At 64.5% G+C, this 49,878-nt stretch carries 36 protein-coding genes; 19 read left to right on the top strand and 17 right to left on the bottom strand.

Annotation, left to right across the window (positions count from 1 at the left end):
- Positions 1-28: 28 nt before the first annotated feature.
- Positions 29-811 carry a LacI family DNA-binding transcriptional regulator gene (locus AB7849_RS17945; RefSeq protein WP_369501484.1) on the bottom strand — a complete coding sequence of 261 codons (783 nt, stop codon included), beginning with the start codon at positions 809-811 and terminating at the stop codon, positions 29-31.
- A 517-nt stretch (positions 812-1,328) separates the two neighbouring features.
- Here AB7849_RS17945 and AB7849_RS17940 point away from each other — a divergent pair.
- The 4 genes from AB7849_RS17940 to AB7849_RS17925 are packed head-to-tail and all read left to right on the top strand — an operon-like array spanning position 1,329 to position 8,419.
- On the top strand, positions 1,329-4,562 hold the full coding sequence (locus AB7849_RS17940) for a TonB-dependent receptor (RefSeq protein ID WP_008213159.1): 3,234 nt from the start codon (positions 1,329-1,331) through the stop codon (positions 4,560-4,562).
- Positions 4,563-4,612: 50 nt separating this feature from the next.
- Positions 4,613-4,735 (top strand): hypothetical protein, encoded by a 123-nt coding sequence (locus AB7849_RS17935; RefSeq protein ID WP_256364914.1) that lies wholly within the window; start codon positions 4,613-4,615, stop codon positions 4,733-4,735.
- Positions 4,736-4,785: 50 nt separating this feature from the next.
- Positions 4,786-6,114, top strand: a complete 1,329-nt coding sequence (locus AB7849_RS17930) for a hypothetical protein (protein WP_008213160.1) — start codon at positions 4,786-4,788, stop codon at positions 6,112-6,114.
- Between the two features lie 40 nt (positions 6,115-6,154).
- On the top strand, positions 6,155-8,419 hold the full coding sequence (locus AB7849_RS17925) for a beta-glucosidase (protein WP_369501483.1): 2,265 nt from the start codon (positions 6,155-6,157) through the stop codon (positions 8,417-8,419).
- A 150-nt stretch (positions 8,420-8,569) separates the two neighbouring features.
- On the opposite strand, the gene AB7849_RS17920 is transcribed toward AB7849_RS17925, so the two are convergent.
- The 5 genes from AB7849_RS17920 to AB7849_RS17900 form a co-directional block, all read right to left on the bottom strand.
- On the bottom strand, positions 8,570-8,974 hold the full coding sequence (locus tag AB7849_RS17920) for a DUF1801 domain-containing protein (RefSeq protein ID WP_008213162.1): 405 nt from the start codon (positions 8,972-8,974) through the stop codon (positions 8,570-8,572).
- Positions 8,975-9,040: 66 nt separating this feature from the next.
- Positions 9,041-9,451, bottom strand: coding sequence for a VOC family protein (locus AB7849_RS17915; protein WP_008213163.1), 411 nt, complete (start codon positions 9,449-9,451; stop codon positions 9,041-9,043).
- Between the two features lie 29 nt (positions 9,452-9,480).
- Positions 9,481-9,930, bottom strand: coding sequence for a helix-turn-helix transcriptional regulator (locus tag AB7849_RS17910; RefSeq protein WP_008213165.1), 450 nt, complete (start codon positions 9,928-9,930; stop codon positions 9,481-9,483).
- Positions 9,931-9,989: 59 nt separating this feature from the next.
- Complete coding sequence (locus AB7849_RS17905; protein WP_037100636.1) at positions 9,990-10,391, bottom strand: VOC family protein; 402 nt, start codon at positions 10,389-10,391, stop codon at positions 9,990-9,992.
- A 141-nt stretch (positions 10,392-10,532) separates the two neighbouring features.
- Positions 10,533-11,411 (bottom strand): NmrA/HSCARG family protein, encoded by an 879-nt coding sequence (locus AB7849_RS17900; RefSeq protein ID WP_008213168.1) that lies wholly within the window; start codon positions 11,409-11,411, stop codon positions 10,533-10,535.
- Positions 11,412-11,522: 111 nt separating this feature from the next.
- On the opposite strand from AB7849_RS17900, the gene AB7849_RS17895 reads away from it, so the two are divergent.
- Positions 11,523-12,419, top strand: coding sequence for a LysR family transcriptional regulator (locus tag AB7849_RS17895; RefSeq protein ID WP_369501482.1), 897 nt, complete (start codon positions 11,523-11,525; stop codon positions 12,417-12,419).
- 69 nt (positions 12,420-12,488) lie between these two features.
- Here AB7849_RS17895 and AB7849_RS17890 read toward each other — a convergent pair whose 3' ends face one another.
- On the bottom strand, positions 12,489-13,025 hold the full coding sequence (locus AB7849_RS17890) for a carboxymuconolactone decarboxylase family protein (RefSeq protein WP_008216731.1): 537 nt from the start codon (positions 13,023-13,025) through the stop codon (positions 12,489-12,491).
- A gap of 135 nt (positions 13,026-13,160) precedes the next feature.
- Between AB7849_RS17890 and AB7849_RS17885 the strand changes: the two genes are divergently transcribed.
- On the top strand, positions 13,161-14,087 hold the full coding sequence (locus AB7849_RS17885; RefSeq protein WP_008216733.1) for a cupin domain-containing protein: 927 nt from the start codon (positions 13,161-13,163) through the stop codon (positions 14,085-14,087).
- A gap of 268 nt (positions 14,088-14,355) precedes the next feature.
- Positions 14,356-17,211 (top strand): sensor domain-containing protein, encoded by a 2,856-nt coding sequence (locus tag AB7849_RS17880; protein ID WP_157618226.1) that lies wholly within the window; start codon positions 14,356-14,358, stop codon positions 17,209-17,211.
- A 36-nt stretch (positions 17,212-17,247) separates the two neighbouring features.
- On the opposite strand, the gene AB7849_RS17875 is transcribed toward AB7849_RS17880, so the two are convergent.
- Positions 17,248-17,763, bottom strand: a complete 516-nt coding sequence (locus tag AB7849_RS17875; protein WP_369501481.1) for a hypothetical protein — start codon at positions 17,761-17,763, stop codon at positions 17,248-17,250.
- Between the two features lie 496 nt (positions 17,764-18,259).
- Here AB7849_RS17875 and AB7849_RS17870 point away from each other — a divergent pair, with 496 nt between their 5' ends.
- The 4 genes from AB7849_RS17870 (at position 18,260) to AB7849_RS17855 (ending at position 22,437) form a co-directional block, all read left to right on the top strand.
- Positions 18,260-19,462, top strand: a complete 1,203-nt coding sequence (locus AB7849_RS17870; protein ID WP_050984397.1) for an MFS transporter — start codon at positions 18,260-18,262, stop codon at positions 19,460-19,462.
- 128 nt (positions 19,463-19,590) lie between these two features.
- On the top strand, positions 19,591-20,979 hold the full coding sequence (locus AB7849_RS17865) for a chloride channel protein (protein WP_008216741.1): 1,389 nt from the start codon (positions 19,591-19,593) through the stop codon (positions 20,977-20,979).
- A 159-nt stretch (positions 20,980-21,138) separates the two neighbouring features.
- On the top strand, positions 21,139-21,723 hold the full coding sequence (locus AB7849_RS17860; protein WP_037102552.1) for a peroxiredoxin: 585 nt from the start codon (positions 21,139-21,141) through the stop codon (positions 21,721-21,723).
- Positions 21,724-21,813: 90 nt separating this feature from the next.
- Complete coding sequence (locus AB7849_RS17855) at positions 21,814-22,437, top strand: glutathione S-transferase family protein (RefSeq protein ID WP_008216745.1); 624 nt, start codon at positions 21,814-21,816, stop codon at positions 22,435-22,437.
- Positions 22,438-22,531: 94 nt separating this feature from the next.
- Here the strand turns inward: AB7849_RS17855 and AB7849_RS17850 are convergent, their stop codons facing one another.
- Complete coding sequence (locus tag AB7849_RS17850; RefSeq protein WP_008216748.1) at positions 22,532-23,578, bottom strand: MDR family NADP-dependent oxidoreductase; 1,047 nt, start codon at positions 23,576-23,578, stop codon at positions 22,532-22,534.
- A gap of 127 nt (positions 23,579-23,705) precedes the next feature.
- On the bottom strand, positions 23,706-24,428 hold the full coding sequence (locus AB7849_RS17845) for an SDR family oxidoreductase (RefSeq protein ID WP_008216750.1): 723 nt from the start codon (positions 24,426-24,428) through the stop codon (positions 23,706-23,708).
- Between the two features lie 218 nt (positions 24,429-24,646).
- Here AB7849_RS17845 and AB7849_RS17840 point away from each other — a divergent pair, with 218 nt between their 5' ends.
- Positions 24,647-24,808, top strand: a complete 162-nt coding sequence (locus tag AB7849_RS17840; RefSeq protein ID WP_157618227.1) for a hypothetical protein — start codon at positions 24,647-24,649, stop codon at positions 24,806-24,808.
- 26 nt (positions 24,809-24,834) lie between these two features.
- Here AB7849_RS17840 and AB7849_RS17835 read toward each other — a convergent pair whose 3' ends face one another.
- From AB7849_RS17835 to AB7849_RS17815, 5 genes are all read right to left on the bottom strand, one after another.
- A complete protein-coding gene (locus tag AB7849_RS17835; RefSeq protein WP_008216753.1) occupies positions 24,835-26,367 on the bottom strand; it encodes a glycoside hydrolase family 30 protein in 1,533 nt (510 codons plus the stop codon).
- A gap of 252 nt (positions 26,368-26,619) precedes the next feature.
- Positions 26,620-29,580 carry a TonB-dependent receptor gene (locus tag AB7849_RS17830; RefSeq protein ID WP_369501480.1) on the bottom strand — a complete coding sequence of 987 codons (2,961 nt, stop codon included), beginning with the start codon at positions 29,578-29,580 and terminating at the stop codon, positions 26,620-26,622.
- Between the two features lie 249 nt (positions 29,581-29,829).
- Positions 29,830-30,669, bottom strand: a complete 840-nt coding sequence (locus tag AB7849_RS17825) for an endonuclease/exonuclease/phosphatase family protein (protein WP_369501479.1) — start codon at positions 30,667-30,669, stop codon at positions 29,830-29,832.
- Positions 30,670-30,821: 152 nt separating this feature from the next.
- A complete protein-coding gene (locus AB7849_RS17820) occupies positions 30,822-32,099 on the bottom strand; it encodes an FAD-dependent oxidoreductase (protein WP_369501478.1) in 1,278 nt (425 codons plus the stop codon).
- A gap of 127 nt (positions 32,100-32,226) precedes the next feature.
- Positions 32,227-34,071 (bottom strand): peptide-N4-asparagine amidase, encoded by a 1,845-nt coding sequence (locus tag AB7849_RS17815; protein ID WP_369501477.1) that lies wholly within the window; start codon positions 34,069-34,071, stop codon positions 32,227-32,229.
- 240 nt (positions 34,072-34,311) lie between these two features.
- Here AB7849_RS17815 and AB7849_RS17810 point away from each other — a divergent pair, with 240 nt between their 5' ends.
- Together AB7849_RS17810 and AB7849_RS17805 are read left to right on the top strand one after the other, a co-directional pair.
- On the top strand, positions 34,312-36,255 hold the full coding sequence (locus tag AB7849_RS17810; protein ID WP_008216763.1) for a CocE/NonD family hydrolase: 1,944 nt from the start codon (positions 34,312-34,314) through the stop codon (positions 36,253-36,255).
- A 236-nt stretch (positions 36,256-36,491) separates the two neighbouring features.
- Positions 36,492-37,763 (top strand): O-acetylhomoserine aminocarboxypropyltransferase/cysteine synthase family protein, encoded by a 1,272-nt coding sequence (locus AB7849_RS17805; RefSeq protein ID WP_008216765.1) that lies wholly within the window; start codon positions 36,492-36,494, stop codon positions 37,761-37,763.
- 114 nt (positions 37,764-37,877) lie between these two features.
- Here the strand turns inward: AB7849_RS17805 and AB7849_RS17800 are convergent, their stop codons facing one another.
- Positions 37,878-39,170: an MFS transporter gene (locus AB7849_RS17800; protein WP_237711952.1), complete on the bottom strand. Its 1,293-nt coding sequence runs from the start codon at positions 39,168-39,170 to the stop codon at positions 37,878-37,880.
- Positions 39,171-39,513: 343 nt separating this feature from the next.
- The gene (locus AB7849_RS17795) at positions 39,514-41,820 is read right to left on the bottom strand and encodes a glutaminase family protein (protein WP_369501476.1); all 2,307 of its coding nucleotides are present in this window, start codon (positions 41,818-41,820) and stop codon (positions 39,514-39,516) included.
- Positions 41,821-42,244: 424 nt separating this feature from the next.
- Between AB7849_RS17795 and AB7849_RS17790 the strand changes: the two genes are divergently transcribed.
- The 5 genes from AB7849_RS17790 (at position 42,245) to AB7849_RS17770 (ending at position 49,713) form a co-directional block, all read left to right on the top strand.
- Positions 42,245-44,893, top strand: a complete 2,649-nt coding sequence (locus AB7849_RS17790; protein WP_369501475.1) for a glycoside hydrolase family 31 protein — start codon at positions 42,245-42,247, stop codon at positions 44,891-44,893.
- Between the two features lie 633 nt (positions 44,894-45,526).
- The gene (locus AB7849_RS17785) at positions 45,527-47,425 is read left to right on the top strand and encodes a glycoside hydrolase family 76 protein (protein ID WP_008208130.1); all 1,899 of its coding nucleotides are present in this window, start codon (positions 45,527-45,529) and stop codon (positions 47,423-47,425) included.
- A gap of 479 nt (positions 47,426-47,904) precedes the next feature.
- On the top strand, positions 47,905-48,171 hold the full coding sequence (locus tag AB7849_RS17780) for a hypothetical protein (RefSeq protein WP_008208128.1): 267 nt from the start codon (positions 47,905-47,907) through the stop codon (positions 48,169-48,171).
- A gap of 25 nt (positions 48,172-48,196) precedes the next feature.
- Entirely contained in the window at positions 48,197-48,598 is a 402-nt protein-coding gene (locus tag AB7849_RS17775) for an EF-hand domain-containing protein (protein ID WP_008208125.1), read from the top strand.
- Between the two features lie 359 nt (positions 48,599-48,957).
- Positions 48,958-49,713, top strand: a complete 756-nt coding sequence (locus tag AB7849_RS17770) for a zinc-dependent peptidase (protein WP_008208122.1) — start codon at positions 48,958-48,960, stop codon at positions 49,711-49,713.
- The last annotated feature ends 165 nt before the right edge of the window (positions 49,714-49,878 follow it).

The following is a 49,878-nucleotide window of genomic DNA, read 5'->3' as shown; positions in this document are numbered from 1 at the left end:
TGCCGAAAAACCCGTGGACGCATGCGGCTCAACAGGTGGTCGGGTAAAGGTCAACCACACGAATCGAGAGAGAGCCAAAAATGGCCGTGGGCGGGCGACGCTGGTCGAGCAACGCCTTGGCGGCCGCCACGCCCGATGCGAAGGTGAAATCCCCTTCCGCCACCAGCGATTCATCGTAGGCGATGCCGCCTTTGCGCAATGCATCGCGGTAGCCATTGCGCCGCCAGGTGCGTGCGCCATGCCCTTTCAGTCCGGTGACGTGGCCTATTCGCCGATGCCCGAGCGAAATCAGGTGGGCGACGATCTCTTCCGCCGCCTTGCGCTCATCGAAGCCGATGTCGATCTGCGACTCGCGCAATTTCGAGGAGATCGTCGAATAGCGGATGTCGAGTTCGTCGAGGCGTTGCAGCAGCTTGGCGTTGCTTGCATGGGGTGGCACCAGCACCAGTGCGTCCGGACGATGCTGGGCCACGAAACCGTCGATGCGCGCGGCCAGGTCCTCGCCTGCCTCGAAGGGATGCAGGACGGCGTTGTACGGCGTCCCCCTGCACGCCTGCAGGACACCCACGATCAGCTCCATGACGTAGCTGGAACCGGCCGCGGGGTTGTCGTACAGCAGCGCGACCAGGTACGAACGGTTCCCCGCCAGGCTGCGTGCCGATGCGTTGGGCACGTAATTGAGCTCGCGGATCGAAGCCTCGATCCGGGTGCGCAGCTTGGCACGCACGTTCGTATAGCCATTGAGTACACGGGACACCGTCTTGACGGATACCCCGGCATGCACAGCGACGTCTTCGATTCTCGCAGGCATGTATCTGCCACCCCACCCTGTCATGACTTGCAGTGCGCCATGCTAACCCAAGCGGAAAGCGCACATCCATCCACATTTCACCCCTGCACGAACAAAAATACCAGCGCTGGTATTTTCTATTGACAGCGCTGGTACATTTGACTAGCTTGCATCCATACAAGGGGGCTCGCGTGCTGCAGTGCGCAACGCAAGGGGAAGGGAAATGTCCATTCGTCGGATCGCGCGCAACGCGCGCCACATCACCTTCGCCGCCACCATTGCCGCGGCCTCGGGAAACGCCGCAGGCAGGCGCAACGCCCATGCAATGCATGCAACGGGCGCGGGCAATGAATAGCCGCCGCCCGATGACGGCATGCCTGCGGCTACCCGACACCCATCGGCACCGCTGCATCAGGTCAACGGGTTCGTAATCAAGTCGCGACCGACCTGCCGCGGGACGACTGGCCGGCGCAACAAGGTTGTATCGATCGAGTATTCACTGGACATCTGGGGAGAGCAGAAAGTGAAAAAGCCATCCATGTACACACGTGCGCCGGGCGCCAACCAGCCGTGCCGGCTGTCGCTGGCGATCGCGATGACGCTGTTCGCCGCCGGACAGCTGCATGCGCAAACCACGCCGACGACGAATGATCAAACCACCCCGTCCATGACACAGGCCACCAGCAAGGACATCAAGGCGGCCGACAAGAAGACGTCCAAGTCGGTGGACGGCAAGGACGTCACGCAGCTCAACAGCATGACTGTCAGCGGCTACGCGTCCAGCCTGAATCGTGCGCAGCAGATCAAGCGCTACTCCGACACCGTGGTTGACGCGATCTCGGCGCAGGACGCCGGCTCGCTGCCTGACCTGTCGGTGACCGAAGCGCTGCAACGCGTGCCTGGTGTGGCCGTCAGCGCCTTCGGTGTCGCCGCCGATCCGGACCACTTCTCGATCCAGGGCTCGGACATCAGCCTGCAGGGCCTGCCCTATACCAGCACGCTGTTCAACGGCCGCGAGGTGTTCTCCGCCGGCGGCGGCCAGGGCCTGAACTTTTCTACGGTGTCGCCGGAACTGATCGGCTCGGTGGTGGTAAGCAAGAACCAGACGGCGGACATGATCGAAGGCGGCATCGCCGGCTCGATCGACCTGCGCACGCGCAAACCCTTCGACAGCGACAAGGATACGCAGGCCGCCTTCACCGTCGGCGACTACTGGGGCAGCCTGGACAAGCGCGGCACGCCGCAGATCGCCGGCCTGTTCAGCCACAACTGGAATACCGGGATCGGCCGCTTCGGCATCCTGGCCAACCTGGCCTACGACCGCATCGACCAGGCCGACAATGCGATCTCGCTGGTCGATTTCCAGCGACGCTGCAACGGCTGCACGCTCCCAGGGAATCGACCCGACCACTATCCCGGCCTGCCTGAGGGCACCGACGGTCCCTACGCCTACCTGCCGATCGGCGGCGACCTGCGCACCCAGCACGAAACCAGCACGCGCTTCGGCCATGTGCTGGCGGCACAATGGGAAAGCCCGGACAAGGCCTGGTCGGCCACGCTGGAATGGGACCGCGCTTCGGATACGGAAACCACCTACGAACATACCCTGCAAGCGTCGACAGACGGTTGCGCCTGGTCGGATGCAGACCAGTGCGACATTCCGCTGGCCGGCACCACGCCGGTGTTCGATTCCAACGGCGTATTCCAGTCGGGTATCGTCACCGCGCTGCCCAGCGATTACGTCTACCCGTCGCAGTACGGCGGCCTGCCTACGCAGATCAACAGCACCGGCTACAAGAACCGCTACGTCACCAACGACTACAGCTTCAACCTGAAGTGGAACGTCAACGATAGGCTGCACCTGAGCCTGGATGCGCAGGACACCCACTCCCAGTACAAGTACGCCTACTACTACATCCGCCAGCTGACCAACGCCAACTGGTACATCGCCACGCACGGCAACAACGTGCCCACGGTCAAACTGCTCTCGCCCGATCCCAACGAAACGACGGCCCAGTACTTCGCCAATCCTGCCAACACGTACTGGGCGGCGGCGCAGGACAGCCAGCGCTACTCCTGGGGCAACCAGCGCGCCTTCCGCCTGGACGGCGACTTCGACGCAGACAAGGGCCCGCTGAGCGACATCCAGTTCGGCTTCCGGCATACCGACCAGAGTGAAACGGTGCGAAGCTCGGCGTTCAACTACGTGCCCATCAGCACGCCCAGCCCCAACATAAAGCCGATCACCGCCGCCGACACGCCCAACTACGTCTCGCCGTACCACGTCAACCTGCCAGCCTTCGGCGGCGGCGATTTCGGCATCGTCGCGCCCTACTTCAACCTGAATCCGCTTACGCAATTCTGGCAGTCCGCCGCGGCCATCAAGCAGATCAACCAGCAGTGGCTGGCCAACACGTCCGGGGCCGTCGGCCCGTACTACACCAACTACGATCGCGAGCAGTACGTCGCCGGCGACGTCTTCGTGCCCGGCACGTATTACCTGCCGCAGGAAGTCGCCTCCAACCGGGAAAAGACCAACGCCACGTATGTGCGGCTGAACTTCGGCAACAGCAACCTGGATTTCCTCAGCGGGCTGCAGATCAGCGGCAACATCGGCCTGCGTTACATCCACACCCAGGATGACGCTTCGGGCTATCTGATCCTGCCGAACATGCTGCAAACCCTCAACGGGCATACCATTGCGCAGTACTGCAATTCGGGCGCGAGCGGCCCGGCACCACAACCGGGCACGTTCTGCGCGCTGACGCCGGCACAGCAGCAGCAATACATGAATTTCGCCAATGGCGCGTTCACCCCGATCACGGCCCACAGCTCGTACGGCAACTGGTTGCCCAGTTTCAACCTGGCTGTTGGCTGGACCGATGACCTGATTACCCGCTTCGCCTTCTCCGAGTCGATCTACCGGCCCTCGCTGGTGCAGTTGCAGGCCGGGCAATCGGTCGGCGGACTGCTGCCCTACGGCACCAATGGCAGCACCGAGCCGACGGTCGGGAATGGCTACAACGGCTCGAACCCGTATCTCAAGCCGATCACCGCGCACAACTTCGATCTGAGCCAGGAGTGGTATTTCGCCAACGCCGGCTCGCTCACCGGCATGCTGTTCTACAAGCAGCTGAACCACACCATCCAGTACATCACCAACGTCGTCGACACGACGGTGACGAACAATGGCGTGACCTATCCGGAGCAATACACGGCCGGCCTGGCCAACCTGGACCAGAAGGGCAGCGTGCGTGGCGCGGAACTGGCCTACCAGCAGAAGTACGATTTCCTGCCCGGCTGGTTGTCCGGCTTCGGCACGCAGATGAACTACACCTACATCAAGCCGCACGGACTGGGTTTCGGTTCGATCAACTACTGCCCCAGCGGCTATGTGGCACCGACGCAGTGCATCAACCAGCTCAAGCTGCCGCCGTCGGAGCTGTCCCGCGACACCTTCAACTTCACCGCCTATTACGAGAAAGGCCCGCTGTCGGCACGATTGGCCTGGAACTGGCGTTCGCAGTTCCTGATCTCCGGCCAGGAAGCGGATTATCCGTTCCTGCCGGTGATGGCCGAGTCGCAGGGCAAGCTGGACGGCTCGCTGATCTACACGATCAACCCGCACGTCAAGGTGGCACTGCAGGTATCCAACCTGTTGAACTCGACGTTCAAGACCCGCGAGATCGTCAACACCGACGGCCTGAGCGTACCCAAGGGCTTCTTCCGCGACGACACCCGCTACAACCTCAGCCTGCGCGCGAACTTCTGACAAGACGCGCCGTACAAGCCTTCGTCATGGCGCATGCCGGGTCATGCGCCATGACGGCGGTGGAAAGCAACGTGACAAGCTTTGATGCAGCCATGCCTGCTCTCCCCGGCATGGCTGCCTTTTTCACCGACAGCCTGCGCAACTCGCCGGGATACTGTGTTCACACCCGCTGAAGGACACAGCTCGCGGGCAACCCGTCGCATCACTTCGAGGCTACGCGGTATTGATCAGATTCACGGCAATCAGGCTCGGCAACACCCGGCGCGGCTGGCTGGGCGGAGTGGCCGTGGGCCTGGTGCTTGCCATGTCTTCGATGCTGCCGGCCCACGCGCAAGCCGCAACCGTCCGAATCGAAACCGTCGCGCGCACGGGCTGCAACGCCCTCGCTGCACGCGTCGATGCACTGCCCGGCAACGCTCCGGTCTTGCTGCGCAGCTACGACAACCCGCGCGGCCAGGGCGCACCCGATCTGCTGCCGTTGCGCTCGGCGGCGTTCACTTACGACAACGCGCTGGCGGTGATCGCCCTGCTCGCCTGCCACCGCCGATCGCAAGCCGAACGCATCGGCGCCGCGCTGCGATTGGCCGCGATGAACGACACGCGCCTGCGCGACGCCTACCGCGCCGGCATCGTGGCAGGCGACAAGCCGCTGCCAAACGGCTGGCGCGATCCCGACAGCGGACGCTGGATCGAGGCGGCGCGACAGTATGCCGGCGCCTACCAGGACGGCAGTTCGTGCGGCAACGTGGCCTGGGCGGCACTGGCACTGCTGGCCCTGCATCACGCCACCGCCGAGGATCGTTGGCGCGATGCCGCCGTGCATCTCGCTCGCTGGGTGGTCGGGCATGCCGCCGACACGCGCGGCGCCGGCGGCTTCGATGGCGGCATCGAGTCCTACTTGCTGGTTCCACGCAAGGCGGCATGGAAATCCACCGAACACAACATCGATCTGGTCGCCATGTTCGAATGGCTGCAGCGGATTGCCGCGCCCGGTGGCGACTGGCAGGCCCAGGCGCGGCACGCGCGCCGATTCGTGGATGCGCAATGGGATGCGGCCAGCGGGCATTTCTGGATGGGCACTACCGCCGATGGCGTGACGCCGCTTCGCTCACCCTCGGCACTCGATGTGCAACTCTGGGCACAATTGCTGCCGAATGCGCCGAAGCCATGGCGGCGGGCGCTGCACTGGATCGAACGCATGAATAGCGTCAAGGGCGGTTTCGACTTCACCGACGATCGCGACGGATTATGGACGGAAGGCACCGCACAGGCCGCACTCGTCTATCGCTGGACGGGCAACGAAGCCAGGGCCGACGCCTTGTTCGTGTCGATCGCACAACAGGCATCGCCCGGCGGCTTCCTGTACGCCACGCCCGCACCGCGCATCACGGCGGTGTATTCCTACTACCGGCACCAGCCGTGTCTTGCAGCAACGGCATGGGCCGTGATCGCCGCGCTGGATCGCAATCCGTACCTGCCGGCAAACATGCACCGAGCGAACACGCCGCCGCACGCAAGCCCTGCACATGCCGGCCACCCCACCCTGCAATGAACCTGCTCGCACCCCGCTTCGCAACACGAGGAAAAATGTCATGACCTTTCGCAAGACTCCCGTAGCCGCCTTCATCGGCATGGCGTTGCTGACCTGTTTCGGGGCAAGCGCCGCAAGCTCTGCGAGCAAGCCGGCGCGACCATGGCTGAACACCCACCTGTCGCCCGACCAGCGCGCCTCGCTGGTGGTGAAGGCGATGACCCAGGACGAGAAGTTCCAGCTGATCGATGTCCAGTTCGGCGACACCGAGAACGGTCACGTGATGTCGCCCGGCGCGTTGGCGTCCGCGGGTTACGATCCGGCGATCAAGCGACTGGGCCTGCCGGCGCTGCAGGAAAGCGATGCCGGCTTGGGCGTGGCCAAGCCGCACAAGCTGGGTGCCACCGCGCTGCCATCCGGCCTGGCGACCGCGGCCAGCTTCGATCCCGCGCTGGCCTACGCCGGCGGCGCGATGATCGGCAGCGAAGCGCACCACCGCGGCTTCAACGTGATGCTGGCCGGTGGCGCCGACCTGGTGCGCGATCCGCGCAACGGTCGCAACTTCGAATACGCCGGCGAGGATCCCTTGCTCACCGGCCTGATCGTCGGCCATGCGATCGCCGGCATCCAGAGCCAGCACGTTGTCTCCACCATCAAGCATTACGCCTTCAATGATCTGGAAACGGCACGCACCACGTTCAGTGCCGACATCAATCCGACCGCCGCGCGCGAATCGGACCTGCTCGCCTTCGAGATCGCCATCGAGACCGGGCATCCTGGTTCGGTGATGTGCTCCTACAACCGCGTCAACTCGGTCTACGCCTGCGAGAACGACTGGTTGCTCGACAAGGTGCTGAAGCGCGACTGGCACTACCCCGGCTACGTGATGTCGGACTGGGGCGCGGTGCACAGTGCGGCCAAGTCCGCACTGGCCGGGCTGGACCAGGAATCGGCCGGCGAGACCTTCGACAAGGAGGTGTACTTCGGCAAGCCGCTGCGTGCCGCCGTGGCCTCCGGCGAGGTGCCGCAGTCGCGCATCGACGACATGGCGCACCGCATCCTGCGCAGCCTGTTCGCGAGCGGGGTGATCGACCACCCGGCCGAACAGGCGCCGATCGATTTCGCCGCCGACCGCAAGGTGGCGCAGCACGTCGAGGAAGCGGGCGCGGTGCTGCTGCGCAACCAGGACGCATTGTTGCCGCTGTCGGGCGCGCAATCGGTGGCCGTCATCGGCGGCCACGCCGACAAGGGCGTACTGACCGGCGGTGGCTCCTCGGCGGTGCAGTCACCCGAAGGCAATGCCGTGCCGGGCCTGGCGCCCACCGCATGGCCGGGGCCGCGCATCTACCAGCCTTCTGCACCGTTGACCGCGATCCGGCAACGCGCCCATGGCAAGGTGAGCTACGCCAGCGGCGAGGACATTGCCGCCGCCGCGAAACTGGCCGCGCAGGCCAAGGTGGCGGTGGTGTTCGTCGAGCAATGGTCGGCGGAAAGCTTCGACACGCCGCACCTGACCCTGCCCGGCAACCAGGACGCGTTGGTCGCCGCCGTGGCCAGGGCCAACCCGCACACCATCGTCGTGCTGGAAAACAACGGCCCGGTCGCGATGCCGTGGCTGGACCAGGTTGGCGCGGTGCTGGAAGCGTGGTATCCCGGCGCGGGCGGCGGCGAGGCCATCGCACGGCTGCTGTACGGCGAAGTCGATCCCGCCGGGCGCCTGCCGGTGTCCTGGCCGCGCGACGAAGCGCAGTTGCCGCGCCCGCAGATCCCCGGTGCAGGCCTGGCCTCCATCGGCCTGATACCGCAAGGCCAGCCGGCCGAGCAGGTGGACTACAACATCGAAGGCGCGAACGTCGGCTACCGCTGGTACCAGCACAAGGGCATCCAGCCACTGTTCCCGTTCGGCTACGGCCTGGGCTATACGCACTTCGCCTACAGCGACTTCAAGCCGCGTATCGACCATGGCCGCGTGGTGGCCTCGTTCACGGTGACCAACCGCGGCAAGCGCGCTGGCGTGGACGTACCGCAGTTGTATGCCACCCTGCCCGGCAGCGACCAGGTACGGCGGCTGGCGGGATGGTGCCGGGTCAGCCTGAAGCCGGGGCAGTCCGCACATCTCGAAGTCACCGCCGACCCTCGCCTGCTGGTGAACTTCGACGCGTCAGGGCAACAATGGCAGCGTCCGGCCGGCAGCTACCAACTGCAACTGGGGCACTCTGCAACTTCTTTCCAAGGCCAGGGCTCCGTGACGCTGCCAAAGGCCAGCTGGCCCGCGGACGCACCGCCGAAGGGTGCATCGCAAAGCTGCCTAGCCAGTCGGAGTTAACCTCGCTGTCGTAGGAGCGCACCCTGTGCGCGAAAAGCTTCTGGTCCCGATGAAGCACCAGAGCATTCGCGCACAGGGTGCGCTCCTACGCGACGGTACGATCGCCCCCGGTCATCGATCGCGATCGAGCGTCTAGCACTCGCCTTGCGATCAACGCGCGGCGGATGTATTCAATGCCGCCGCCGCGCGAATCAGTGCGATCAGTGCCTTGTCATCGATTTTGTCGCCTTCGTGGAAATCGATGGCCCGCCGAGTGTTGCCGTCGAGGCTGGCATTGAAGAGATTCGCGGGATCGTCCAGCGCGGCGCCCTTGGCAAACGTCATCTTCACGGCGGTCTTGTAGCTCTCGCCGGTGCAGATCATGCCGTCGCGATACCACACCGGAACGCCACGCCATTTCCATTCCTCGACCACGTCGGGAATCGCCTGCCTGATCAGCTTGCGGACATGCGCCAGCGTCTCGCCGCGCCAGTCGCCCAGATCCTTGATCCGCGCATCGATCAGCCGGGACGGCGTATTACTGGCCGATCCATCCTTTGCGTCGATTTTCTTCATGCTCGCAGTCGCCTCCGGGTGATGGTCATTGATTCAGCAGGTGCAAGTGCCTGCGGCGCGAACGCATCAGTGCCGCTGCTGTACGCGCAGCAGATTGCCGGCGGGATCGCGCACGGCACAGTCGCGCACGCCGTACGGCTGTTCGGTCGGCTCCTCGACGATCTCGGCGCCGCTGGCCTGGATCCGCTTGAATGCCGCATCCAGGTCTGCGGTGGCCAGCAACATCATCGCGAAGGTGTCCTTGGCCATCATCTCGGCGATGGTGCGCTGCTCGTCCTCGGTCACGCCGGGGCTGGCGTTCGGCGGGTACAGCACGATGGACGTGCCGGGCTGGTCGGCCGGGCCGACGGTAATCCAGCGCATGCCGTTGTAGCCGACATCCTTGCGCACCTCGAAACCGAGAGTGTCGCGGTAGAACGCCAGCGAGGCGTCCGGATCGGTGTGCGGGAGAAAGCTCGAGTGAATGCTGATATCCATCGTGGTCCTGCTCGCTGTGACGGGAGCCATCATGCTAGATCCGGTTCGGGATCCGGCGCTTCTCGATTCCTGATCGGTCGCGTCACCTGTCGCGCCACGCACGACGGCATGCCTGCGGTCGTGGCCGCTGCCTCGCGTCGATAGGCACTGGGCGACATGCCCACCAGCTCACTGAAGCGCGTGCTGAACGTGCCCAGCGATGCGCAGCCCACCGTGAAGCAGACCTCGGTGACACTGAGATCTCCCCGCCGCAGCAAGGCCATCGCACGCTCGATCCGCCGCGTCATCAGGTAGCTGTAGGGCGACTCACCGAAAGCGCGCTTGAACTGGCGACTGAGATGCCCGGCCGACATGTGCACGCCACGCGCCAGCGCCGCCACATCCAGTGGCTGCGCGTAGTCCCGGTCGATCCGGTCGCGCACGCGGCGCAACCGTGCCAGGTCGCGCAAATGCTGCGTGGTGGCGGGCTTGCCGGTCATGCCGCGATCGTCCCATGCCGCATCAGCATGCTCAAGCGCAACCAGGGCGAAAACTTCGGCTATCGGTCGAACTTGCTGATCGCTGCGGGCGTGACCGGCGTGAAAAAGTTGACCAGGTTGCCATCGGGGTCACGGAACAGCAGCGAGCGGTTTCCCCATGGCATGGTGGTCGGTGGCTGGACCAGGCTGGCACCGATCACCTGGGCCAGCTTTGCGTACTCGGCATCGACGTCGTCGACGCGGAATTCGATGATGGCGGTGTGGTTGTCCGCCGCGCGTGCCACATCGCCACCGAACAGCTGCAGCGTGCGCGTGCTGCCGATCGCCAACGTGCACGCCGGCGTCGCCAACTCGCCGAAGTCCTCGGTGTACATCGTCACCGGAATACCGGTGATGTGCTCGTAAAAACCGACCAGACGCTGGATGTCATCGGTGATGATGCGGATCGAGACGAAATTCATGCTGCTTTCCTTCAAGGGGCGGTTGCCCGGCACGGCACTGTTGTACACGGGGACTGCTGACAGCCTGTTGTCAGCAGCCTTCCGCATCGCCATGGTCGACTCAGGCTGAAATGCCCCTGCAACCGGCAGCGACTTGCCCGATCAGGACGGCTGCCACGCCTTCGCCCATTCCTCGGCCAGGTCCCGATAACGACGCAGCGGATGGCCGAGCAGACCGGCAAGCGTGTCGGCTGCATGCGGCTTGCCGAGCATGCCGTCGGTGTGGAACCGCGCCAGCATCAGGCGGATGTCATGGGCCGACCAGGACGGCATGAAGTTGGCCAGCATCCCTTCGTAAGCATCCAGGTCGTTGCCGGCATGGGTCACCGGCTTGCCGAGCACGCCGGACCAGATCGTGGCCAGTGCATCACTGGTCAGCGCTTCCGGACCGGTGATCTCGATCACCTCGCGCGGCAGTGGCATCTTTGCCCGCGCCCGGCGCAGCAGCGAGGCCACCGCGATCTCCGCGATATCGCGCACATCGACCATGGCCACCCCGGCCTCGCCAAGCGGCATGCCGTAGCGACCCTGCGTCAGCAACCCGTCCTTCTGCATGACGTCGTTCTGCATGAAATAGGACGGCCGCAGCACGGTCACCGGCAGGTCGAGCTGCTCGATCATCCGCTCCACCGTGTACTTGCCGGTGAAATGCGGCACATCGGTGAAGCGCTCGCTGTTGAGCACCGACAGGTAGACGATGCGCTGGATACCGGCCTCGCGCGCCAGCGCCAGCGTACCGATCGCCTGGGTCACTTCGTCGGCGGCCACGGCATTGAGCAGGAACAGCGTATCGACGTTCTTCAACGCCGCGCGCATCGAGGCGATGTCGGTCATGTCGCCCTTGACGGCAAGGACGCCCTCGGGGAATGCGGCCTTGCCCGGGTCGCGCGTCAACGCGTGGACATGGGCGCCCTGGGCAAGCAGCCCGCGGACAACCAGGCTGCCGATCGTGCCGGTGCTGCCGGTAACGAGGATGTTCATGGGGTATCTCCTTCAGTGGGTGGGTGGTGATGGACGGCCCCATCCTGATGTTTCATCAATCGCCCCGATAGCCGCATAATCTGGACATCTTGTCTCACTGTTGGAACACCCATGGATCTGCTCGCCCTGGCCGATTTCAACGACGTGGCCCGCCATGGCGGCGTGGGCCGCGCCGCACGCCTCACCGGCCGCCCCAAGGCCACGCTGTCGCGCCGCGTCCGCCAGTTGGAGGACGCGCTCGGTGTGCGCCTGTTCGAACGTGGCGGCCATGAGCTGCGCCTTACCGCGGAAGGCCGTGCCTTGCATGAGCAGACCCAGTCGCTGCTGGAACACATCGATGAAGTGGGCGACACCTTGCGCCAGGGCACCACCACACCACGCGGCCGGCTGCGCATCAGCGCCCCGGTGCTGTTCGGCCAGCGCGGGCTGGGCCGCATCGCGGCGGACTACGCGCTGGCCTATCCGCAGGTGCAATTGGAAGTCATCACCGAAGACCGTTTCGTCCATCCGGTGGAAGACGACTTCGACCTGATCATCCGCGCCAACCCGGATCCTTCGACCGATTTGTCCGGCCGCTGCTTCCTGCGCGATACGCAGGTGGTCGTGGCCGCGCCGTCCCTGCCCCGGCCCACGCGACAGCGTGACGTGGCCGTGCCGGTCATCACCCTGCCGCGCACAACGCCCGGCATCACATGGCAACTTGAACGCGCACGCAGCACGCTTCGCGTGACCACCCGCACCGTGCTGCGCCTGTCGTCGATGGCGATGATCCACGACGCGGTGCTCGCCGGCGTGGCCGCCGCGGCCGTGCCGCGCTCGTTGGTGCAGGCCGACATCGACGCCGGCCGGCTGCTCGACTGGGGCACGCTGGGCAGTCGCCCGATCGAAGTCTGGGCGCTGTATCCCTCGCGTCGCCACGTCAGCGCACGCGTATCGGCCTTCGTGCAACTGCTGGTGGATCGCTTCGAGCACGCCTCGCCCGCGGCCTTCAGCCGACTCGTTGGCTAGGAGCGGCAGACAAGACAAGGCACCGCGCCGGAACCGGGCCGTGTGGTCCCGGTTCCGTTCGTCCATGGCTCAGGCCACCTTGGGGAAATCCACCACGGTGTCGTTGATCCGGTTGACCATGTTGGTGAACAGGATGGCACTGACTACGAGCGGAATTTCCACCAGCTGACGATCGCTGAAGCCGACATCGCGCATCGCGTCCACGGCGGAGGCGTCGACGGTGCCGCGATCGCGCACCAGCCCAAGCACGAACTTCACCAGGGTGTCGATGCGCGCATCCGCGGCGAAACCACCTGCGCGTAGTTCACGCGCCTGCTCGTCGCTGTAGCCGGCCAGCTTGCCGGTGAAGGTATGCGCGGCCACACAGTAATCACAGCCCGTGGCTTCGCTGACCGAGAGGTTGATCGCCTCCTGCTCGCGCTTCGAAAGCGTGCTCTTGCCCAGCGTGGCGCCGGTCTGCAGGACGTTCGCCAACACGTTGGGGGCGTTGCTGCCGATGACGGCGTAGGCATTCGGCAGCTTGCCGACGTTGCGCTTGATGCTGGCGAACAGTTCGGCGGTTTCGCCTTCGGCCTGGTCGAGGGTAAGGGTATGCAGTCGGTTCATGAGGGTGACTCCGGTCGGGAAGGAAAGGGTCCGGCTTGCTTGCGCTGTTTCCGGTGGTGAGAATGCTAGCCACGGCGCCGCGCCCCGCTTGTCCCGGGCGTCTCGGTGTTGATCCCATTCGTCTCAGGCAACCCCATGGACAGTCTCGCTGCGCTGGTCACCTCGATGCGGCTGCGCGGAAGCGTCGACCTGCTGTGTCGCTTCGCCGGCATGTGGTCGGTGGACGAGGAAGCCAGGGAACCCGGCACGGTGCGCTATCACATGGTGCTGGAAGGCCACGCGCACCTCGAATCGGGGCGAACGCACATCGACCTTGCCGGTGGCGACCTGGTGCTGTTTCCCCATGGCGCGGCGCACACCCTGCGCAGCTCGGAGGGGCGAACCGCCGTTGCGTATCCGGTCACGCGGCAGGCGCAAGGCGAGCTGACCCGGGTCGACAGCCTGACCGAACAACACGACTACGACATGCTCTGCGGCAGCTTCGAACTGGGCCAGTCGCACTCGTTGCTGCTGCAGTCATTGCCCGAGGTCGTCCACGTGTCGACGCAAGGGCGCGATGATTGCGCGTGGCTGCTGGCCTTGATGCGACTGATGCGGCACGAAAGCGCGCAGCCGCTGGCCGGTGCGCCCGCCGTGATCGACGACCTGTCCCGCGCGATGTTCACCATCGTGTTGCGCATCCTGATGGAACAGGGCGCCTTCACGCACGGCTTGCTGGCTCTGTTGACCGATGCGCGGATGGCCCCCGCCATCGCCGCCGTCATCGATACCCCGGCCGAAGCCTGGACACTGGAACGCATGGCCGAACGAAGCCGCATGTCACGTGCCAGCTTCGCCCGGCACTTTGCGGAGCTGAGCGAGATGACGCCACTGGACCTGGTAACGTCGTTGCGCATGGAACAGGCGGCCCGCCTGCTGCGCGACACCCGGCGCTCCATCGAGTTGATCGGCGAGTCCTGCGGCTATGCCACGCACTCTGCCTTCGGCCGCGCCTTCAAGCGCCATTACGGTATGTCGCCGGCGGCCTGGCGGCGCGCGGGTGACGAGCCGAACCCATCCTGAGCGACCGCCCGGCCCTTGCCAAATCCAGGCAAGCCGGTGTCGCCCCGGGCTGGCGCCCCACCCCGGCACACGCCCTTCTCCATCGCCCGGAGCTGCAACAAAGTCCCGGTCAGAAGGTGCACACTAGTGCCGGGAATCGCCGGGGGGCGCCCACGGGACAGCATCGGAACGGCAGCGGCCACATGCAGTGGCCGGCCTGACATTCCGCCATGACTGGGATCCAATGTCGACTTGGGAGCGCATCGTGCCGGAGATGGAGTTTCAGCATATGTTCGAGCGCATCAGCGATGCCTGCATGGCGCTCGACCGCGACTGGCGCTACACCTATCTGAACGCAAATGCCCTGGCCCTGCTCGGCCAGCCAGGGCAAAACCTGCTCGGCCAAAGCCTCTGGGCCGACTTCCCCGAAGACACCCGGCAGCCATTCCGGCGTGCGTGCGAACAGGCCATGGAGCAGCAACGCCCGATCCAGATCGAGGCGTTCCACCCCACCTGGCAGCGCTGGTTCGAAAGCCGCATCCACCCGTCGGAAGACGGCGTGACGATCTACTTCCTCGACACCACCGAGCGCCGGAAAGTCGCGCAAGGCCTGTTGCGACAGCAGCAGATGATGGTGCAGGCGCAACAGCTGGCGCAGACCGGAAGCTGGGAATGGGACCTGCCAGACAACCGCGTCATCTGGTCGGCCGAGCTTTATCGCATCTACGGCGTGACGCCCGAGGAACACGACGCCACGTTCGAAGCGTACCTCGCGCTGCTGCATCCGCTGGATCGCGATCGCGTGCAGCAGATCATCACGCATGCCATCGACGACCAGGAACCATTCGAGTTCACGGAGCGCATCATTTGTCCCAACGGGACTGAGCGCACCTTGCTCAGCCGCGGCACCGTGGTGGCCGATGCCGAGGGGCATACGGTACGCATGCTGGGCGCCTGCCAGGACATCACCGAGCGCACGCGCGCCGAGCGCTTCGATATCGGCCAGCACGACATCCTCACTGCCATCGCCACGCAACAACCGCTGCGGCAAAACCTCGAAGCCATTGCGCGCCTGCATGAAACGCTCAACCCCGGCGCGATGTGCTCGCTGCTGCTGGTTGACGACGACAGCCGACACGTCCTGCACGCCGCCGGACCGAGCCTGCCGGAGGCCTACAACCGGGCCATTCACGGATTGGAAATCGGCATGGCGCACGGTTCATGCGGCACGGCTGCGTGGCGCGGCGAACGCGTCGTGGTCGCCGACATTGCCACCCATGCCTACTGGGCGGACTACAAGGACCTGGCACTGGAACACGGCCTCAAGGCGTGCTGGTCGACACCCGTCTACGGCAGCAACGGGCAATTGCTTGGCACGTTTGCGGTGTACTACCGCGAGATACGCGAGCCGCGACCGGACGAGCTTCGCAACATCGATCGCATGCTGCCGATCACCAGCATCGCCATCGAGAGCGACAAGCTGCTCGCACGCCTGCGCGAACGCAACCTGTTTTTCGAAATGTCGCAGGAAATATTCTGCATCATCAACACACGAAGCCGGCGAATCGTCCAGTTCAATCCGTCGTTTTCGCGTGCCACGGGTTACAGCGCCACCGAGTTGACGGCGCGCGACTACCGGGAATTCCTGCAGTCGGAACACGATTCGGATGATGGCGATCCGATGCACGCATCGACGATATCCACCGAGCAGGTCCGCGAGTTCGTCAACCGCTGCCGCTACAAGGACGGCAGCGTGCACTGGCTGGAGTGGATGGCCTTCGCCGCGCCGGACGGGTTGCTTTACGCGGTGGCGCGCGATGTCACCGAGCGACGCCAGGTGGCGGCGGAGCTGGCTTACGCCTCCAATCACGATGCCATCACCGGGCTGCCGTACCACTCGGCGGTGGAACACGTCCTTGCCACCCTGCTGCAGGACGAGGCCACGTCATCCGTATGGGTGCTGGTGCTGGGGCCGGATCGCTTCCAGGTGGTCAACGAATCCGTCGGCCATGCCGCCGGCGATGATGTTCTCAGGCAACTGGCCAGCCGGCTGCAGGCCGTGCTGGGCACGCAGGGGCGAATGGCCCGTTTTGCCGGCGACACATTCGTCGCCGTCGTACACGATCTTTCCCGGCCGGCCGTACTCGAACTGGCCGAACGACTGCGCGCCGCCGTGGCGCTGCCGGTCGAGGGAGACGACTACCGCCTGCTGCTGACCGCCAGCGTCGGCATCAGCCAATCGCCCGACCATGGCCGTGCCCCGACAGACCTGCTGCGCAATGCCGAGGCCGCGATGAACCAGGCCAAGCGCGAAGGGCGCGATCGTGTTTCCGAGTTCACCATCGAACAAATGCGCGCGCTCGACGAACGCCTGGTCCTCGGCCGTTATCTACGCGACGCGGTCCGCCGCGGCGAACTGGAGCTGTACTACCAGCCGCAGCACCGGGCGAGTGATCACGCCTTGACCGGTTTCGAAGCCCTGTTGCGCTGGAACAGCCCCGAGCTTGGCCTGGTCATGCCGAACCGCCTGGTTCCGGTGGCCGAAGCACTGGGCCTGATGCGTGAAATCGGCGAATGGGCGCTGGAGGCCGCGTGCAGGCAGATACGTGCCTGGATGGATCACGGTCATCGCGATTTCCATGTCGCCGTCAACATCTCCGCACAGCAACTGCAGAGTCCGGGGCTGGTCGACACGGTACGGGCCGCGCTGCAACGCCACGCCGTGCCGAACAGCATGCTCGACATCGAAATGACCGAGAACGCGTTGATGGAAAACGTCGGGCAGACCCGGCGCACGCTGGCTGAGCTGAAGGCATTGGGCACGCGGCTGGCGCTGGACGATTTCGGCACCGGCTACTCCAGCCTGGCCTACCTCAAGCAGTTCCCCATCGACAAGGTGAAGATCGACCAGAGCTTCGTGCGAGGCCTGCCCACTGATGCCGATGACGCAGTCATCGCCAAGACCATCATCGCGCTCGGTCACCAACTGCACATGACGGTGGCGGCTGAAGGCGTGGAGACTCCGGCACAAGCCGCGTTTCTCGCCCAACTGGGCTGCAACGAGCTGCAAGGCAACCACCTGGGTGCCGCACTTCCCGTCAGTCAGGCAGAGATTTGCTTTGGCAAACACGCTGCCGGGTCATGAGCGAGTCACCGCCGCCGACGATCCGGCTTGCCACGATCAATGCATCGTGCGCAGCGCCGAAAGCAGCAGCCCCACCACGGCGCTGCCACCCATGAACACGATCAACAGACGATAGGCATATGCCGGCCAGTCGCAACGGACGGCGCGGGTCGCATGCAGGAAGATGGCCAACGCCAGAGCGAACAACAGCGTTCCGAGCAACACCACCCACCACACCGACACGACCGTTCCGATGATGACGCCGGCATTGCCCGCATTGAACGCCAGCCATTCGAGGGTCACGACACGCACAGCGGGTGCACGCTGCAGCAGAAGTGCCTGGCCCACGCCGAGTACGGCCTGTATCACACCAACCACCAGCACCAGATAGGCCACGGCCCACATCACCGTGCGACTCGGTGCATGGGCCATCACGGCCGCCAGCACACCACCACCCACCACCGCCAGCGCAGCCATCGCCGCGAATGGCATCACCGTCCACGATGGCGGATTCGCATGCGCCGTTTCGCCGGATTTTGCAGCCTGACGCAAGAACCTGAGTGGGTTGGACATGCCCATGGGTTTGCTACCTCGTCGAATCGGATCACCCGGACGGATGCTCGCATCCCGCCCCGCAGCTTGCATCGCAGGCACGCTACAGCCAGCGCCGGCCATTGCGAATGACCTGGATCAGGCGTGTCGCCAGGGCAGCCATCAGACCGCCTCGCCACATACCCGCGACGATGCCATTGGCGTATCCTGATCGCTGTGCCTGATTCGGCCCCTGGACATTCGCAGCGTCCGGAACAACCGCGACGCATTTCATTCACGGGCAGGATCGACAGCGTGCAACCGATACCAGACGCAAGCCGGGGACTCCCCATCTCATGCTTCGCGCGCCAGCTCGCTCCAGCCCGTCGTCCACCGTATCCACCCGCCCCGACCGGTTCGCCACGACCGGCATGATCGGGTGATCCCTGCCGTACCGCCACGTCCCCACTGCATGAACGACACAGCCTCCAGCACTCAATCCCTGCTAAACGATCCCGAAGCGGGCGCCGTGCCGCCGATGGTCACGACGGCGCAAGCGGCCGGCAAATCGCCCACGCGCTATAGCGTGCTCGGTGCGGTCAGCTTCGTGCATGTCCTCAACGACATGATGCAGTCGGTGATCCTGGCGATCTATCCGCTGCTCAAGGGCGAGTTCAACCTGAGCTTTTTCCAGATCGGCGCGATCACCCTGACCTTCCAGTTGACTGCCTCGCTGCTGCAACCGGTGGTCGGCATGGTCACGGACAGGAAGTCGTTGCCGTATTCGCTGCCGATCGGCATGTGCTTCACCCTTTCCGGCCTGCTGCTGTTGTCGGTGGCGCCGAGCTATCCGCTGTTGCTGCTGGCGGTGGCGCTGATCGGTTGCGGCTCGTCGGTGTTCCACCCGGAGTCCGCGCGCGTGGCGCGCATGGCCTCGGGCGGACGATACGGATTCGCCCAGTCGGTGTTCCAGATCGGCGGCAACCTTGGCCAGGCGCTGGGTCCGTTGCTGGCCGCCGGCATTGTGCTGAAGTTCGGGCGCAGCCACGTCGGCTGGTTCGGCCTGGCGGCGGTGCTGGGAATCATCGTGCTGCTGCAGGTCAGCCGCTGGTACAGCCACCACATCAACGAGCGTGTCAGGAAACGCACGCACGCGGATCATCCGCCCTTTCCTGCGCCCGTCGTGCGTCGCACGATCGGCGTGTTGATGGTGCTGATGTTCTCGAAATTCTTTTACCTGGCCAGCATCAGCAGCTATTACGAGTTCTACCTGATGCACCGTTTCGGCTTGTCGATGGCGAGCGCGACCCGGCTGCTGGCGGTGTTCCTGATGGCCGTCGCGGCCGGCACCTTGATCGGCGGACCGATCGGCGACCGCATCGGCCGCAAGCAGGTGATCTGGTTTTCCATCCTCGGCATCGCCCCGTTCACCCTGCTGCTGCCGCACGTCGGCCTGACGTGGACGGTCGGACTCAGCGTGGTGATCGGCGTGGTGCTGGCCTCCGCGTTTCCGGCGATCATCGTGTATGCACAAGACATGATGCCGCATCGCATCGGCATGATCTCGGGCATGTTCTACGGCCTGTCGTTCGGCCTGGGTGGCCTGGGCGCCGCGGTGCTTGGCGTGGTGGCGGACCACTTCGGCATCGTGTTCGTGTACCAGGTTTGCGCGTTCCTGCCGCTGCTGGGGTTGCTCGCGGTGTTCCTGCCGAATGTGCATCCGCCCGGGCACGGGGCGTAAACCGGTCGCTGCCCGCCGGCGCGCCGTCCCGGAAAGCCACCCGACGCCCCATGGCGGGCGGTTTTCCGCGAACTCCGGCAGCTTGATACAATGGGCGGTCCACTTTCCCATATCAGGCCCTTCAGCGCATGCGCGGCTCCCACCTAACCGAACCGCTGGTGATGCTGGCAACCGTGCTGCAGTGGCTGGTATTGGCAACCCTCACCGGCATCCTGGTGGGCACGGGTTGCAGCCTGTTCCTGCGCATCCTATTCGCGACCGCCGGACATACCTACACCGCGCCGCTGTGGCTGCAGATGGCCGTGCTGCCGGTCGGTGGCCTGCTGAACGGCCTGCTGCTGTATTACGGCAAGCGGCAGAACCGTACCGGGCTCAAGGATTCGGTGATCATTGCGGTCAACGACCAGAACGGCAAATTGCCGTGGAAGACGCTGTGGATCAAACCCGTCGCCACGCTGATCACGCTGGGCTGCGGCGGTTCGGCCGGCAAGGAAGGTCCCTGCTCGCACCTGGGCGCCAGCATCGCCGCCGGTCTCGGTGAACTGCTGCACCTCAACTCCGAATTGCGCCGGCGTCTGGTGGCCTGCGGCGTCAGCGCGGGTTTCGCCAGCGTGTTCGGCACGCCCATCGCGGGCGCCATCTATGGCGTCGAGATGCTGGCCATCGGTCGCATCCGCCACAACTTCCTGTTCCCCGCCATCGTCGCCGGCGTGACCTCGTATGAAGTCAGCCGCTTCTGGGGTGTGCCCTATCCGAAGATCAATGTCTCCTTCGTCGGCGACTTCACCGAGCTGCTGTTCCTGAAGACCGTGATGATCGGCATCCTGTGCGGCGTGGTGGCCTGGATATTCATCGAATTGCTGCACGGCATGCGACGCCAGTTCACCCGCCTGCGCGAGCGCTTCGGGATCTGGCCACCGCTGATGCCGTGCATTGGCGGCGTGATTCTGGCCCTGTTGATCGTGGTGATTCCCAACCAGTACATGGGCCTGAGCCTGCCGCTGATGGATAACGCGCTGCAGGGTCAGCCGATGCCTTATCTCGGCTTCCTGTGGAAGGCGCTGCTGGTTGCGATCACGCTGGGCTCGGGATTCTACGGCGGCCTGATCACCGAACAGTTCGTGATGGGCGCGGTCGCCGGCGGCGCCTTTGCGCACCTGTTCGGACTGTCACCGGCACTGGGCGCGGCGGTGGGACTGGTCTCGGTCGTGGCGGCCGCCTCCAATACGCCGATTGCGGCGATCCTGATGGGCGTCGAATTGCTCGGTGGCGACAGCACGTTGTATGTCGCCGGTGCCTCCATTGCTGCCTACCTCATCGTCGGCCACCGCAGCGTCTATCCCGAGCAGCAGATCGCCGCCACCAAGACCTCGTGGATGACCGCTCGCGCCGACGTGCTGGTCAGCCAGGAAAAGGTCCGCCTGTCCGGCGAACTGCTGCGCTGGTGGCACGAACGCCGGCACCCTGGCACGCCGTATACCGCGGACCCGACCGATCCGCCCGAGGACCGGCTGTAGTTCGCAAGGCTTGCAGCCGCGCCGCAAAAACCCGCGATGTTCCGGGGCAAACTTCATCCTATGCTTGCTGTCAGTTTGTCCGCACGGCTGAAGGCATCCATGTCCGTCGTCGTGACGTATATGGAAGTGCGGCACCTCTGCCCCGCCAAGGAACTGTCCATGAAGCTTTCGACCAGACTGACCATCGTCGCCGCAGTGGCTGCCATCGCCCTTGCACCACCTGCCTTCGCGGCGCTCAAGGTGGGCACCCAGGCCCCCGACTTCACCGCGCCGGCCTACCTCGCCGGGCAACCGTTCACCTTCAACCTTACTGCCGCCTTGAAAAAGGGCCCGGTGGTGGTCTATTTCTTTCCCGCGCCACACACCAGCGGCTGCAATATCGAGGCGCATCTTTTCTCGCAGGCCATCGACCAGTTCAAGGCGCTGCACGCTACCGTGATCGGCGTCAGCGCGGGCCATCTTTCGCAACTGGCGGCGTTCTCGAAAGAAGCCGATCACTGCAGCGGCAAGTTCCCGGTGGCCGCCGACAAGGGCGCGAAGATTGCCAAGGCCTACGACGCCACCTTGTTCTTCCGCCCCGGCTGGTCGAACCGGACCTCGTACGTGATCGCCCCGTCCGGAAAAATCGCGTTCGTCTATTCCAGCCTCAGCCCGACCAAGCATGTGCAAGAAACGCTGGATGCCGTGAAGGCGCTGGAGAAATCGCAGGCGGCACGCCCACATGCGGCGTCGAAACAACCCTGAGCAGTTGCCACGGCATCACCACGTGTCGATTCCACGACACGCCATTCGTCGTCTCCCCGGACCACCCACAACCATCCGAGGAGACGCCACATGAAGCTGTACTGGTCGGACGTACTGTCGCCACGCAAGGCCTGCGCGGTGGCGAAATACCTGCAATCACCGGTGGAATATGCCTATCTCGACCTTGGCCGGGGCGAGCACAAGACCACGGATTATCTCGCGCTCAATCCCAACGGCAAGGTGCCGACGCTGGTGGACGGCTCGCTCGTGTTGTGGGAAGCCGATGCCATCATGTGCCATCTGGCCGCGCGCAGCGATTCGGAGCTGTGGCCGCAGGACGGGCGCCAGATCGAGGTGATCCGCTGGCTCAGCTGGAACACGCAGCACTTCACCAGGCACGGCGGTACGCTGTATTTCGAGTACATCATCAGGGCACGCTTCGGCATGGGTATTCCCGACCCGAACGAAGTAGAGCAGGCCACGAAGGAATGGCGTCGCTTCGCCAAGGTGTTGGACCAGCACCTGCGTGACCGCCGCTGGCTGGTCGGCGATACGCTGACCGTGGCCGATTTCGCGGTGGCCGTGACGCTGCCCTACGCGGAGCGCGCGCACATTCCGTTGGCCGAATTCCCCGCCATCGAACGCTGGCACGAACGCCTGAACGAGCTGGACGCCTGGCGCGAACCCTTTCCCGAGCTGGTGACGGCCGACTGATCGGGGAAGGACGAACGCCAGAACGGCCGCACGACAGTGTCAGCGTCATGCCCGGCACCTTCCCGGCCTGCGCCGGGAAACCCGGGCGCCTGTTTCAGGCCGCCGCGTCGAGGCGAACCACCGCCCGGCCGGTCGTCGCCCCCGCGAGCAAGCTGGAAAAGGCGCGCGGCAATGCGTCGATACCCTCGAACACGGTCGAGCGGACCACCACTTCGTCACGGCTGAGCCAGCCGCGCATGCTCGCCTCGAAATCGGCGCGGGCCGATTCGTGTTCCAGCACCGTGAAGCCGGTCATGCAAAGCCGGCGCTTGATGAAAAGATGCAGATTGCGCGGCCCGTGGGCATCGGGTTGCGCGTAATCCGAAACCATGCCGCACAGCACGATGCGACCATGCTCGCCCATCGCCGCGATCGCCGCTTCCAGTTGTTCGCCGCCGACGTTGTCGTAACAGAGCGACAGCCCCTCGGGAGCGAATTCCGCCAGCGCCTCGGCCACCGCGGTGGCCTTGTAATTGAACGCCGCGGACAGCTTCAGCTCATCGCGCAGATACGCCAGTTTTTCCGCACTGCCGGTGCTGCCGATCACGCGGGCCCCGCGCAAGCGTGCGATCTGGGCGGCATAGCTGCCCACGCCACCCGCGGCCGCCGACACATATACGCTGTCCTTCGCGCCCACCTTCCCCACTTCCACCATGCCCACATAGGCGGTGAACGCCGTATGCCCGAGTGCCGTCAGATACATTTCCGGCGGCGTCTTCGCACCCACATCCACCCGCCGCAACTTGCTCGCCTGCACCACGTCACGCGTACGCCAAGGGGCGATATGCACCACCCAGTCACCGGGTTTGAAATCCGCCGTCGTGGATTCCAGCACCTGCGCCACCGCATCGCTTTGCGGTACGTCGCCCACGCCCAGCTGCCCGGCGTAACTGTGGGTTGCCGCGGCCTTGTTGCCGTCGTGTGCTCCGGCACGTCCGATGCGCGAACGCATGCCGGCGTTGACGCCGAAACACACGTTCCGCAGCCGCACGGCGCCGGCCGGCAGAACGGCCGGCACGCTGGCGTCGAAGCAGCCGAAATGTTCAGGCGTGATGTTGCCCTCCGGCAGCTTCACCAGGCGGATTTCGGATACGGATGTCATGCGTGTTCTCCTGCGCTTCTACCGCCGTATGGACGTGCATGCCGACTCGCGCGGGGAGCCGTGGATGCATCGAAGGCACTCTGAGGCGGCGCGACGGTTTCCGGCAAGCTCGCGCTACGGCAATGCCTCAGACCAGCATGCGCCCGCCATCGACGATCAACACCTGCCCGGTGGTGTAGCTGCCTCGCATCAGATACAGGAAGGCTTGCGCCACCTCGGCCGGTTCGGCGGCACGGGGCAACGGCTGGCGCTCGGTCATCTGGCGGATCATCTCTGCCGGCAATGCCGCCAGGCGTTCGGTCAACACCGGCCCCGGACACACCGCGTTGACCCGGATCGGCGCCAGATCCACCGCCAGGCCCCGCACCAGATGTTCCGCCGCGCCGGAAAAGGCCGTAGCCAACGGGACGCCCTTCCTCGGCAAGTGAGCCAACAGTCCGTCGGTAAGCGTGATCGAGCCGTGCGCCGACAAGCGCGGCTGGGCATGCTTGATCGCCCTCAGCGCGCCCCAGAAGCGAACCTGCAGGCCCTCGCCCGCCGCGTCGATATCCAGTTGCGCCAGCGGGGTCGGCGCGAAGCCGCCCGGTTCGCCCGCCGTGAATACCAGATGGTCGAAACTTTCCTGCGCGGCAAAGAAGGCCGCGACACTGGCCTCGTCATGGACGTCCAGCACCGCACCCGATGCCCCCGCACCCAGCCGCTGTACCGCGGCGTCCACGTTGACCTGGCTGCTCGAACCGATCACGACGGGCGCGCCCTCGGCCAGCGCGCCTTCGGCCACGGCATAGCCCATGCCGGAACTGCCGCCGATGATGATGACGGTTTGATCGCGCAATGTGCATGCGGGCATGGGAGCGGACTCCAGGGTTCGGGGATGGGATAGACGCCCCATGATAATCCCCCAACCGTGCGCTACCTGTTCAAGCCGGCATCTCTCATTCGCGCCGAAGATATCGACAACCGCCCCATCATCGCCCGTCGTCGCCTTGCACTGTCGTGCACACAACCATGATGTCGTGTTTACCCTCATCGTCGCATGGTGCAGGTGCCCAACCCGAGTGAGCGCACATGAAACCCAAAGACCCGCACCAGGCAACACATGGCAGCAACGACGCCAGGCAGGAGCAGGCGGCCGTCGCCTCGCGCGATTACGCCAGGCAGCGCGAGGCCGGCGTCAAGGAAACCGAGGCCAAGGTGAAAAAGCAGAAGCAGAAGGACTCGGACAAGTAGCCGCAGGCGCACGCGCCCGCCGCCGGCTATCTGGCCACACTTGCCGCCGGAGCCGGCGCGTCCGGCGCCCCCGGCGACCACTCGAATGTCGCGACGCTGTTCGCCGGCAGGTCGTACTGGAAGCGGACATCGCCCTGTTCGACCGACAGCCGGGTCGCCTTCGCGTTGCCGTTGACGGCCACCAGCACCACCGACCCATGGTCCGGGTTCTGGAAGGCCACCTGGTGGACGCCCGTCTGTGTGTTGCCGGATTTCACGCGCACTGCGCCGGGCAACACGAAACGACTGAAATGGGCGAAGGCGTAATACTCGTCATTGCGGCTGATCTCGCCGGTTTGCGCGTCGACCGTGACCACGCCCTTGCATTGATCGCAACCGCCGGCATGCGGGCCATGGTCTTCGTCCAGCACCAGGTTCCAGTACACCGCGCCACGCGCCCAGTTCTTGATCGACATCATCAGGATGTTGCGCGCGAACAACAGCAACTCGCCATTTTTTGCCGATGGCCAGTCGCCGCCCGAACATTCGGTGAGATAGGCGTCCTTGCCGGGATAGGCCCGGTGCACCGTGGTTTGCGCACTCGGATCGCCGGCATAGCAGTGCCAGGCGATCCCGGCGACATACCGGTTGGCGGTCGGATCCGCCAGCACGCTCAGGGGCTGGTTCGGGGCATCCCAGTTGTGATCCCAGCCCAGGATCAGCGTTTTCGGCTTGCGCGCGGCCAATGCCGGTCCGAGATACTGGCCGATGATCCGTGCGCGCGCGTCTGCCGTCAGCTCCATGCCCGGATAGGTCAAGGGTTCGAAGGCCGGTTCGTTCTGCAAGGTCAACGCGAAAATCGGGATGCCGTATCCCTTGAACGCATCGAGGAAGTGCACGAGATAGGCCGCATAGTTCGGCTCGTATTGCTCAAGCAAGCTGCCGCTGATCAGGTTTGCACTGGTCTTCATCCAGGCCGGCGCGCTCCATGGCGAGGCGATGATGCGCAGCCCGGGATGGATCGCCAGGATGTCCTGCAACACCGGAATCACGTTGCGCTGGGCCACGGCCACGTTGAAATGCTGCAAGCCGGGGTCGGTCTGACCCGCCGGCATGTCGTCCAGGGTGTAATGCTGCAGCGAGAAATCCGACGCACCGATGGTGATGCGCAGCATGTTGAAGTCGAGGCCGGGCGGCGGCCCGAACATTTCATGCAGCAACGCAGCGCGCTGCAAGGCGCTCATCTTGTTGCGGATCAGCCATGCCGACGAATCGGTCAGTGCCGCGCCGAAGCCGGTCATCGTCTGGTAGGTGTGGGCCAGGTCGATGACCACATCGGCCGTGCCTGTATCGGCACCGCGTTCTTCGGCCATGACATCGGGTTGTTGCGCAAGGCGCAGGCGTCGGTCCGCCGTGCTCAACCACACCTGGACCATCACGCCAGTGGCTGGCAGCACTTCGCCCGTCGTGTTCGCAAACGGTTCCGGGCGCGGCCAATGCACTGCCGACACGGCCAACAGCGTCAGCAGGGCTACCGACGAAACCGCCGCCCAGCGGCCAATCCCCCGGGTTTCACCCATGACCGGCGCACTTGCCGCGGCCCACGGCCTCGTGCGCCCGCACCACTTTCGCGGTCATCGTGCAACGGTCTCAGGGCATGCCGTATCCGCGCCGCTGCCGGCATTCCCAGGCTGGTCCCGGCCAAGCCCGTCCAGCGGGCATCGATCATCTGAAATCATCATTCGAATCATCAACTTGTGCGCACACCACGCACGGCCATCACAAGGCAGCGGCACACGGCACGAAGGCCGTGTGCCGGGTACCCGGTCAGCCTACAACTTGTAGTTGATGCCGAACAGGACGGTACGCCCCCACGTGTCGTATTCCAGCGGCCGGGTCAGCGGCACGTTGTTGGGCAGGGTGGATACCTGCACGGTCGAATCCGAGGAATTGGTGAGGTTGTTCACCTGCAGCAGCAGCGACAGCCCCTTCCAGCGGCCCTCGCTAAACGCGTAGCCCAGTTGCAAATCGGTTTGCCGGTTGGCCTGGATCTGGGTGTAGCCGAGCTGGTCGAACAAGGCCACCGCTTCGCCGGTAAACGACGAGCGATAGCGCTCGGCCACGCGGATCGAGAAACCGTAACGTTCGTAGAACAACGCCAGGTTCGCCACCTTGCGCGACAACCCTGGCAAGGTCTTCGGCCCGCCGGGAACGGACGAGATGGAGCTCAGCGGAATGGAACTATGGGTCAGCGAGAAGTTGGCCTGCGCGCCAAAGCCTTGCAGCGCGGACGTGAGCAGGCCGCCTTCGATGGCACCGGACAATTCCAGGCCATCCATTTTGCCGCCGGTGCCGTTTTCCGGCGTGGTGAACGAGCCCTTGTTGCTGGTCGGAATCAAGGTGGGCGTGTCGTTGGTGTAGTTCGAGAAATCGTAGTCGAGCACGGTCTTGTTGTAGATGTAGTTGAGCAGGTTCTTGTGGAACGCCGCCACTGCCACATAACTGGCGTTGCCGAAATACTTCTCCCACGACAGGTCGGTACCCACCGCCACGTACGGCCGCAGTTGCGGGTTGCCGCCGCTGCCCGACCACAGGATCTGGCCGGCACCGGGGCCCGTGGTGATCTGCGACACGCCGGCAGACGTGGCCACCTTTTCGTCATCGATGCGGCCGCGCGCCATGGTCTTGGCCAGGCCAAAACGCAGGTACTGCCGGTGACCGATCTCGGCCACCAGGTTCAGGCTGGGCAACACGTTGTTGTACGAGGCACCGCCGGTGATCTTGCCGACCAGCGCATTGCCATTGGTCTGCAAGGCCTGCGACGACTGGTTGGTGTGCACGAATTGCACGCCCACGTTGCCGCGCAGCGGAACATCACCCAGGTGCGTGTCGATGTTGAACTTGACGTATCCCAGCGGCACTTTTTCTTCGACGGTGTAGTTGCGGCTCCAGTCACCCTGCCCGTTCTTCTGCACCAGGTAGAACTGGTCGCCATACAGCGCACCGAGCACGTTGTAGTTGACGATGCCGGGAATGCCACCGTAGCCCAGCGATGTCGTTCCGCGCAGCAGCGACGGGTCGATCGGCGCGCTGAAATGGCTCTGGTACGTATCCGCCGTGGAGCCATTGCCGTTCAAGTAAGCGAAGAAGACATCGGCATGTTTGGTCTTGGTACGGTCCGACCAGGCCACGCCGACATCCACGTTGCTGAAGATCCAGCCAACGGGATGGCTGACCTGCAGGCGCAGCGCATGAATGGTGTCGTCCTGGCGATCGAACTCTTCGCGCCCGTCGTAACCGTAGCCGGGCGGGTTGCTCCAGGGACTTCCCGGATCGGTGAACACCATCGTGCCGGGGTCGCCCAGGTCCACCCCGGGCCTGAAGTCCGGATAGCCAAACCCGCTCGGCGTGTTGAAGTCGACGCTGGTGAAGGCGCCATCCGCCAGCCCGCTGAACAGATAGGCATCGTGCAGTTTCACCCGCGCGCTGGATGAGGACAGGTCCGCCATCAGCGTCCAGTCGCCCACGTACAGCTTGTTGTTCCAGCCGATCGAGTAGAGCTTGTCGTGCTCCTTGGTGTACTCGTTCTGCAGGATCGGCGCGACGCCGAGGATGGTGCCGGACGTGACGATCGGCAACGGCTGGCCGGGCGAGGTCTGCACGTTGTCGTAGCCGACGTGGTCGTACGGGCTGCTCGACCACTGCGCCCCGTTGGTGTACTTGCGCTTGCTGAAGGTGGAGTAATACATGTCCAGCTTCGAGTAATAGACGTCGTTCGGCGCCCACTCCAGCACCGCCATCAGGCCATTGCGTTTCTGCGTTTGCGATTGCGCGCGCAGTTGCATGCCTTCCTGCGAAATCACGTTGTCCGGCATGCCCGGCGTGTGCGGGCCGCCCCAGTTCTGGTCGATGCCGGCGCTGCCGTTGTCGGCACTCCACCACCACGCCTGGTACTGCTTCTCCTGGATCGGCTGGTCGACCATGGCGAAGCCCACCGCCACGCCCAGCGTGTGGTCGAGGAACTGATCGACATACGAGATGCTGGCGCGATGGCCACTGGTGCCCGTGCCGGTGCCCGGGTTCAACGAGCCGTTGCTGTTGTGCGCGCCGCGCAGGTTGAACACCAGCGTCCGCCTGGACAAGTCCAGTGGATTGATCGTATGCAGATCCACCGTGCCGGACAGGCCCTGCCCGACCAGGCTGGCATCCGGCGTCTTGTAGATGGTCACGCCGTTGATCAGCTCGGCCGGGTACTGGTCGTATTCCACGCCACGGTTCTCGCCGACCGTCGCCTGCTCGCGCCCGTCCAGCGTGGTGCCGGCAAAGTCGGGCGACAGGCCACGAATGGAAATGGCGTTGGCCTGGCCATCGGCACGTTGCGTGGCCAGACCGGGCACACGCGCCAGGCTGTCGGCGATGCTGACGTCGGGCAACTTGCCGATATCTTCGGCGGAGATCGCCTCGACGATGTCGTTGGCGTCCTCCTTGGTCTTCATCGAGCTTTCGATGCTGCCGCTGATCCCGGTCACCACCACGCGACTCAGGTCGGTGACCGGGGCCTTGGGCTTCTTCTTGTCACTCTGGCTCTTGTCGTCTGTGGCTGTCTTGCCGACGACTGGCGAAGTCGAGGTGGCCTTGGGCGTCGTCTGTTGCGGACTGGCCGACTCCTGCGCTGCGGCAGGCGCGGCACTTGCGATGGCGAACAGTGCGACCGCGCACGCGGCGGCCAGCGGACGGAGATGATGAAAACGGACGGGCGCCATAGCGCCATGCAACACACAACGATCGTTCATGAAGGCCTCCCTTTTGCCCCTGATTTGGCATATCCCCTGATGCCCGAAACCGATCTTGCGCCAGCCCACCATCCTCGAATGGGGACGGGTTCACTTTCCGTACCACCAGTCGGCGCACGCGCCCTGGATCGTCTCCCGTGTCAGAGAGCGTTCATGATGTTCACGCATTGCCGCACCCTCGCGTCGCACAGTGGCGACACGGGAGCACGCGTTGCATGGGGAGGATGAAAAGAGGTTGGCAGCCCGGCGCTACAAGCCGAGCTCGGCGACCACCGGGAAGTGGTCGGAAGGATAATGCGCGCCCTCGTGCGTGGTGACGGTATGCACGGAGAGCACCTTGAAGCCGCGGCTCAGGATCCAGTCGATGCGCTGGTCGGGGATGCCGGTGAAGTTGTGGAACGTTTTCTCCGGACCGGAGTGCGAAGCGGCCGCCATCCACGCATCGTGCAAGTTCTGCACAAGTCTGGCGTGTACCGGAGTATCAGGGCCCGCATTGAAATCGCCCGCGAGAATCACCTTCGCCCCGGCAGGCAATGTGCCGATCCGTTGCAGGATCTCGTTGGCACTGAGCATGCGCGCGTGCATATCCTCGGGCCGGTACGGGAAATGCGTATTGAAATAATCGAACGTGCCACCGCCATCACGCAGGCGAAAGTGCGCCCAGGTCACCATGCGCGGATACGGCTGCCCCCAGGTTTTGCTTCCCGGTACCGTCGGTGTGTCGGAAAGCCAGAAATCACCCGAGCGAATCACTTGCAGGCGCGCCGTGCGATAGAACACGCCCATGTGTTCGCCCTTGGTGCCGCCATCCCGGCCCTGCCCGAACCACGCGTAACCCGGCAGATGCGCGGCCAGGTATTCACCCTGCTCTTCGGTCAGCTCCTGCGTGCCGAGCACATCCGGATGCGCCGCCTCGATCACCTTCACCATCAAGTCGCGCCGGTTCACCCAGGCATTCATGCCGGTATCCACCGGCACGCGCACGTTGAAGGTCATGACCCGCAGCGGCGCCTCGGCCGCCACACTCGTGCCGGCCACGCCCAATCCGAGCACACAGGCAACGACCGAAAACCAACGGCGCAGATTCATCAGAAGTCTCCGAGCATGACGTCATGTCGAAAGCTTGAGACTAGCGCGAAAAAGCGTCGTGAAACCAATGCCGATACTCGGCAATGAAACGTTGTGACGAAACACAGGCACTTGGTTCCGCCCTCAGCCTCGCAAGCGGGCTGGAAGCGGTTTCAACGGGCTGCGTCGACACGCGGGCCGGCAATATCCGGTGGCGTTTTAGGTCGGCCCATGGCGGCGAGTGTGTCGACAAACCCGTCCGACAAGGGAAACCGCCCAAACCAGCCTTTGCGCGTACCCGTCAACACGCGAAGCATCTGGCCGCGACCACCTGGCACGCGCGACAGCGGGTGGAACAGCCGGTCGCGCCAGCGTGCAGCGGTGTCGCGATCGGACTGGAACAGCGGCGTCAGCCAACGGCTCCAGAAGTGGTAGATGCCGACATGGGATCGACGCTGGCGTTCATACGCGGCCAACGCATCCGCGACCGCTCCATGCACACGCAGCGCATCGCGCAACGCATGTGCATCCAGCAGCGCCATGTTGACGCCCTGCCCCAGCTGCGGGCTCATCGCATGGGCGGCATCACCAAGCAGCACCGCGCGACCGTGGGACCAGTGCCGGTGCACGGCATCGCGATAGCGGGCAACGGCAAGCCCCGTCGGCACATCGGTGGCGCGCAAGCGGTCGGCCGCCTCGGGCCAGACGGTGGCAACGTCTTCGCGCCAGCGATCCGCATCCATGACACCGTCATCGAGCGAGGCCGTCGGCATGCTCCAGAAGAAGCTCAGGCGGCGTACCGGATCATCCGGCCGCGTACCCACCGGCAGCATGCCGACCATTCGACGCGCAGCCACGTAACGCTGCCGCAACTCGTCTATCCACGGCCAGTCACCTTGCTCGACCAGACACCATTGCGCCCCCCATGGATAGGGGCGATCCAGCGTCGCGGGCACCACCTGATTGCGCAGGCGCGAAGCCGTGCCGTCGGCAACAATGATCAGGTCGAAACCATCATGCCGATGACCTTCGGCATCGGTCACCGATCCGCGCTCGGCATCGATCGATGCCACGGTACAGCCACGATGGATCTGGCGCCCCTCCTGCCACGCGGCATCAAGCAGGCCAAACAGCGCACCGCGTTGCAGTCCAAGGCCGAACAGCCGCTTGTCGAGCTCGCCATAACGCATGTCCATCACCGGGCGGCCCCGGCTGGTCTGGCCATACAACCGCGTGACCATGGCGCCATGGCCGAGCACGTCATCGAGCAGGCCCATCTCCCATAACACGGCCAACCCCACCGGCTGCAGCAGGAAACCGGCGCCAACCGGACCCAACTCCAACGCACGCTCGAACACTTCCACCGCGTGGCCGTCGCGCGAAAGCATCAGCGCCGACGCCTGCCCACCCGTGCCGTAACCGACAATTGCAATCCGCAAACGTCCGCCCACGCGTCCTTCCCCTGCCACTCCAATTGCCGGGAATTAGGCCGTCATCGCGTTCTTCTGTAAACCTTCACTGGAAAGCGGAACAACCGTCCCTTCGAGCCGCGCCCCCGTTCCGAGGGCGCGCTCCGCACTACAAAGGCGCCAGCGACGGGCTATCCGGCCGCGAGCGACTGTCGAGGTGATTGACCTGGCCGGGGCAGCCCTTGCCCTGACTGAACCCGGTCAGGCGTTCGTCGCTCGACGCAAGGTCGGTCCGATAGCAGCTACCGAACGAATCGACGAAGCTCACCTGCTCGGTCCCTTGCTCGTGATGCGCAAAGTCGCTGCGGTCCAGCGGGTCCGGAATGGTCTTGCCATCTGCCTGGACACGCGTGGACAGGTTTTCCTGCAGCGAGGCGTGGTACGCCATTCCCCGTGCATTCGTCTGTTGTCGGTCGATCCGATGGCCTTGGCGCATGGCGACGAGTGCCGTGAAATCCTGCCCTTTGGTCACTACGGACTTGTCGACCGAGAGGTAGAGCGGATCGTCCTGCCTGAGCGTATAGCCATCCAGCGGATGCCCGCCGAGACTCCGCTCGACCGTCAGCGACAGCGATGTCGACTGGTCGATCGTCTCCACATAGCGCTTCGCGGCGGGCTGCCGGAAGGTCTGGTGATTATGGAAGCCGCCCCGATAACGAACCGTGGTGTCGATGGTTCCGCGTGAGGTGTGCAGGCGACCGACGATGACATACGACTGGGTCTGGTCGGTGTTCAGCGTGCCTTCGCTGGCGCCATGGCTGCCGGTGTGCAGGGTGTCGCGCACGATCAGTGTGGCCGGCGGTTGCCGGGCCAGCGTATTGCGCACGATACGACCGCCGAGCTGGCGGCTTTGATGATCCTGATAAACCAGCAGGTTGGCCGCGACGTTGAAGAAATGATCGGCACCCGGTACGCGCACGGATACCGTGTGCGGCTTGCCGTCATCCAGCAAACCGGCGAACGGCGTCAGATCCACCCGGAACGGAATGAAGTTCACCGTCTGGATGCCTGGTGTCGGCAACCACAGATGCGGCGCGATGCCGCCGGTGAAGATCCACGGATACACCGGCGCCAGTCCGGCCGGCTGGCCATCCAGCAACACCTCCACGCCGCGGAAGCTGCCGCCGTCGCAGGCCTCGAAGCCCTCCAGCGAATACGCCCGCGTCTGCTCCAGGTACGCCTTGTCGACACAGGTGTACCAGCGTTCGTCGTGCGCCTGGCTTTGCGCGATCACATCCAGGTAGGCCCGCTCGACATTGCGCGGAAACGTGAGCTTGCGCGACAGGCTTGCGTTTGGCGTATCCAGCGGCGTCTGCTCGCCGCGCGGGTCGGAGCTCAGCGCATAGACATGATCGGCCGCGCCGGCGACGGGCAGATGGGCATCCGCCGGATAGAACTTCAGCTGCACGCTGACCACGATGGGACTGTTGGTGGTCGGGCTCACCCAGTTGTTGAGGATCATCTGCCCGGCCTGCGCATGCGTGAACAGCGAGGCGTAATCGGTAAGGTCGCGCTCGACATGCCAGTGCTGGGCCACATCCGGCGACGGCTCGATGGTGGTGCCGAAATAGAGATTGATGCCACCGAGCCAGAGCGCCACGGTACGATCGAACTGGCGGCCCGCCGGCACCGAGAAATCCGCCTCCAGCACCACCTTGCCCCAACTACCCCGGCAACCTTTGGGTGGCGTGAAATCGAACGCGTAGGGACGCGCGTCCATCGATGACGCATCGCCATGCTCATCGAACGCGTGATGATCAAGCAGGGTCACCGTGCACGGCGTGGTCGCCGGTCGCGAAACCAGTGGCTCGGCCGATGCCACCACCGGCGAACCGATATCGAACCGCGATGGTGAAGTGGCTTTCGGCGCGGATGCTGACAGCGTCCCCGCACACGCCATCAACACCGCGGCGATCACTGGCCGCCAATTCTGCGTGCTCTCACGTCTTGTCATCGTTCGCGCCTGCCCGGGATCACATCCGGTCATCATAACCGGCGAAAAACCGCCGTACCGATTCGGCCTTCCATCATCCGACCCAAGACCCGGCGGCAGACACCAACCGCCACTCCGGAAATTCCACGCCAGCGCGCCAAAAACGGCAAGAGAAGCTGCATCGACGACTTCGTGCCGGCACCTGATGGCCAAGCCGTGATAGGTTGCCGACGCATCCACCACCATCAGGATTCCCTCGACATGAAGACTGCGGCTTTCAGCTCGGTGCTCGTCTCGCTCGCCTGCCTCGTGTCGGCCAGCGTATTCGCGATGGCCCCGACAGGCCAGAGTTCGGCAAAGGTCACCCCCGACATGATTCAGACCGGGTCGGACATCCCGGCGCACTGGACCCAGCCGGAAGGCAACTTCGACTACGTCAAGCGCGACGTGATGATCCCGATGCGTGACGGCGTGAAGTTGCACACCGTGATCCTGATCCCGAAGGGCGCGCACGACCTGCCGATGCTGCTGGAGCGCACGCCGTACAACGCCAGCGGTTTCGTGCCGAACAACAGTCCGCACATGGCCGACGCGGTGTGGTCGGGCGACAAGGACTGGGCCGACGGCAGCTACATCCTGGTGTGGCAGGACGTGCGCGGCAAATACGGCTCGGAGGGCAAGTACATCATGACGCGCCCGCCGATGGGACCGCTCAATCCGACCAAGACCGACGACACCACCGACGCGTGGGACACCATCGACTGGCTGGTGAAGAACATCACGCAGTCGAACGGCAAGGTCGGCATGATCGGCTCGTCCTACGACGGCTGGACCGTCGCCATGGCCCTGCTCCATCCAAACCCCGCGCTGAAGGTCGCCGCGCCGGAAAGCCCGATGATCGACGGCTGGATGGGCGACGACTGGTACCACTACGGCGCGCTGCGCCAGGTGAACCTGGACTACTTCACCGGCCAGACCACCCGGAAAGGCAAAGGCGAGAGCGTTCCGCGCGACAACTACGACGACTACACCAATTTCCTCGAAGCAGGTTCGGCCGGCGACTACGCCGACGCCCATGGCTTCAAGCAGTTGCCGTGGTGGAACCGCTTCGCCGCGCACCCGGCCTACGACGCCTTCTGGCAACTGCAGGCGCTGGACAAGCTGCTGCCCGAACATCCGTCCAACGTGCCCACGATGTGGCTGCAAGGCCTGTGGGATCAGGAAGACATCTACGGCGCCATCCACGCCTGGGAAGCGCTCACCAAGGCCGGCCACGGCGCCAACAATCACCTGGTGATCGGCCCGTGGTGGCATAGCCAGATCAACCGCCAAGGCTGGCACCTCGGGCCGCTCAAATGGCCCGGCGACACCGCCGCCGAATTCCGCCGGACAGTGATGATTCCCTGGTTCAACCATTACCTGCGCGGCACGCCGATGGCCAAACCGTTGCCGCAAGCGATGATCTACAACGCGGTCGAAAAACGCTGGGACCGCTTCTCGAACTGGAAGGTGGCGAGTGCCCAGCAGCTCACCCCGATCTACCTGCAGGCGGACATGGGCCTGGGCTTCCAGCAACCCGCCGGTGGTGGTGACAGCTACGTCTCCGACCCGGCCAAGCCGGTGCCCTACCTGCCGCGCCCGATCCCGCAGAAGAACGACAACTGGCGCACCTGGCTGGTCCACGACCAGCGCTTTGTAGCTGACCGGCCCGACGTGCTGTCCTACACCACGCCGGTGCTGACCAAGACCGTGACACTGCAGGGCGCACCGATCGCTGACATCTTTGCCAAGACCACCGGTACCGACGGTGACTTCGTGGTCAAGCTGATCGACGTCTATCCGGGCACCGACCCCAGCGACCCGACGATGGGCGGCTACGAGCTGCCGATCTCGCTCGACATCTTCCGCGGGCGCTACCGCAAGAGCTTCGCCGATCCGTCGCCGATCCCGGCGAACGTGGTGCAGGAATACAAGTTCCGCCTGCCCAGCGTGAATTACGAGTTCAAACCCGGCCACCGCATCATGGTGCAGATCCAGTCCAGCCTGTTCCCGCTCTACGACCGCAACCCGCAGACGTACGTGCCCAACATCCTGTTCGCCAAGCCGGCCGACTACAAAAAGGCGACGGTGACGATCGAGCATGGACCGGATGGACACAGCGCCGTGCTGTTGCCGGTGGTGGCGCACTCGACCGCCAGCCACTGAGCACGACCGGGGCAGGCAACCCGCCCCCGCCGGCAAACGGCAGCTCCTGGTCCGCACGCTCGCGCAGGCCGGGGCTGCGATACCTTGTGCGATGTTCCTTGAGCACCACTGGCATCACATGGATATGGACATCCATACTGATGGACGTCCATGAAATAGTCGACTGAAACCATTACACTCGGGCATCCGCCATGCCTTAACGAGCATGATGGCCGCACAACGCTCGAGGGCATTTCATGAAAAGGGAAACCATCGCCATCCACGGCGGCTTCGCCGGTGATCCGCAAACTCACTCGGTCGCCGTGCCGATCTACCAGACCACCAGTTTCTACTTCGACGATACCCAGCACGGCGCCGATCTGTTCGACCTGAAGGTGCCGGGCAATATCTACACGCGCATCATGAATCCCACCACCGACGTGCTGGAGCAGCGCGTGGCGATGCTGGAAGGCGGCGTGGCGGGTCTGGCCTTCGCTTCCGGCATGGCGGCCATCACCGCCGCCATCCAAACCCTGGTCGAGGCGGGCGACAACATCGTCGCCACCGCGCAGGTCTACGGCGGCACCTACACCTTCTTCCGCCACACCCTGCGCGCGCAAGGCGTCGAGGCACGGCTGGTGGACGGCCGCGATCCGGCCGCGTTTGCCGCCGCGATCGACGACAAGACCAAGCTCATCTACTGTGAATCGGTGGGCAATCCGGCCGGCAACGTGGTGGACATCGCCGCGCTGGCCGAGGTGGCGCACAAGGCCGGCCTGCCGCTGGTGGTGGACAACACCGTGCCCACGCCAGCCCTGTGCCGACCGATCGAGCACGGTGCCGACATCATCGTGCACGCGCTCACCAAGTACCTCGGCGGCCACGGCAACAGCATTGGTGGCATCGTCATCGACTCCGGCAAGTTCGACTGGAAGGGCAACCCGCGCTTCCCGCAGTTCTCCACTCCCGAACCGGCCTACCACGGCGTGGTGTACACGGAAGCTTTCGGCCCGGCCGCCTATATCGCCCGCGCCCGCACCGTGGCGCTGCGCAACACCGGCGCGGCCATCTCGCCGTTCAATGCCTTCCTGATCCTGCAAGGTATCGAAACCCTCACGCTGCGCATGGAACGCCACTGCAGCAACGCGCTGACCCTGGCCAGGTACCTCAAGGCCCATCCCAAGGTCAGCTGGGTGCGCTTCGGCGGCCTGGAGGGCGACAGCGAATACGCGCTGGCGCAGAAGTACATGGAGGGCGGCATCCCCTCATCCCTGTTCACCTTCGGCATCAAGGGCGGCCGCGACGCCTGCGCCCGCTTCATGGACAAGCTGCAGATCGTCAAGCGCCTGGTCAACATCGGCGACACCCGCACCCTCGCCTGCCATCCCGCCACCACCACCCACCGCCAGCTCAACGACGAAGAGCTGAAGGAAGCCGGCGTCAGCGCCGACCTGGTGCGGCTATGCATCGGTATCGAACACGCGGACGACCTGATTGCCGACCTGGAGCAGGCGCTGGCTACCGTATAGGAACAAAGCGCGCGATTCATGCACCGCTGGTGCGCGCGAAGCGCCAGCTACCGTGGCGAGCAAGGTCAACTGCGCAACCTGAAAGCATGGCGTCTCCCTGGTTGGTACGCCTGCTCAGGTCACACGCTCGCCCGCCGCCACGCGCACGGCGGTTACGTCAGCCGGCTCCGGATGGATAGTCAGGCGCAGTCGGCCGGCCTCGCGGAACAGGCGCAGGTGGCAATGTCTGACCAGATAAGCCACCGCCACCCCGGCCGCCGCAATGCCCGCCACCGCGCCGACGCCCAGTGCCCAGCGGGCGCCGAAACGGTCGACCACCCAGCCGACCAGCGGCGCACCGATCGGGGTGCCGCCCATGACCACGGCGATGCGCAGCGCCAGCACCCGGCCGCGCATGCTGCGCTCGGTGGTGAGCTGCATCATGGAGTTGCTGGCGGTCATGAAGGTGAGCGCGGCCAGGCCGACGAAGAACAGCACGACGGCGAACAGGAAAGGGCTGGGCATCACCGCTGCCACCGCCACACTGACACCGAAGGCCGCGGCCGCGGCGCCCATCAGCACCATGCCGGGGAACGCCCGGCGCGCCGATAGCAGGGCTCCGCACATGGTGCCCGCCGCCATCGCCGAGGTCAGCAGACCGTACTGACTGGCGTTGCCGTGGAACACGGTAACCGACATGGTCGAAATGAAGATGGCGAAGTTGAAACCGAAGGTGCCGAGCAGCAACAGCATCACCAGCACCGCCATCAGGTCGGGACGCTTCCACACATAGTGAAAGCCGGCCAGCAGACTGCCGCGCGTGCGCTTGGGTCGCGCCTCGGTCAGCAGTTCGTGCCGGCGAAGAAACCACAGCGATACCAGCACGGCAGCGTAGGAACCTGCATTGATCAGGAACAGCCAGCCCTCGCCGACCGCCGCAATCAACACACCCGCTGCCGCCGGGCCGACCATGCGCGCGGCATTGAAGGACGCCGAGTTCAGCGCTACCGCGTTGGCCAGGACGTCATCGCTGACCAGATCCGACACAAACGCCTGCCGGGCCGGCGCGTCGAACGCGGTGACGATGCCGAGCAGCAGCGCAAAGCCATACACCTGCCAGAGTTGGATCGCACCGAAGATGGTAAGCAGGCCCAGGCCCAGCGCCAGCAAACCGGAAGCTCCCTGGGTCCACAGCAGCAGCTTGCGCCGGTCCATGTGGTCGGCGGCAAAGCCGGACAGCGGCAGCAGCAGCAACGGTGGTCCGAACTGCAGCGCCATCACCGTACCCACCGCCGTCGCGTTGTGATGGGTGAGCACGGTAAGCACCAGCCAGTCCTGCCCGATCCGTTGCATCCAGGTGCCCACGTTGGACACCAATGCGCCACCGGCCCACAGCCGGTAGTTGTAGCTTCTGAGCGAATGGAACATGCCGCTCATTGCGCGCCTGACCATTCCGTCGAGGCGTTGCCACCGATGAAAAGGATGGCACTTGCAGACAAGGTAAGCCGTTCAAATAGGGACATGCGAAATGCTTGGAGTGGGGAGCAACTGGGCGGCACGCGACAACGGCCGTCGCGCAAGCGTACATCCAATCGGCCACAAGCCCAGCGTCACAACGGACCCGCACCACGCCAATGCCCGCACCTTGGGGAATCTCGAACAGCCCTGTTTTGCTCGTTACTCCTTTTTTGTAGGAGCGCACCCTGTGCGCGAAGGCTCTGGCATTGATCGAAGCCAGAGCCTTCGCGCACAGGGTGCGCTCCTACACGGCTCAGGCAGCGCTGTCGGGATCGCCATGGGAGCTTGTCCGCCCCATGCTCCGCACCGCCAGCGGCGCGAAGATACCGCCCTGCACCGGCCGGGCCTCGAAGCCGGTGCGGCGACCGGTGACGGTGTTGTACAGATCGCAGAAAGGTACGCGATCGGGCGTGGTGTTGGCATAGGCGTAGACGCGATCGATCAGGTCCTGCGCCACCGGCTGGTCAGCCAGCCACGCCGCCGTGAACAGCTCCCAATCGGACTTGGCGTAACTGTGCGGCACCTGCAAGGGAAGCCCGAAGGCATTGCACTGCTGGCGATACCAGTTCGCCTGCATTACGCGGACTTGCGGCGGAATCAGCCCCGTGCCCAGCAACGTATCGGCAAAGCCGTTGTAGAGCGTGCCCCACGTGCCCTGCCCGCCGGCGTCGTGGTAGGTGAGATCCAGGTGCGGGGCTTTCGGATCCTTCGCCTGCTTCGCCCAGTAAGCGATGTCCTTGCGTGCGCGCTGCTGGTAGTGCGTGGCCTCGGTGGCCTGGCCAACCAGCTCGGCCACCTGGCCCATGGCTGCCAGCGCCACGATGCCTTTCAGCGACAGGTTGACGCTGTGCGCGATCGACCCGGCGAAATCGTCGGTCTGGTTCTGGAAACCCGGATCGGGCAGGTTCTTTTCCAGATAACCCGCCCACTTTTTCAGCAGCGGATAATGGCGCGTGGCGAACGCACGTGCTTCGGCACGCGGAACCCGCCGCAAATAAGCGGCCATCATGATCAGCATGTCGCCGGTCTCCTCCACCGGCATGTCCTCTTCCTTGCCGTCGTTATGACCCAACGCCTGCGGGTAGGACGAACCCACGTCGTGCTCGGCAAACGTCTTCGGCCAGCCGCCCTTCTCGGCATAATCGAGCAAGGGCAGCAGCAACATGCGCAGATAATCGGGATCGAGGTACATCCACACCGGTGATGCCGGAAACAGCACATCCACCGTGGACACGTTGCCGTCACTGGAGATTTCCTTCAGGAACGCCCATGGCGAACCGTCCGGCCCCAGCACCAGTTCCGTGCCGCCGTAGGCCTGCCGCAGCGCAAGCACGCACAGGCCTTCGTAATGCCCGCCGCCGGCGGCACGTGCGTCGCGCGTGATTTTTGCATCCAGCGTGTCGGCCCGCGCACGTGCTGCGGTGGCGTCCCCATGGAAGAAATCCAGCATCGTCTTCCAGTCACCGAAATGGTGCGTCCACAACGCATTCAGCGGCTTTCCGAGATAGTTGATGGATTGCTCGCGCACCTGCCCCACGACAAAGTCCACGCCGATGGCAGAGGCACCGCAGCGACCCAGGTCGACCGCCAATGCCAGCGCCGGCATCGACTTGATCGTGGACTGCTGCGCGTCGTTGCTGCCGTTGAGCGAACCATGCTCGACGAACCGGCGACGCACCTTCAGGCAATCTCCCGCCTGCATGCTGATGCCCGTGCGATTCGGCGTCGACCAGACGACATGGCCCCAGGCCGCGAATTCGTGCTGCTCGGTCAGCGGCTGCGGCTTGGCTAGCGCCAGCGTCCAGGTGCGGGCAGCCTTTGAGTCGCCGCGCGCAACCACCACTTCCTGTGCATGATCGCCACTGGCCCAGTCGCCGGTGATTTCCATGTAGATCTGCACGGCATGCGCCGCACCATCCGCGCTTCGTGCCGAGACACGGACATAGCTCATCGGAATGGACTGGCGGCGTGCGTCGCCCGGCTCCACCGGGGAAAGAAAATCCACCGACAGTTCGACACCGCCGCCTTGCAAGGTGAAGCACGAGCGCGTCGCCGTGATGTGCAACGCAGTCTGCTGCATGGCACGTGGATAATCCTCGACCGTGTGCGCCTTGCCGTGATTGCCATCGGGAATGTCCCGGACGATCTTGCCGTCGCCCATGAACAGCCACGCCACGCCATCGATGCGGGCCAACCCCACCATGCCCGTGGCGTTGGTGGAAGTGGCATCGAGATGGCTCGGGTCGATTTGCCAGAATTGCGGCGAGGTCCCGGGAAGCAGCGTCGCCGGCAACCAGGTGCTCAGATACGGCTGGCGCACCGCCAACGGCACAGCGGGCGGACGGATCGGCGTGGCCGCCGTCGAGAACGGTACGACAGCACCATCGGCAGCCATGGCCGAACCGGTGCGTGCCACGCCGAACGGCACGCGCGCCTCGGCCGGCAGCAGCGCCGAGCCGGCAAGCGCCAGGCCGGCAAGACCGGAAAGCTTCAGGACATCGCGGCGGCGGGGATCGGCGACAGCCGAAGGATCGATGAGAGGCGTGCGCTTTTTCGACATGGATGGACGTCCAGATGGGGCGGGCCGGCGTTGTCGGCGGAATGTGCACGGAGCACCCCGTACAAGCAGGGCCAAATGCACCATGGCGCCATCGGCAAGACGCACCTCGAAATGTATGACTTATTTGCTATAGTCATCAAGGGCCGCCTTCCATCGGACACGTTGAATCGCCACGAAACCGGCGAGTCGACGGCGATGGAGAGTCCGGTCCGTGGTGTGGAGGAGCGCACACCTTCATGACCGCACGCCGGATGCCGCACCCGGGGATAACGGGTCGACACCTGACTGCATCAGCATTGCTGAGGGTAGTCTTCCCTGCGTGCGGTGGCCCCGCATGAAGCGCTGTTGTCTGATCCTGGCGTGGCGAAAGGCGTGACACCGCATCGCCGCGCGTCCGGATCTTCCCCGACGATCGAGGATTCCGATGAAGCGACAGATCCATGTACAGGCAGCCATCGCGCTGCTCGCGTTGATGACAGCGCTGCCGGTACTAGCGCAGAACGCCGAACCCGCCATGCACGGCAAGGCCAACCCCGCCGCAGTCGTCCAACGCAGCCATGTGCGCTTCACCGTACTGACGCCACGCATCATCCGCATGGAATGGTCTCCCGACGGGCACTTCGTCGATGCGCCTTCGCAGGTGTTCATCGACCGCGATCAGCCGGTACCGAAGTTCACCACGACCACCCGCGATGGCACGCTGCACATCGACACGGCTTCGTTGAGCCTTGCCTACAAGCTTGGCAGCGGCCGCTTCAATGCCGGCAATCTCACCATCCATTCGAAGGGCTTCAAGACCGCCTTCGACTGGCACCCGGGCGACGTGGAAACAGGCAATCTCAAGGGCACGGCGCGCACGCTGGACCGCTATCGCGGCGACGTGCAACTGGACACCGGCAAGCAGCTGGATCTCGGACAAGGCCTGCTGTCACGGCAGGGCTGGCACCTGGTCGACGATTCGAAGAGCTTCCTGTTCGACGACAGCGCCTGGCGCTGGGTCAAGAAACGCACCTGCAGCGATTGCCAGGACCTCTACTTTCTCGGCTACGGCCATCACTACAAGAAAATCCTGGGTGACTTCGCCAAGGTGGCCGGGCGCGAACCGATGCCGCCGCGGTTTGCGTTCGGCTACTGGTGGTCGCGTTACTGGAACTACTCGGACAGCGAACTGCGCGCGCTGGTAAAAAACTTCGAGCGCTACGGCATTCCGCTGGACGTGCTGGTCATCGACATGGACTGGCACCGCACCGACCAGCTCAGCTGGGATCCCCGCTACGTCAAGCGCGACGCGTTCGGGCAAACCGTCGGCTGGACCGGCTACAGCTGGAACCACAGCCTGTTCCCGGACCCGGCCAAATTCCTGGCGTGGCTGCACAGCCAGCAACTGAGAGTGACGCTCAACCTGCACCCGGCGTCCGGCGTGCCATCGAACGAGACGCGCTACCCCGCCTTCGCCAAGGCGATGGGCGTGCATGACGGCAAAGCCATCGGCATCGATACCGTCGACAAGCGCTACATGAGCAACCTGTTCGATATCGTGCTCGCGCCCCTGCGCGCCGAGGGCGTGAACTTCTGGTGGCTCGACTGGCAGCAATGGCCCGATGCGAAAAAGCTGCCGGGCCTGTCCAACACCTGGTGGCTCAACTACGTCTTCTATACGCACATGCAGAACGCGGACAAGGCCCGCGCGCTGATCTACCACCGCTGGGGCGGCCTCGGAAACCATCGCTACCAGGTGGGCTTTTCCGGCGACTCGGTGATTGCCTGGCAAACGCTGGCCTACCAGCCCTACTTCACGGCAACCGCATCGAACGTGCTTTATGGCTACTGGAGCCATGACATCGGCGGCCACATGTTTTCCGACGACACACCGGAAGACCAGCGCCACATCAATCCGGAACTCTACGTGCGCTGGATGCAGTTCGGCGCCTTCAGCCCGATCCTGCGCACCCACTCCTCCAAGGAAGCCGGCCTGCGCAAGGAGCCCTGGCGTTTCCCGCCTGCGGATTTCACCGCGCTGCGGCAGATCATCGACCTGCGCTACGCCCTGGCGCCCTACATCTACACGGCTTCGCGCGAGGCCTACGACAGCGGCGTGTCGCTGATGCGCCCGCTGTACTACGCATGGCCGAACCTGGCCAAAGCCTACGACGTCGGCAACGAATACATGTTCGGCGACGACATGCTGGTCTCCCCCGTCGCGCAACCGATGAAGGACGGCGTGGCCAACGTCTCGACATGGCTGCCACCCGGCCGCTGGTACGACCGCAACCGCGGCGACGTGCTGCAAGGCGGACGGACCGTCACGCGTGATTACACGCTGGATGAAGTACCGGTGTTCGTCCGCGCCGGTGCGATCGTGCCGATGAACCCGCCCTCGGTGAAAAAACTGCAGGACATGGACAACAGCGTCCTCGTGCTGCGCCAGTTCCCGGGTGGAACTGCGCACACGCGGCTTTACACCGACGCCGGCAACAGCGAAGGCTATCGCCATGGCGAATACGCCTTCACCGCGATCGATGGGAAACGCGACGCGCACACCGCGACACTGACCGTCGGCCCACACCAGGGCAGCTATCCCGGCATGCCGCACGACAAGCAATTCACCATCGAACTGCCGGACGCGACGCTGCCGAAAAGCGTGATGGTCAATGGCAAGCCGTACACCCGCGCGGATGACGCCCGTCCGGGCAGCTGGCAGTACGACGGCGACACGCTGACGGCCCGCATCATCGTGCCGGCGCAGAACGCGGACCAGCCGTTGAAAGTGACGGTGCATTTCGCCAACCACCCGGTCGATGTAGCCGGCTTGCGCTACCGCATGAAACGCACCGCAGCCGCAGTCGAATGGTTGAAATACCACTGGAATTCACCGGCCCCCCTGCCGGACGATGTGTCGTTGGCGGCGCAGCTCGGTCGCCTGATCGACTACCAGCCCGAGCAGTTGCCGACGCTGGTCAAGGCGTTCAATGCGCGGCTGGCAAAGCTGCCATCCGAAATTGATCAATCGCACGCCGACCCCAAGGTCAAGGCCCACTTCGCACAGATGATCAAGGCCATCGGCAAGGACTGAGGGAAGTCTGATCCATCAGCCTTTTGCCCGTCATCCCGACAAGGCGCTTTTCAACAGCCGACCTGATTGGCGACAAGATTCAGGCGACACCTCACCGTTCGCCCTGAGCGTAGGCCCGTAGGGCCGGAGTCGAAGGGGCATTGCTTTCGTGCGCTTCAATTCTGCTTGCTGGCGCAAGCCACGCTCAGCGCGAACGGCCCCGGGCGGAGTTTCGTCGTTGATCAGAGCGGCTGTTGAACTAGCGTCTCGCGGGAATGACGAGAAAACAGGGTCATCCGCGGCTCCGTGTTTGGACGGCTATTCGAAGCGCCCGGGGCCATCGATGAGCAGTCCGTGGCGTGGTTCTCACAATTGGAAGGATCCTCCGGCAATACTCGATCGGGCGCACGGGCCTGCCAGCTTCGTCGACTTGTGCCCTGAAGGCTGTGCCACACGTGCACTTTTCCAGACCGGCATGGCGCCAAGCCACTGATCTGGCCATGGAAAGATGGGGCAATCCAGCCTCCATCCCTTTCCCGGGTATTCCCACGAGGAGAGCTTCCGATCATGCATTCGACGACAAAATTCCACTCGCTTTTAGATCGATTGAAATTGCTCCCAAAGATCCGCTCAGGCTGGCTCGGCGCCCCGCGAATGCGCCGTTCGATCACGCCGGGCCTGACCGGTCTGATGACCCTGTTCATGGTGCTGACCGCAGTGGCAAGCGCGCACGCCCGACAACCCGAAGCCAGCCCGCGAATCGATGGTCCCACGGCCGTCGCCCGTGCCCGGGTGGCGGCGGATGTGCTGATGAGTTCGTACGATCCAAACAAGGCCTGGTTTCCCTCCAGCTGGTGGAATTCGGCGGTCGCCCTGCAAACCATCGGCGACTACATGCAACGCACCGGCGACCGCCGCTATCTCGGTCAACTGGACAACACCTTCGAGAAGGACAAGGGCGTGTTTCCGCCGGGCGTGCTGTCCGGCGATCCCCTGCTCGGCAACTTCACCAGCCGGGCCATCGACGACTCCGAATGGTGGGCGCTGACATGGCTTCAGGCCTATGACCTGACCCGCAATCCGAAGTACCTGGACATGGCGGTGACCATCGCCAACTACGTCTACGGCTACTGGGACACCAGCACCTGTGGCGGTGGCGTGTGGTGGAACGCGGAACGCACCTACAAGAACGCCGTCACCAACGCGCTGTGGATCCGGCTCACCGCCGAACTGCACAACCGCATCCATGGCGATCATCTCTGGCTCGCCCGTTCCAGCACCGCGTGGAAGTGGTTCAACGGCAGCGGCATGATCAATGCCAACGGCCTGGTCAACGACGGCCTGACGAACACCTGCACCAACAACGGGCAGACCGTGTGGAGTTACAACCAGGGCATGCTGATCGGTGCCGGCCTGGAACTCTGGCGCGCCACCCGCGACCCGTCCATCATGGCCACCGTGCGCCGCCTGGCCGATGCCGCGATCGGTCCGAACGGACTGGTCGCCAGCGGCATTCTGACCGAAAGCTGCGATGCACTCGACCAGACTTGCGACGACAACGGCAAGCAGTTCAAGGGCATCTTCATGCGCTATTGGACCGACCTGGTCGACACCACCCACGATCGCCGTTACGCCGCCTTCCTGGACACGCAGGCCGAAAGCATCTGGAACGCTGATCGCGACGCCGCCGGGCGGCTCGGCACGCGCTGGTCCGGCGCCACCAGCGACGCTCATCCGAATGTCTTCGACTGGCGCACCCAGGCCAGTGCGCTCAGCGCCCTGATCGGCGAGATACCCGTCTGGACGCCGCAAGCCTCGCTGGCCGCAACCCTGTCCCCGGCGCAGCCCGTGGTCATGCCGGCGGCATCAGGAAACACCCCCATCGCCCTCAACCTGGGGGTCTCCGCCACCGGCTGGTTCCCGCTCAACGCGAACGCATCGGTCCAGGCGCCTGCCGGCTGGGGCGTCTCGCCCACCGCAAGCCAACTGCACTTGCAGCCCCACGGCACCGCCGTCCCGGTCAACGGCTCGATTCCACTGACGCTTACCGTGCCGAGCCTGGCCACGGACGGGCACCACATGGTCACCGCCAACGTGGCGGCTGCCGGGCTGCATTTCAGCACCCAGGCCGACGTGCTGGTCGCGCACTCGATCGACTTCGACACCGGCACCGTCAACGAGACGCCGTGGCTGTGGGATCCCGACGGCTCGCAGAGCAATGGCGTGCAGAACCGGTTCGCCGACGGTACCGCGCACTTCACCTATCGCTTCCCGTTCCCGTTCGACACCACCTCGGCACACGTCACCCTGACCATCGATGCCGAATACCTGGTCCAGGTCAGCTCTGACAACCAGAACTGGACCACGGTGCTGCAGGAAAACCAGCGCATCACCGACGGCTCCAACAAGGGCAACCAGACCATCGACCTGACGCCATACCTCGGCTCCGGCAGCGATGGCGCGAAACCGGTCTACGTCAAGGTATCCGATGCGTTCCCGGATGATGGCTGGGGCGGACGCGTGTACCACGTCACCGCCAGCTTCACCGAGTAATCGAACCCGAGGCCTCCGTTCCCCGAACCATCGAGGGGAACGGAGGTGCTCCGGCGCGCAGCGGAGCACGCGTACACGATGGACGACCGTCCGAGCGACCCATGCGCTCCCGGGCAGATACATGCACCTGATGCATGCAAGAACCCGCACGCGTCGAACGACGACGACCCTCCATCGCCCATGGACGCAATGTTGAGGCAATGTTCGTGCCGGACCATGCAGCGCTTGGCTTTTCGCAGGCGCGAGATTCGCATTGTCCCATGCGGGGCAGGAACCGCCCGAAGCCCTGCTTCGTCTTGACGCCTGCCACCTGTATCCCCTGACCAGAGCCACGCCGTGGCACGAAGGCGAGTACCGCATCCGCCGGCGCTCTCCTTTCGCTTCGGTGGCCTCCGGCACCTGATCGAAATGCATGAGGGCATGTAGCAATGACACCCAGGAAAATCACACCCGCGAGAACCCGAATCGCTTTCTGCCTGATGGCATCGCTCGCCATGGCCGCGGGCACCGTCTCCACTGTCGACGCGCACGGCATGACAAGGAAACAGAAGAACACGCTTATCGGTGTCGGCATCGGCGCAATCGGTGGCGCAGTGCTTTCCCATGGTGACATCTTCAGCACCATCGCCGGCGCCGCCGCAGGTGGCGTGATCGGCAACGTCACCACCAAAAACCACCACCGGCATCATGATGACCGGCGCTACCACGACCATCGCCACGATAACTACGACAGGCATCGGCATTGACCCTGCAACACTTACGGAGCAACCCATGAAATCCGCCATCGCAAGAAACACCCTGCTGGCTTCCGCCCCCCTGTTCTGCGCACTGGTCGCATGCGCCACGGCCACGCCGGTGGAAACAAAGTCCGAGTCCGATCTTGTCGCGGCCGCCTTCAACAAGATGGACACCAACGGCGACGGACAGGTCAGCCGCACGGAGTTCAATGCATTCATGGCATCGCGCCTGGCCAACCAGCGGGTCGCCATCGAAGAAGCCTTCAAAAGCCTCGACAGCAACGGGGACAAGAGCATCAGCAAATCGGAGGCCGCCGCCAACCCGACGCTGGAGCAGCACTTCGCCGACGTGGATGCCAACCACGACGGAAAGATCAGCCTGGATGAACTGGTGGACGCCGCCCGCGCCGCCCAGACGGCCGATGCCAAGCAGTAATCCGGCATGTCAGGCGGGCTCGATTTGCTGGCCATCCCGACTTCCGATTAGCGTCGATCCCCAGCCAGCTTTTTCCCTTCTCCCTCCGGGAGAAGGTGCCCCGAAGGGGCGGATGAGGGTTCGGACCAAGCGAAGCGCCTCGTGTGATTCAGGCCTGTATGCCGCGCTTCGTCCGAACCCTCTCCCCAACCCCTCTCCCAAAGGGAGAGGGGCTTCACGCAACTGAGTTTCGATGCTGATCAGCGTTCCGACTTGAGCAGTCTAGGAGCGTGGGCGGCAGAAATCTTCCGCTCCCTTGCTTGAGAAAGCACATCTCGGCCCAGATGCTGTTGACCATGTAACTCCTCCGGCGAGTGCCCATGTTCGACAAAATCAGAAACTGGCGTGTGCGGCGCATCGTCGCCCGGCACCCGATCCCCGACGGCTTCTGGCAAAACGCGCTGCAGCACTGTCTCCCGGCACGCCGGCTGGGTGCTTCCGACCAGGCCACGCTGCGCGTGCTGGCCACGTTGTTCCTTGATCGCAAGTCGCTGGAACCGGTGAAGGGCGTGGAGCTTGACGATGCCGATCGCGTCCTTCTCGCGACCCACGCATGCATGCCCATCCTGAAACTGGGCATCGACTGGTACGACGGCTGGCGCAGCGTCATCGTGTATCCGGACGCGTTCATCCCCCGCCGCCAGCAAGTCGATGCCGCCGGCGTGGTTCATCAGACCAATACCCCGCTGGCAGGCGAGGCCTGGGGACGCGGGCCGGTAATCCTGTCGTGGGCGGACGTGCTGGAGGCCGGCAAGAAGCCGGGGCACAACGTGGTCATCCACGAAATGGCCCACAAGCTCGACATGCTCAACGGCGACACCAATGGATTCCCGCCGCTGCACCGACGCATGGATCGCCGCGAGTGGTGGCGCATCTTCTCGAGTACATGGGACCGCCTGAAGGAAGACCAGCGCAACGGAATCGAATTGCCGATTGATCCGTACGCGCTGGAAAACCCGGCCGAGTTCTTCGCCGTGGTCAGTGAACTGTTCTTCGAAGCACCCGCCCCCCTGCACCAGCACTTGCCGGCGATCTACCAGCAACTCACGCAGTTCTACCGGCAGCACCCGTTGTAAACATAACGACGCAGGCAAGGGCCCGGTACCACACGCCTGTCTGCGCGCATACAAACGTCGCGATTTTTCACCCTGTCAAAAGCCCTATCAGGCTGTTGAGAAACTCCCTGCGGCGCCGGCTGTCATAGACGCGATCAATCACCAGGCCCACTTTGATGCGCAGCC

This window comes from Rhodanobacter sp. FW021-MT20 (assembly GCF_041107475.1).
GTDB classification, from domain to species: domain Bacteria; phylum Pseudomonadota; class Gammaproteobacteria; order Xanthomonadales; family Rhodanobacteraceae; genus Rhodanobacter_A; species Rhodanobacter_A glycinis.
Note: the sequence above shows the minus strand (reverse complement) of the source record. Positions and strands in the feature narration are given on the sequence as shown.

What these genes read in the sequence shown, in the direction of transcription:
- AB7849_RS17845 (WP_008216750.1), bottom strand. Translation starts at nt 24,428, where the DNA reads ATGCCCGCATGCACATTGCGCGATCAAACCGTCATCATCATCGGCGGC.
- AB7849_RS17925 (WP_369501483.1), top strand. Translation starts at nt 6,155, where the DNA reads ATGACCTTTCGCAAGACTCCCGTAGCCGCCTTCATCGGCATGGCGTTG.
- AB7849_RS17890 (WP_008216731.1), bottom strand. Translation starts at nt 13,025, where the DNA reads ATGAACCGACTGCATACCCTTACCCTCGACCAGGCCGAAGGCGAAACC.
- AB7849_RS17795 (WP_369501476.1), bottom strand. Translation starts at nt 41,820, where the DNA reads ATGTCGAAAAAGCGCACGCCTCTCATCGATCCTTCGGCTGTCGCCGAT.
- AB7849_RS17895 (WP_369501482.1), top strand. Translation starts at nt 11,523, where the DNA reads ATGGATCTGCTCGCCCTGGCCGATTTCAACGACGTGGCCCGCCATGGC.
- AB7849_RS17915 (WP_008213163.1), bottom strand. Translation starts at nt 9,451, where the DNA reads ATGGATATCAGCATTCACTCGAGCTTTCTCCCGCACACCGATCCGGAC.
- AB7849_RS17825 (WP_369501479.1), bottom strand. Translation starts at nt 30,669, where the DNA reads ATGAATCTGCGCCGTTGGTTTTCGGTCGTTGCCTGTGTGCTCGGATTG.
- AB7849_RS17885 (WP_008216733.1), top strand. Translation starts at nt 13,161, where the DNA reads ATGGACAGTCTCGCTGCGCTGGTCACCTCGATGCGGCTGCGCGGAAGC.
- AB7849_RS17800 (WP_237711952.1), bottom strand. Translation starts at nt 39,170, where the DNA reads ATGTTCCATTCGCTCAGAAGCTACAACTACCGGCTGTGGGCCGGTGGC.
- AB7849_RS17805 (WP_008216765.1), top strand. Translation starts at nt 36,492, where the DNA reads ATGAAAAGGGAAACCATCGCCATCCACGGCGGCTTCGCCGGTGATCCG.
- AB7849_RS17870 (WP_050984397.1), top strand. Translation starts at nt 18,260, where the DNA reads ATGGTCACGACGGCGCAAGCGGCCGGCAAATCGCCCACGCGCTATAGC.
- AB7849_RS17855 (WP_008216745.1), top strand. Translation starts at nt 21,814, where the DNA reads ATGAAGCTGTACTGGTCGGACGTACTGTCGCCACGCAAGGCCTGCGCG.
- AB7849_RS17785 (WP_008208130.1), top strand. Translation starts at nt 45,527, where the DNA reads ATGCGCCGTTCGATCACGCCGGGCCTGACCGGTCTGATGACCCTGTTC.
- AB7849_RS17790 (WP_369501475.1), top strand. Translation starts at nt 42,245, where the DNA reads ATGAAGCGACAGATCCATGTACAGGCAGCCATCGCGCTGCTCGCGTTG.
- AB7849_RS17810 (WP_008216763.1), top strand. Translation starts at nt 34,312, where the DNA reads ATGAAGACTGCGGCTTTCAGCTCGGTGCTCGTCTCGCTCGCCTGCCTC.
- AB7849_RS17880 (WP_157618226.1), top strand. Translation starts at nt 14,356, where the DNA reads ATGTTCGAGCGCATCAGCGATGCCTGCATGGCGCTCGACCGCGACTGG.
- AB7849_RS17850 (WP_008216748.1), bottom strand. Translation starts at nt 23,578, where the DNA reads ATGACATCCGTATCCGAAATCCGCCTGGTGAAGCTGCCGGAGGGCAAC.
- AB7849_RS17940 (WP_008213159.1), top strand. Translation starts at nt 1,329, where the DNA reads ATGTACACACGTGCGCCGGGCGCCAACCAGCCGTGCCGGCTGTCGCTG.
- AB7849_RS17835 (WP_008216753.1), bottom strand. Translation starts at nt 26,367, where the DNA reads ATGGGTGAAACCCGGGGGATTGGCCGCTGGGCGGCGGTTTCGTCGGTA.
- AB7849_RS17920 (WP_008213162.1), bottom strand. Translation starts at nt 8,974, where the DNA reads ATGAAGAAAATCGACGCAAAGGATGGATCGGCCAGTAATACGCCGTCC.
- AB7849_RS17840 (WP_157618227.1), top strand. Translation starts at nt 24,647, where the DNA reads ATGAAACCCAAAGACCCGCACCAGGCAACACATGGCAGCAACGACGCC.
- AB7849_RS17775 (WP_008208125.1), top strand. Translation starts at nt 48,197, where the DNA reads ATGAAATCCGCCATCGCAAGAAACACCCTGCTGGCTTCCGCCCCCCTG.
- AB7849_RS17860 (WP_037102552.1), top strand. Translation starts at nt 21,139, where the DNA reads ATGAAGCTTTCGACCAGACTGACCATCGTCGCCGCAGTGGCTGCCATC.
- AB7849_RS17830 (WP_369501480.1), bottom strand. Translation starts at nt 29,580, where the DNA reads ATGAACGATCGTTGTGTGTTGCATGGCGCTATGGCGCCCGTCCGTTTT.
- AB7849_RS17945 (WP_369501484.1), bottom strand. Translation starts at nt 811, where the DNA reads ATGCCTGCGAGAATCGAAGACGTCGCTGTGCATGCCGGGGTATCCGTC.
- AB7849_RS17815 (WP_369501477.1), bottom strand. Translation starts at nt 34,071, where the DNA reads ATGACAAGACGTGAGAGCACGCAGAATTGGCGGCCAGTGATCGCCGCG.
- AB7849_RS17910 (WP_008213165.1), bottom strand. Translation starts at nt 9,930, where the DNA reads ATGACCGGCAAGCCCGCCACCACGCAGCATTTGCGCGACCTGGCACGG.
- AB7849_RS17900 (WP_008213168.1), bottom strand. Translation starts at nt 11,411, where the DNA reads ATGAACATCCTCGTTACCGGCAGCACCGGCACGATCGGCAGCCTGGTT.
- AB7849_RS17875 (WP_369501481.1), bottom strand. Translation starts at nt 17,763, where the DNA reads ATGTCCAACCCACTCAGGTTCTTGCGTCAGGCTGCAAAATCCGGCGAA.
- AB7849_RS17770 (WP_008208122.1), top strand. Translation starts at nt 48,958, where the DNA reads ATGTTCGACAAAATCAGAAACTGGCGTGTGCGGCGCATCGTCGCCCGG.
- AB7849_RS17935 (WP_256364914.1), top strand. Translation starts at nt 4,613, where the DNA reads ATGACGGCGGTGGAAAGCAACGTGACAAGCTTTGATGCAGCCATGCCT.
- AB7849_RS17865 (WP_008216741.1), top strand. Translation starts at nt 19,591, where the DNA reads ATGCGCGGCTCCCACCTAACCGAACCGCTGGTGATGCTGGCAACCGTG.
- AB7849_RS17905 (WP_037100636.1), bottom strand. Translation starts at nt 10,391, where the DNA reads ATGAATTTCGTCTCGATCCGCATCATCACCGATGACATCCAGCGTCTG.
- AB7849_RS17780 (WP_008208128.1), top strand. Translation starts at nt 47,905, where the DNA reads ATGGCATCGCTCGCCATGGCCGCGGGCACCGTCTCCACTGTCGACGCG.